The sequence below is a fragment of the Cupriavidus sp. 05T41 genome (assembly GCF_056396525.1).
The window spans coordinates 55,327-98,786 of the sequence record NZ_JBFTLQ010000019.1 but is presented as its reverse complement, the minus strand read 5'-3'; the positions used below and the strand labels follow the sequence as shown (position 1 = coordinate 98,786).

At 68.7% G+C, this 43,460-nt stretch carries 43 protein-coding genes and 2 pseudogenes (1 of these 45 running past the window's edge); 24 read left to right on the top strand and 21 right to left on the bottom strand.

Annotation, left to right across the window (positions count from 1 at the left end; translation table 11 throughout):
* Positions 1 to 1,106: 1,106 nt before the first annotated feature.
* Together AC1DKV_RS14080 and AC1DKV_RS14075 are read right to left on the bottom strand one after the other, a co-directional pair.
* Complete coding sequence (locus AC1DKV_RS14080; RefSeq protein ID WP_441616708.1) at positions 1,107 to 1,769, bottom strand: NAD(P)H-binding protein; 663 nt, start codon at positions 1,767 to 1,769, stop codon at positions 1,107 to 1,109.
* Between the two features lie 147 nt (positions 1,770 to 1,916).
* The gene (locus AC1DKV_RS14075; protein WP_441616706.1) at positions 1,917 to 2,102 is read right to left on the bottom strand and encodes a YjfB family protein; all 186 of its coding nucleotides are present in this window, start codon (positions 2,100 to 2,102) and stop codon (positions 1,917 to 1,919) included.
* Between the two features lie 363 nt (positions 2,103 to 2,465).
* Between AC1DKV_RS14075 and AC1DKV_RS14070 the strand changes: the two genes are divergently transcribed.
* Together AC1DKV_RS14070 and AC1DKV_RS14065 are read left to right on the top strand one after the other, a co-directional pair.
* Positions 2,466 to 3,416, top strand: coding sequence for a S1C family serine protease (locus AC1DKV_RS14070; RefSeq protein WP_441616704.1), 951 nt, complete (start codon positions 2,466 to 2,468; stop codon positions 3,414 to 3,416).
* 8 nt (positions 3,417 to 3,424) lie between these two features.
* Positions 3,425 to 4,159: a hypothetical protein gene (locus tag AC1DKV_RS14065; protein ID WP_441643335.1), complete on the top strand. Its 735-nt coding sequence runs from the start codon at positions 3,425 to 3,427 to the stop codon at positions 4,157 to 4,159.
* A gap of 3 nt (positions 4,160 to 4,162) precedes the next feature.
* On the opposite strand, the gene AC1DKV_RS14060 is transcribed toward AC1DKV_RS14065, so the two are convergent.
* Together AC1DKV_RS14060 and AC1DKV_RS14055 are read right to left on the bottom strand one after the other, a co-directional pair.
* Positions 4,163 to 5,068, bottom strand: coding sequence for an SMP-30/gluconolactonase/LRE family protein (locus AC1DKV_RS14060; RefSeq protein ID WP_441616700.1), 906 nt, complete (start codon positions 5,066 to 5,068; stop codon positions 4,163 to 4,165).
* Positions 5,069 to 5,179: 111 nt separating this feature from the next.
* Entirely contained in the window at positions 5,180 to 6,163 is a 984-nt protein-coding gene (locus AC1DKV_RS14055) for a Bug family tripartite tricarboxylate transporter substrate binding protein (RefSeq protein WP_441616698.1), read from the bottom strand.
* Positions 6,164 to 6,524: 361 nt separating this feature from the next.
* Here AC1DKV_RS14055 and serA point away from each other — a divergent pair, with 361 nt between their 5' ends.
* Positions 6,525 to 7,736 carry a phosphoglycerate dehydrogenase gene (gene serA, locus AC1DKV_RS14050; protein ID WP_441616696.1) on the top strand — a complete coding sequence of 404 codons (1,212 nt, stop codon included), beginning with the start codon at positions 6,525 to 6,527 and terminating at the stop codon, positions 7,734 to 7,736.
* Positions 7,737 to 7,783: 47 nt separating this feature from the next.
* Here serA and AC1DKV_RS14045 read toward each other — a convergent pair.
* Positions 7,784 to 7,930 (bottom strand): annotated as a pseudogene (locus AC1DKV_RS14045) (H-NS family nucleoid-associated regulatory protein); the annotation flags it as partial.
* A gap of 1,080 nt (positions 7,931 to 9,010) precedes the next feature.
* Here AC1DKV_RS14045 and AC1DKV_RS14040 point away from each other — a divergent pair.
* On the top strand, positions 9,011 to 9,301 hold the full coding sequence (locus AC1DKV_RS14040) for a DUF3649 domain-containing protein (RefSeq protein ID WP_441616694.1): 291 nt from the start codon (positions 9,011 to 9,013) through the stop codon (positions 9,299 to 9,301).
* Positions 9,302 to 9,421: 120 nt separating this feature from the next.
* Here the strand turns inward: AC1DKV_RS14040 and AC1DKV_RS14035 are convergent, their stop codons facing one another.
* Positions 9,422 to 9,898, bottom strand: a complete 477-nt coding sequence (locus AC1DKV_RS14035) for a hypothetical protein (protein ID WP_441616692.1) — start codon at positions 9,896 to 9,898, stop codon at positions 9,422 to 9,424.
* Positions 9,899 to 10,038: 140 nt separating this feature from the next.
* Between AC1DKV_RS14035 and AC1DKV_RS14030 the strand changes: the two genes are divergently transcribed.
* The gene (locus AC1DKV_RS14030) at positions 10,039 to 10,461 is read left to right on the top strand and encodes a PaaI family thioesterase (protein WP_441616690.1); all 423 of its coding nucleotides are present in this window, start codon (positions 10,039 to 10,041) and stop codon (positions 10,459 to 10,461) included.
* 121 nt (positions 10,462 to 10,582) lie between these two features.
* On the opposite strand, the gene AC1DKV_RS14025 is transcribed toward AC1DKV_RS14030, so the two are convergent.
* From AC1DKV_RS14025 to AC1DKV_RS14015, 3 genes and pseudogenes are all read right to left on the bottom strand, one after another.
* Positions 10,583 to 10,939 carry an endonuclease gene (locus tag AC1DKV_RS14025; protein WP_441616688.1) on the bottom strand — a complete coding sequence of 119 codons (357 nt, stop codon included), beginning with the start codon at positions 10,937 to 10,939 and terminating at the stop codon, positions 10,583 to 10,585.
* Between the two features lie 361 nt (positions 10,940 to 11,300).
* Positions 11,301 to 11,627: a four-helix bundle copper-binding protein gene (locus AC1DKV_RS14020; RefSeq protein WP_441643334.1), complete on the bottom strand. Its 327-nt coding sequence runs from the start codon at positions 11,625 to 11,627 to the stop codon at positions 11,301 to 11,303.
* 151 nt (positions 11,628 to 11,778) lie between these two features.
* Positions 11,779 to 13,254 (bottom strand): annotated as a pseudogene (locus tag AC1DKV_RS14015) (MFS transporter).
* A 133-nt stretch (positions 13,255 to 13,387) separates the two neighbouring features.
* Here AC1DKV_RS14015 and AC1DKV_RS14010 point away from each other — a divergent pair.
* Together AC1DKV_RS14010 and AC1DKV_RS14005 are read left to right on the top strand one after the other, a co-directional pair.
* Positions 13,388 to 13,789 (top strand): response regulator transcription factor, encoded by a 402-nt coding sequence (locus tag AC1DKV_RS14010; RefSeq protein WP_441616684.1) that lies wholly within the window; start codon positions 13,388 to 13,390, stop codon positions 13,787 to 13,789.
* A gap of 883 nt (positions 13,790 to 14,672) precedes the next feature.
* Positions 14,673 to 14,891, top strand: coding sequence for a hypothetical protein (locus AC1DKV_RS14005; protein ID WP_441616682.1), 219 nt, complete (start codon positions 14,673 to 14,675; stop codon positions 14,889 to 14,891).
* Positions 14,892 to 14,953: 62 nt separating this feature from the next.
* Here the strand turns inward: AC1DKV_RS14005 and AC1DKV_RS14000 are convergent, their stop codons facing one another.
* Positions 14,954 to 15,226 carry a hypothetical protein gene (locus tag AC1DKV_RS14000; RefSeq protein ID WP_441616680.1) on the bottom strand — a complete coding sequence of 91 codons (273 nt, stop codon included), beginning with the start codon at positions 15,224 to 15,226 and terminating at the stop codon, positions 14,954 to 14,956.
* Between the two features lie 412 nt (positions 15,227 to 15,638).
* Between AC1DKV_RS14000 and AC1DKV_RS13995 the strand changes: the two genes are divergently transcribed.
* Entirely contained in the window at positions 15,639 to 16,460 is an 822-nt protein-coding gene (locus AC1DKV_RS13995) for an alpha/beta fold hydrolase (RefSeq protein ID WP_441616678.1), read from the top strand.
* A gap of 78 nt (positions 16,461 to 16,538) precedes the next feature.
* Positions 16,539 to 18,065 (top strand): MFS transporter, encoded by a 1,527-nt coding sequence (locus tag AC1DKV_RS13990; protein ID WP_441616676.1) that lies wholly within the window; start codon positions 16,539 to 16,541, stop codon positions 18,063 to 18,065.
* 93 nt (positions 18,066 to 18,158) lie between these two features.
* Here AC1DKV_RS13990 and AC1DKV_RS13985 read toward each other — a convergent pair whose 3' ends face one another.
* Positions 18,159 to 18,962 carry a BON domain-containing protein gene (locus AC1DKV_RS13985; protein WP_441616674.1) on the bottom strand — a complete coding sequence of 268 codons (804 nt, stop codon included), beginning with the start codon at positions 18,960 to 18,962 and terminating at the stop codon, positions 18,159 to 18,161.
* A gap of 304 nt (positions 18,963 to 19,266) precedes the next feature.
* On the opposite strand from AC1DKV_RS13985, the gene AC1DKV_RS13980 reads away from it, so the two are divergent.
* Both AC1DKV_RS13980 and AC1DKV_RS13975 read left to right on the top strand, forming a co-directional pair.
* Positions 19,267 to 20,364, top strand: coding sequence for a methyltransferase (locus tag AC1DKV_RS13980; protein ID WP_441616672.1), 1,098 nt, complete (start codon positions 19,267 to 19,269; stop codon positions 20,362 to 20,364).
* A gap of 49 nt (positions 20,365 to 20,413) precedes the next feature.
* Entirely contained in the window at positions 20,414 to 20,884 is a 471-nt protein-coding gene (locus AC1DKV_RS13975) for a ferritin-like domain-containing protein (protein ID WP_441616671.1), read from the top strand.
* Positions 20,885 to 20,991: 107 nt separating this feature from the next.
* Here AC1DKV_RS13975 and AC1DKV_RS13970 read toward each other — a convergent pair whose 3' ends face one another.
* On the bottom strand, positions 20,992 to 21,963 hold the full coding sequence (locus AC1DKV_RS13970) for a FadR/GntR family transcriptional regulator (RefSeq protein WP_441649924.1): 972 nt from the start codon (positions 21,961 to 21,963) through the stop codon (positions 20,992 to 20,994).
* 308 nt (positions 21,964 to 22,271) lie between these two features.
* Between AC1DKV_RS13970 and AC1DKV_RS13965 the strand changes: the two genes are divergently transcribed.
* On the top strand, positions 22,272 to 23,738 hold the full coding sequence (locus AC1DKV_RS13965; RefSeq protein WP_441616667.1) for an NAD-dependent succinate-semialdehyde dehydrogenase: 1,467 nt from the start codon (positions 22,272 to 22,274) through the stop codon (positions 23,736 to 23,738).
* A gap of 52 nt (positions 23,739 to 23,790) precedes the next feature.
* Positions 23,791 to 24,672, top strand: coding sequence for an NAD(P)-dependent oxidoreductase (locus AC1DKV_RS13960; protein WP_441616665.1), 882 nt, complete (start codon positions 23,791 to 23,793; stop codon positions 24,670 to 24,672).
* 100 nt (positions 24,673 to 24,772) lie between these two features.
* Here the strand turns inward: AC1DKV_RS13960 and AC1DKV_RS13955 are convergent, their stop codons facing one another.
* Positions 24,773 to 25,033 carry a hypothetical protein gene (locus AC1DKV_RS13955; protein ID WP_441616663.1) on the bottom strand — a complete coding sequence of 87 codons (261 nt, stop codon included), beginning with the start codon at positions 25,031 to 25,033 and terminating at the stop codon, positions 24,773 to 24,775.
* 145 nt (positions 25,034 to 25,178) lie between these two features.
* Between AC1DKV_RS13955 and AC1DKV_RS13950 the strand changes: the two genes are divergently transcribed.
* Together AC1DKV_RS13950 and AC1DKV_RS13945 are read left to right on the top strand one after the other, a co-directional pair.
* A complete protein-coding gene (locus AC1DKV_RS13950) occupies positions 25,179 to 26,609 on the top strand; it encodes a TAXI family TRAP transporter solute-binding subunit (RefSeq protein ID WP_441643333.1) in 1,431 nt (476 codons plus the stop codon).
* A gap of 86 nt (positions 26,610 to 26,695) precedes the next feature.
* Entirely contained in the window at positions 26,696 to 27,577 is an 882-nt protein-coding gene (locus tag AC1DKV_RS13945) for a hypothetical protein (RefSeq protein ID WP_441616659.1), read from the top strand.
* 192 nt (positions 27,578 to 27,769) lie between these two features.
* Here AC1DKV_RS13945 and AC1DKV_RS13940 read toward each other — a convergent pair whose 3' ends face one another.
* A complete protein-coding gene (locus AC1DKV_RS13940) occupies positions 27,770 to 28,660 on the bottom strand; it encodes a LysR substrate-binding domain-containing protein (protein ID WP_441616657.1) in 891 nt (296 codons plus the stop codon).
* 268 nt (positions 28,661 to 28,928) lie between these two features.
* Between AC1DKV_RS13940 and AC1DKV_RS13935 the strand changes: the two genes are divergently transcribed.
* The 7 genes from AC1DKV_RS13935 to AC1DKV_RS13905 all read left to right on the top strand — a co-directional run bounded on the left by AC1DKV_RS13935 (position 28,929) and on the right by AC1DKV_RS13905 (position 35,027).
* Positions 28,929 to 29,492 carry a carboxymuconolactone decarboxylase family protein gene (locus AC1DKV_RS13935; protein ID WP_441616655.1) on the top strand — a complete coding sequence of 188 codons (564 nt, stop codon included), beginning with the start codon at positions 28,929 to 28,931 and terminating at the stop codon, positions 29,490 to 29,492.
* Positions 29,493 to 29,563: 71 nt separating this feature from the next.
* The gene (locus AC1DKV_RS13930) at positions 29,564 to 30,364 is read left to right on the top strand and encodes an SDR family NAD(P)-dependent oxidoreductase (protein WP_441616653.1); all 801 of its coding nucleotides are present in this window, start codon (positions 29,564 to 29,566) and stop codon (positions 30,362 to 30,364) included.
* 40 nt (positions 30,365 to 30,404) lie between these two features.
* Positions 30,405 to 31,415, top strand: a complete 1,011-nt coding sequence (locus AC1DKV_RS13925) for a Bug family tripartite tricarboxylate transporter substrate binding protein (protein WP_441616651.1) — start codon at positions 30,405 to 30,407, stop codon at positions 31,413 to 31,415.
* Between the two features lie 84 nt (positions 31,416 to 31,499).
* Positions 31,500 to 32,333: an amidohydrolase family protein gene (locus AC1DKV_RS13920; protein ID WP_441616649.1), complete on the top strand. Its 834-nt coding sequence runs from the start codon at positions 31,500 to 31,502 to the stop codon at positions 32,331 to 32,333.
* Positions 32,334 to 32,350: 17 nt separating this feature from the next.
* Positions 32,351 to 33,307 carry an SMP-30/gluconolactonase/LRE family protein gene (locus AC1DKV_RS13915; RefSeq protein WP_441616647.1) on the top strand — a complete coding sequence of 319 codons (957 nt, stop codon included), beginning with the start codon at positions 32,351 to 32,353 and terminating at the stop codon, positions 33,305 to 33,307.
* Positions 33,308 to 33,370: 63 nt separating this feature from the next.
* Complete coding sequence (locus tag AC1DKV_RS13910) at positions 33,371 to 34,354, top strand: Bug family tripartite tricarboxylate transporter substrate binding protein (protein ID WP_441616645.1); 984 nt, start codon at positions 33,371 to 33,373, stop codon at positions 34,352 to 34,354.
* A gap of 4 nt (positions 34,355 to 34,358) precedes the next feature.
* Entirely contained in the window at positions 34,359 to 35,027 is a 669-nt protein-coding gene (locus tag AC1DKV_RS13905; protein ID WP_441616643.1) for a glutathione S-transferase family protein, read from the top strand.
* Between the two features lie 24 nt (positions 35,028 to 35,051).
* On the opposite strand, the gene AC1DKV_RS13900 is transcribed toward AC1DKV_RS13905, so the two are convergent.
* Genes AC1DKV_RS13900 through AC1DKV_RS13875 form a run of 6 tightly spaced genes read right to left on the bottom strand, consistent with a single transcriptional unit; the run spans position 35,052 to position 40,409 of the window.
* Entirely contained in the window at positions 35,052 to 36,251 is a 1,200-nt protein-coding gene (locus AC1DKV_RS13900; RefSeq protein ID WP_441616641.1) for a CaiB/BaiF CoA transferase family protein, read from the bottom strand.
* A 14-nt stretch (positions 36,252 to 36,265) separates the two neighbouring features.
* The gene (locus AC1DKV_RS13895; protein ID WP_441616639.1) at positions 36,266 to 37,261 is read right to left on the bottom strand and encodes a tripartite tricarboxylate transporter substrate binding protein; all 996 of its coding nucleotides are present in this window, start codon (positions 37,259 to 37,261) and stop codon (positions 36,266 to 36,268) included.
* Positions 37,262 to 37,321: 60 nt separating this feature from the next.
* Positions 37,322 to 38,125, bottom strand: coding sequence for an enoyl-CoA hydratase/isomerase family protein (locus AC1DKV_RS13890; protein ID WP_441616637.1), 804 nt, complete (start codon positions 38,123 to 38,125; stop codon positions 37,322 to 37,324).
* Positions 38,126 to 38,138: 13 nt separating this feature from the next.
* Positions 38,139 to 38,900, bottom strand: a complete 762-nt coding sequence (locus AC1DKV_RS13885) for an SDR family NAD(P)-dependent oxidoreductase (protein WP_441616635.1) — start codon at positions 38,898 to 38,900, stop codon at positions 38,139 to 38,141.
* Position 38,901: 1 nt separating this feature from the next.
* Positions 38,902 to 40,047, bottom strand: a complete 1,146-nt coding sequence (locus tag AC1DKV_RS13880) for a thiolase family protein (protein WP_441616633.1) — start codon at positions 40,045 to 40,047, stop codon at positions 38,902 to 38,904.
* Positions 40,044 to 40,409, bottom strand: a complete 366-nt coding sequence (locus AC1DKV_RS13875; RefSeq protein WP_441616631.1) for a Zn-ribbon domain-containing OB-fold protein — start codon at positions 40,407 to 40,409, stop codon at positions 40,044 to 40,046. Before AC1DKV_RS13875 ends, AC1DKV_RS13880 begins: the two co-directional genes overlap by 4 nt.
* Positions 40,410 to 40,609: 200 nt before the next feature.
* Between AC1DKV_RS13875 and gcvA the strand changes: the two genes are divergently transcribed.
* Positions 40,610 to 41,512, top strand: coding sequence for a transcriptional regulator GcvA (gcvA, locus tag AC1DKV_RS13870; RefSeq protein ID WP_441616629.1), 903 nt, complete (start codon positions 40,610 to 40,612; stop codon positions 41,510 to 41,512).
* 45 nt (positions 41,513 to 41,557) lie between these two features.
* On the opposite strand, the gene AC1DKV_RS13865 is transcribed toward gcvA, so the two are convergent.
* A complete protein-coding gene (locus AC1DKV_RS13865; RefSeq protein ID WP_441649925.1) occupies positions 41,558 to 42,469 on the bottom strand; it encodes an oxidoreductase in 912 nt (303 codons plus the stop codon).
* A 412-nt stretch (positions 42,470 to 42,881) separates the two neighbouring features.
* Between AC1DKV_RS13865 and AC1DKV_RS13860 the strand changes: the two genes are divergently transcribed.
* On the top strand, positions 42,882 to 43,460 hold the 5' portion of the coding sequence (locus AC1DKV_RS13860) for a Bug family tripartite tricarboxylate transporter substrate binding protein (protein WP_441616625.1). 384 nt of this gene lie beyond the right edge of the window; only the first 579 of its 963 coding nucleotides appear in the window; its start codon is at positions 42,882 to 42,884; its stop codon lies beyond the right edge, outside the window.

Genomic DNA, 43,460 nt, shown 5'->3' with positions numbered 1-43,460 from the left:
GTTTTTGTTTTCGGCCTTGTCGGCCGTGGCTGGGCTGGGGCTGAGTCAGGTGTTGGCGGGGCGGGCGCGGGGATAGTGTTTAAGATGGGATGATTGGTGCCTAGGTTTGGGTATTCTGGTGAGTGTCATTTCGTTTTTTCGCGTTGGATTTAAAGGCTTAAATTCAAAGACAAAGTCAAAGGCTAATTCAAAGCCAAAGGCTCATTCAAAGTAAAAGGCTAATTCAAAGTCAAAGGCTAATTCAAAGTCAAATTCAAAGGCTTTCGCTCCCCCGGAGCGACCTACTTTCTTTTCCCCGAAAAGAAAGTAGGCAAAGAAAGCGGGCTGCCTGGCCGGCAGGGGCAGAAACCTTGGGGTTTCTCGTGTTGCTGGTTTCGTCGTGGGGTTCTTGGTTCTGCTTGCATCCTGCCGTTACCGGGGCGGGCGGCCGCGATCTTGCGGGCGACAGTGGTTTCGGGGTCAGACCTATGATGGCGGGCGCACTGCTTGTTCGGCCATCTGCCGTTACCGGCTTAAGCGACCACGACATAGCACCCTCTTGGTTTCGTGGTGGGCGCGGTGGACCGGTGCGCGGGTGTACCGGGTGTACCGGGTGTACCGGGTGTACCGGGTGTACCGGGTGGCGACATGTTATGCCCCAAACACAAAATTTCTGACAGGTCCGAGCTATGAGGCACCGAGCTCAAACAGGGGTCACCGCGCCCACCACGAATCGAGCGCCGTTCCTATGACGCGCCCATCCACCCCGGTCGCGGCAGCAGCCTGAACTACCTGGGCCAACGCCATCATGCAGCGCCACCACGAATCGAACGCCACCCGCGATGCCGCAGGCGAGCAAACCGGTAGCGCCAGCAGCCCAGCCAAAGCCATGAGACCCACCACGAAACCACCACCACCCATAAAATCTGAGCGCCCAGCCTTCTGCAAGAATCGCTTTCTTTTGGTTACTTTTCTTTTCGAGAAAAGAAAAGTGACACTTACATGTGTGCGAACGGGCTACCAAGCCCGCGCCGCTAGGCCCAGAGACGCAAAGCACACCCTCATACGCATAAACGCCAAATGAGACTCAAGCCGCCAAGCCCAAAAAAGCCAAAAAAAAGCAAAAACTACCGCATACCATCAATATCCCGAGCCTCGACAACCCCCCGAGGAAACCCCCTCCGCACCACAATCAGCATGGCACGCCCCACCTGCTCGGTAGTAGTGAGATAAGCCGGAAACAAGCGCCGCAGCAAAGGCAGCACCGGCGCCGCAATCATGTAGGGAATCCGGTAGGCCGCCGTCTTGGAACGGATGCCGTGCAACGGCTGGATACCGCCCGGGCGGAACATATACGCTGCCTTGAACGGCAATTTCAGCAACGCGTTCTCGGTACGCCCTTTCACCCGCGCCCACATCGAGCGCCCTTTCTCCGTGCTGTCGGTCCCCGCGCCGGAAACATAGACAAAGGTCATCTGCGGGTTGAGCCGGGCCAGCACCTGCGCGGCGGCCAGCGTGATGTCGTAGCTCACGCGCGTGTACTCGGCTTCGGACATGCCGCCCGAGGACACGCCCAGGCAGAAGAAGCACGCGTCGAAACCTGTCAGCGCCGGCTCGATCCCGTCGTAGTGCAGCAGGTCCGCATGCACCAGTTCGGTCAGCCTGGGATGCTGCTGGCCGGTCGGCGTGCGGCCTACCGTCTGCACGCGCGCCACGTCTTCGGCCAGCAGGCATTCGCGCAGCACGCCCAGTCCGACCATGCCGGTCGCGCCGAATATCAGTACGTTCATTCGTGTGTTCCCGTTCGATGAAAGCGGCCGCGCCATTGTGACGGGATGGTGGAGATTACCGCATGAACGGGAACGGCGCCGGCACGCCGGCACCCCGAAATAGACAGCCCCCGCCCGGGGTCACCCCGGACGCGGGCTGCCCCGTTGTCACACCTTGATGTCGATGTTCTGGCCCAGATGCGGGGGGTTGCTGGCGGGCACGCCGACCGGCGCCGCCGATGCCATCAGCGTGGCCACGCTGTTGGCCTGCAGGTCAAGCGATTTGCGCAGCATCAGCAAGCTGACCGGGTCGGTCCCGGGGTTGCTCGCCGCGCTGACGATGGAGGTATCCATGGATGAATTGTCCTGTTCCAGGTTGCGGTTGGGTGGGCGGGTGGCGAGGATGCCGGCAGTCCGGCCGGAAAAGCCGCGGCACCACCCGGGGATATTCCTGCCCGTTAATTGTCGGCTGGCAGCCACAAAGCTTTAGCGCGGCGGGCGGAACGTTTATGATAGGCAGCCCCGGCCAGATCGCCTGCAGCGTCTGCAAAGCAGGCCGGGAAAGACCGGACAGCCCGGGCAGCGGCTGAATCCGGCAAGAAAACAGTCACCAACAACAACATCATGGGTCGGGCGAAAAAAATCGCGGGTTACGTCGCAATTTCGTGTTTGACTGCCGGCATCCCCCTCTCCGGCCTTGCGCTGGATTCGGCGGAATTGTATGAACGGGAGTCGCCAAGCATCTGGGTGGTCACGGTGTTCGACGCGCAGGGCGGCACGATCGGCCTGGGCAGTTCGGTGGTCACCGGCCCGGAAGAACTGGTCACCAACTGCCATGTCCTCAAGAATGGCAAGTCCATCGGCATCCGGCGCGAGAACACCATGCACGTCGCGCGCCTGGTGCATGCCGATGTGGAGCGCGACCTGTGCGTGCTGCAGGCGAAGGGGCTGGGCGCGCCGCCCGTGAAGATCGCCCCGCTCGCGTCGCTCAAGGTGGGCCAGAAAGTCTATGCCATCGGTGCGCCGCGCGGCTTTGAGCTGACGCTCAGCGACGGCCTGCTCTCCTCCCTGAACAAGGACGCCAACGGCCGCGTGGTGCGTATCCAGACCACCGCGCCGATCTCGCCCGGGTCCAGCGGCGGCGGCCTGTTCAATGCCGACGGCCAGCTGATCGGCATCACCTACCTGATGCGCACCGACGCGCAGAACCTCAACTTCGCCGTGCCCGCGCAATGGATCGGCGAGGTGCCGGCCAGGTCGGCATTGGCGCTGCAGCGCTTTCGCAGCGAGACAGCGCCCCCGGCGCCCGCCGCGCAAGCACGGCCTCCGGCGCCGCAGCCGGCGGCCGGCGCGCAAGACCGGCAGCTCACCGGCGCCGAGCTGGCCGCGCACTTCGCGCATCTCGGCCGCATCAACGCCACCGCGCCTTCGGGTGTCACGCTGTGGATGGATATCCGCGAAGGCGGCAGCCTCGATGTCACCAACTCGGTCAGCCGCGGCACTTCGCCCGGCCGCTACCGCATCGAGCAGGAGGCCGGTCAGGTCTGCATCGAAATGGGCGACCCCAGGTTCAGCAGCATGCAAACCTGCTACCGGCTGACCGAAGGCAACGGGCGCTACGTGATGCGGTCCGTCTCCAGCCCCTACTACTTTTCCTATGTGAAGTAACGACGAGCATGAACCACACATACCGTATTGGCACCGCTGCCGCCGCTGCCGTCCTGTTGCTGCTGGGCGGGTGCGCGCCGGCGACCGTCGCCGTCTCTACCCGCGCCACCGACTATAACGGCAAGCCCGCCCGCATGTATGTGGTGGGCACGACGGGCATGGGCTGGAACAACGATTTCTCGCTGGCGTTCGCCGCCAAGTTCCGCGAGCTGGCCAAGCAGTGTGGCGTGGAAGCGGCCTATGACGAGCTATCGGGCCTGGAGCTGGACTCGTCCGCCCTCACGAACAAGATGCGCGGCTTCCGGGCGGATTCCATCCTGACCATCGCCAATGGCGGGGGTGTGATCGGCGCCTACGGCAACCGCATGTCGATCAACTACGGCACCACGCTGACCGATGCCATGCAGAACCGCGCGGTGTGGAAGGGCAAGTACTCGTTCAGCCGCGGCGCCCAGGCGATCCCCATCGAGGAACGCGCGGCGGTGCTTGCCATCGACATCACCAACAGCCTGAAGAAGGACGGCTTCCTGAGCGGTTGCGGCCAGGTCGCGCTGGGCCAGAACGGCCGGCTGGACCCGTCGGCGGTGCCGGTCATCGCGCACGGCACGCCGGTCAGCGCCGCCAGTCCCGCGGCGGCACCTGCCCCGGCCGCCAGCCAGGGCGCCGGCCCGCTCGCCGCCGTACCGGGCGTGCCCAGCGGGGGCGCGACGCTGCGAGACCTGCAGGACCTGCTGCCGAAGTGAGCCTCAGCCGGCCAGCCCGGCCTCGGCCAGGTCGGCGCACAGGATGGAGCCGGTTTCCGATTCGGTGACGAACACCTTATGGGTGCCGGGCTGGAAGGCCAGGTTGGTGGTGGTGGCGCCCGCCGTGCTGGCGAGGATGGCCTCGGGCTCGCCGCGCTTGCCGAGCACCCACACGCAGCCCAGGCTGGCATGCGCCACGAACAGCCGGTCGCGGCCGTCGATGGCCATGCCGTCCGGCCCGCTGGTGCCGTAGAAGGTGAAGAACTGCCCCACCTTGGACACGCTGCCGTCCGCTTGCAGCGGCGCGCGCCACACGCAGTTGCCACGCGTGGCCGCCACGAACAGCACCTTCTCGTCGCACGACAGCGCCAGCCCGTTGGGGCTGGGCACATTGCCCAGCAGCAGGTCGAGCTGTCCGCCGGCGCGCAGGCGGTAGACGCGCCCGGTGGGGTCGTGCAGGCCAGTCTGGCCCTGGTCGGTGAAATACAGGTCGCCGTTGCGGGCGATCACCAGGTCGTTTACGCCCTTGAACTGCTCGGCGTTGCGCCGTCCCAGCAGCGTCGTCACCTCGCCCGTCTCGACCTGCACGCGCAGCAGGCCGTTGCGGTAGTCCGCCACCACCAGCTCGCGCGCATTCAGGAACTTCATGCCGTTGGGCTCGCCCTTGTATTCGGCCACCAATGACCACGCGCCCGCCGGGGAAATACGGAAGATCCGGCCAAACGGGATATCGGTCACGTAAAGGTTGCCGGCTGCATCGAACACCGGCCCCTCCAGGAAACTGTCGATGCAGGCCCCGCCCTTGTTGGCATCGGCCCACTCGGAGCGCACGCCGGCCTTGCGGAAATGGGCGGGCATGGACGAGAAGACCTGCAGCGGGATCTCCCTGGGCACGGTTCTGAAATACATGGTCGTTCCTTATCGGGTTCTTGTCGGGTTCCTGTCGCGACCTGGCCGCCATCTGGCCGCCATCTGGCCGCCATCTGGCCGCAATCTGGTCGCCATCTGGCCGCGTTCCGCCTACTCCGCCTTCACGTCGGCGGCCTTCGCCACCCGGGTCCACAGGGCCGTGTCGTCCTTGATGCGGCGCGCGAAATCGGCCGGTGAGATACCGCCCGGCTGCGCGCCCAGGCTGGCCAGGCGCTCCTTCACCTCGGCGCTGTTGACGCTCTTGCTCACCTCCGCCTGCAGCTTTGCCACCAGCGCGGGCGGCGTGCCCTTGGGCGCCGCCAGGCCGAACCAGTTGATCACCTTGTAGTCCTTCAGGCCGGCTTCGGCAAAGGTTGGCACGTCCGGCAGCGCGGGCACGCGCGTCGCCCCGGTCACGGCCAGCGCGCGCGCCTTGCCGCCCTTGATCTGCGGCACGGCGGTCGGCGTGGCGGTGATCAGGATATCCAGGTTATTGGCGATCAGGTCCATCAGCGCATTGCCCGCGCCCTTGTACGGGATATGGGTGATCGACACCTTGGCCTCCTTCTTGAAGACCTCGGCCGAGAGATGCGTGGAACTGCCGTTACCGCCGGAGCCGAAGTTCAGCTTGCCGGGATTCTGCCGGGCGAAGTCGATCAGCTCCTGCAATGTCTTGAAACGGGAGTTGGCCGGCACGATCAGGATCACCGGCGTCTGCGCGATGGTGGTCACGGGCACCAGGTCGTTGTTGTAGTCCCATGGCAGCGTCTTGAACAGCGACGGCAGCATGGTGTACGTGGTGTCGTTGGCCAGCAGCGTGTACCCGTCGGGGGCCGCGCGCGCCACTTGCAGCGTGCCGATGGTGCCGCTGGCGCCGGGCTTGTTCTCGACAAAGAAGGACTTGCCGGTGCTCTCGGTGAGCTTCTGCGCCACCTGGCGCGCGACGAAATCGGTGGTGCCGCCGGCCGAGTACGGCACCACGATGCGCACCGGCTTGTCGGGCCAGGTGTCGGCACGGGAGGCAATGCTGACGGTGCCCGTGAGGGCGGCCAGCGCGATGCCGGCGAGAAGGCGGGCGGGTGAGCGGGTGTGCATCAAGGTCTCCGGGGATGATCCGCGCCGCGCATTGCGTTGCGCGGCGTCTTGGCTGTCCTGTTTTCATCACAATATTCTATTAGACAGAACATCGTTCCGAAATAGTGTACGCACGCCCGGAACTGGCTGTCAATCCTGCGCGGCAAGGCACGGATGGGCGCACCCCGTCGGGCGTCCGGCATTTGCCATTGGCGCCAATGTGGGTGTTCGGTGTGGCGGCGCTGCCTGCGTTACCATGGCACGGCTCGTTCCGCCGTGCGCCCGCGGCCCGCGCCCTTCGCCGCGCGCGCCATGCGCAGCCTCCCCCGCGCCGCCGCCGCCTTCGCCACCGCCCTTCGCCATTGCTATTGCTGCCATCGCCATGACTTCTGCCCTTCTGCTTGAAAACATCCACGACACCGCCGTAGAACGCTTCAAGGAGGCGCTCGTCACCGTGGAGCGCCGCAGCGGCGCGCTCGCCGGCGAGGAACTGCACCAAGCGCCGCAAGCGCACCAGATCCTCGGCATCCGCTCCGCAACGCACCTCGGCGCGCCGGAGATCGAGGCGGCCAGGCACCTGCTGGCCATCGGCTGCTTCTGCATCGGCACCTCGCAGGTCGACCTGGATGCCGCCGCGCGCGCGGGCATGCCGGTCTTCAACGCGCCGTTCTCCAATACGCGTTCGGTGGCCGAACTGGTGATCGCCGAGGCCATCCTGCTGCTGCGCCGCGTGCCGGAGAAGAACACGCTGGCGCATGCCGGCAAATGGGCCAAGGGCGCCACGGGCTCGTTCGAGGCGCGCGGCAAGACCATCGCCATCATCGGCTACGGCAATATCGGTTCGCAGGTCGGGGTGCTGGCCGAAGCCATGGGCATGCGCGTGGTGTACTACGACGTGCAGGCCAGGCTGTCGCTCGGCTCGGCGCGCGCGGCGCGCTCGCTGGCGGATGCGGTGTCACATGCGGATATCGTGACGCTGCACGTGCCGGCCACGGCCCAGACCAGGAAGATGATCGACGCCGTGGTGCTGCGCCAGTTCAAGCGCGGCGCGATCCTGATCAACGCCTCGCGCGGCACGGTGGTGGATATTGAGGCGCTGCGCGCGGCCTGCGACGACAACCATATCGCCGGCCTGGCCATCGACGTCTTCCCGCAAGAACCCAAGACCAACGCGGACCGCTTCGACAGCCCGCTGCAGGGCGTGCCCAATGCCATCCTGACGCCGCATATCGGCGGCAGCACGGAGGAAGCCCAGGAGAATATCGGCACCGAGGTCGCCACCAAGCTGATCGCCTTCCTGCGCACCGGCGACACCATCGGCGCGGTCAACTTCCCCGAGGTGAGCCCGGGTCCGCTGACCTCGCCGGCGCGGCTGCTCAACGTGCACGGCAACGCGCCCGGCGCGCTCGCAACGCTCAACACGCTGCTGGCGCGCGACGGCGTCAACATCGTGGCGCAGCACCTGCAGACGAGCGGGGAAATGGGCTATGTGGTGACCGACCTGGACAAGGCGCCGTCGGACGAACTGGTCGCCGCACTCGGCAAGGAAAGCGCCTTTATCCGCTGCCGCGTGCTGCTCAACGAGCAAGCCTGAGCGGCGCGGGCAGACGGGGCACCGGACTGCCGGCGCCCCGTCTGCCCTCAGCCCACGCGGAAATGCTCGACCGACTGGCCGGCATTGACCGCGCGCAGCAGCCACGAGGGCATCGCGCCCTCGCCGTCCCAGACCTGCCCTTCGGCGTTGCGGTAGCGGCGCGGGCCGGAGGGAGCCGCCGGGGCCGCAGCAGGGGTGACGACGGGCGCGGTCTCGGCCTTTGGCTCGGCTTTTGGCTCGGCTTTTGGCTCGGCTTTTGGCTCGGCTTTTGGCTCGGCTTTTGGCTCGGCTTTCGGTTCGGCTTCTGGCTCCGCCACAGTTTTCGGCAAACCCGCAGCTGACGCCGCGGCTTCCGGCGCTACTGCCAGTGCCGATCCGGGCGAGGCGACATCGGCCGCATTGCGCTGGCCACGCCTCCTCTTGCGCCGCGGCCGCGGCGCCACCATCGGCGGCGCCGTGACAGGTGCCGCTGGCAACAGCCCCTGAACCGGGCCGGCCGGCTCCGCGATGACGTCGGCTTCCGCCTCGGGTTCGGCGACCGCTTCAACTTCCGCTTCAACTTCCGCCTCAACCTCCGCTTCAACGTCCGCCTCCACTAGCGGCTCAACTTCCGCCGCCACTTCCGTGTCCAGGGCGGCAGCAATCTTCGCGGCAGGCTCCGCGAGCGGCGCGGCAAGCAGTTCCGCCACCGGCAGGATTTGCTGCCCGCCGCCGGGTTCGGCCACAGGTTCAGCCTTCGGCGCCGCGGCTGCCTGCGCCGCCTCGATGTCATCGGCGGTGATGCCCAGCCGCTCCATCTGGACCCGTATCCAGACAATGGCGGCTACTCGTTTGACGTCGGCGGAAAGAACAGCGGGAATAGCGGAAGACACGATAGAAACCAGTAAAGGATGCGGGACAGGGGGTTCTCCATGCGGCGCTCACCGCACACCCATATCCCCGAAGCTCGCACATGATAGCCGAGCGCGGAAACCGCCTCTTGCGAGAGCCAAAAACGCGGCAGATCGCCCAGTAATACGGCCTCCGGCAGCAAGCACATAACAGGCCAGCCAGCACCGGGAATCCGCCCGGATCCACACAACTCAAATGAGAACGATTATCATATGCGACCAACAGGGCCATCAGGCGTCGCCTGCGGCCGGCCTCTTGCGCGGCGGGCCGCCTGCCGCGCAATACGGCCCTCTTCCATAGGACATATAGCCAATGCATCGACTCATTTCCACTGCCCCGCTACGGATTGTTGTGCCCGGCCGGGCTGCCCGGGAGGCGCGGACATGGGCTTGAGCCGGAACGGCCGCTACCGCCTGGATGTTGCCTCGCGCGTGGTGGCCGCGATCGGTGGCGGCTATGTGCTGGCAGCCCTGGCCACCGGCCTGCTGGCGGTGGTGCTGCCGATGCCGCCGTCCGAGGCGGTGACGACCGCCACGCTGCTGTCGTTCTCGCTGTACGCGTGCGCGGTGCTATGGGTGTTCGCCGCCGGCAGCGCGTTGCGCGCGTGGGCCGGACTGGCGATTCCCGCCGCGGTCATGGCGGCCGTGCTGGCCGCGGCGCGGAGCGCGGCATGAAGGCCGGCCTGCGGCAGTCGATGGCCTGGCTGCGCGCGGCCAGCCTGAGTGGCGCGCTGAGCGGCGCGCTGGGTGGCTGCGGGCTCCTGGCACTGCGCGCGCTGCCCTGAGCCGCCGCCGCTAGCGCGCGCACTTCTTGTACGGCGCATACTGCGCGCCGTTCCAGCGCCAGACCGGAAAGCAATTGCCCGGCCCGCCGATCTCGATGTCCGGATAGCCGAGGTGCTTCGTCTTGAGCACCGTGGCCTGCCCCGGAAAGCCGAACTGCGGCTGCCAGCGCCCGCTGCCATCCTTCACGTACAACTGCATCGAGACGCCGGCCATGCCGCCCACGCAAGTGCCGTAGAAATTGGTGAAAACCTCGGGCTGGCCATCGCCGTTCAGGTCGACGACGGCGGCATCGTAGTCCACCGACTCATTGCATGACTTGTCGAAGACCTTGCCCTTGAGCGCCTTGAGCTGGCCTTGCGTGGCCTCGGCGACGAGTTTCGCATCGGCACCCGGCGCGGCGCCGGCAGGCATGGCCAGGGCCACGGCAAAGCCGCCGGCGACGGCCGGCGCAAACGCTGCGGCCAGGACAGATGGACGGCGGGGCATGGCGGTCTCCCTGAAGGCAAGGCAGCCCGGCACGGCATCGTGGCGCAAGCCGAAGGCTGCCCTTCGATGATATGAAGAACGGTTCGCCGCCGCCAGCTATCATGTCGGCCATTCCATTCGATTGCCGACCGCTGCAAGCCATGTCCGACAAGACCCCCGCAAACCAGCCCTATGCGCTGGAGAACCCCTTCCTCGAATCCCTCAACGTCACCATCGTGGAGTGGCAGCCGGACCTGGTACGCATGGCGCTGGTGCCCCAGCCCGCGCATCTCAACAACACCGGCGTGGTCCAGGGCGGCATCCTGGCCACGTTGCTGGACGCCGCCGGCGGCTATGCCGGCCTGTTCCCGGAAGGTGGCGTGCGGCGCGCCGCCACCACCATCTCGCTCAACGTCAACTATGTCTCGTCGGGGCAACTCGAACCGCTGGTGGTGACAGGCCGGCGCGTGGGCGGCGGACGGCGCGTGTTCTTCTCCAATGCAGAAGTCACCGACAGCCAGGGCCGGGTGATCGCCACCGCGCAGGCGGCATTCCGGCGCAAGGATCCGGTGCCCTCGGCCTGATCTTCCCGGCCATGGCGTTGCGCGACTGGCATGGGCGCCGATGCATGCCGCCCCCGGCACTTCACCTGCTGGGGCGGAAGTCGGAAATCAAGATCACGGCCAGCCTATGAGGCGCCGGATCTCAGGCCCCGTCCAGGAAGCGGCTGCGCAGGCCCAGGCGCGTGCCCAGCGTGGGGCCCAGCCAGCGCGAACGGTCCATGTAGGCCAGCTGCGCATTCTGGCTCTGGTCCATGTAGGGCTCTTGCGTGGGGGCCAGGTCGGTGCGCACGGGCTGGCTGGCGCCCTGCGTGTAAGGGTCGAACTTGTCCGGCGCGCGGGCACCGGCGTAGGGGTCGGTCAGGCCGGCGCCGCTATTGGACATGCCGCCCTGCGAATACGGACTGCGGGGCTCCTGCACGCCCACGCCCTGGGCCAGCGCGCAAACCGAAGCCATGGCGGCGCCTGCCATCAGCAGGGCCTTGGCGAATGAATGCTTCATAGGTACCTCCTCGGAGAGGAAAAGAGAGGAAAAGGGTCGCTCGCATGCGGAGCGCCTGGTCTCTTCCCAAGCCAGACATGTGCCAGTCAGACGCCGTCCGACAAGCATGCGGGCCGCTCGGGGGGGAGTGCTCGCGCGGGGCGGGCGGCATGCGTTGGCAGCGCTTGCCTGGCGGCCTCCCGGCGGCCTGCGCCGGGCGCGATGCGGACGAACACGCATGGGTTCACGTGGCCGGAAACAAAGGCGCACGATGGTAATCGTTACCTGCGCGCGCCGACTGCTCCGCCCGTGTCACAGGTGCATGTCACAGGTGCATGTCACGCGCGCAGATCATTGCGCGTGTGATGTGCATCAGCGCGCCTTATGCCATGCCGTGGCACGCGTCCGCGCACAGCTTGCAGGCAATCGCGCAGACCTGGCAGTGCCGCACGGCATGTCGTCCGCACTCGCTGGCGCAGGCCTCGCAGGCCTTGCTGCACAAGCGGCATATCTCCGCTGCATAGGGGCTGCCGCGCGCCATCGCGGCGGCGGCAAGCTGGCACAAGGCGGCGCACTCCATGTCCAGCCGGATGCATTCCGTCATGTCCGCGGCCTGCCCTTCCTGCAGGCACGACGCCGCGCAGTGGTTGCACGCCGCGGCGCAGGCATTGCACGCGTCGATGCAGGCTTGATAGTCATCCATCGTCATGGTGGCTCCTGGTCGGCTGGGAACGGGCGAGCTTCACGCGCAAATCGTGCCAGCTTGCCCTGCGCATGGCCGGGGCTGACAGCGCGCCCGGCGATGCGCGCCTTGCATGCAGCACGGGCAGAGTACAGGGGCGGCATGCCCGGGCCTGGCGCTATTCCCGCGTCGCTTGCGCCGGGTCCGCGGACAGCGGCGGCGCGATGTCTTCCAGCGGGCGCATCTCTGCGTTGACCGCGTAGCGCAAGGCAAACAGGCCCGCGGCGATCACCAGCAGCGCCCCGATGCCGTAGCCGGTAGCCACCGCCACGCGGCTGCCGCTTTCTATCAACGCGCCGAACAGCAGCGGGCCGATAAATCCGCCGCTCCCTGTTCCTACAGCGTAGAACACCGAGATCGCCAGCGCGCGCGTTTCCAGCGGAAACACCTCGCTGACCGTGAGATACGCCGAACTGGCCGCGGCCGACGCCAGGAAGAAAACCACCGACCAGCACAGGGCCTGGCTGCGCGCGTCGAGCCAGCCTTGCACGAAGGCCCAGCCGGTCAGCGCCAGGCCCACGCCGGACAGCACATAGGTCAGCCCGATCATGCGGCGCCGGCCGACTCTGTCGAACAGCGGGCCCAGCAGCAGCGGCCCGAGCACATTGCCCAGCGCGAACGGAAACATATACAGCCCCACGCGGTTGTCCGGCACGCCGTGAAAACGCGTCAGCACCAGCGCATAGGTGAAGAAGATCGCGTTGTAGAAAAATGCCTGCGACACCATCAGCGCCAGCGCCACCGCGCTGCGCATGCGCTAGCGCCGGAACAGCACGCCGGCGACCTCGCGCAGCGCGGGCGTGGCGCGGCGCACGAAGGTGATCGTGCCCGCCGCGGGCGGCAATGCGCCGTATTGCGCGATCACCTGCGACTCGATGTCCGCCACGATGCGGCCCGCCTCCGCCTCGCGCCCGTGCGACAGCAGCCAGCGCGGGCTCTCGGGCACATCGCGCCGTACCAGCAGGATGGCCAGCGCCAGCACGGCGCCGAGTGCGAACGCGGCGCGCCAGCCCAGCGCCGGGCCCAGTACGCGCGGATCCAGCAGGAGCAGGCTCAGCCCGGCGCCCAGTGCCGCGCCGAGCCAAAAGCTGCCGTTGATGGCCAGGTTGACGCGGCCGCGCACGCGGGCCGGGATCAGCTCATCGATGGCCGAATTGATCGCCGCGTATTCGCCGCCGATGCCGAGCCCGGTCAGGAAGCGGCACACCGCGAAGAACACGAAGCCCGTGGAGAATGCCGTGGCGAGCGTGGCGGCCATGTACACGGCCAGCGTCGCCAGGAACAAGGTCTTGCGTCCGAGGCGGTCCGCCAGCCGTCCGAACACCAGCGCGCCCGCCACCGCGCCCGCGACGTACAGGGAGCCGAGCCAGCCCACCTGCGCCGCATCCAGGCCGAGGCCGTCGGGACGCTCCAGCACGCCGCCGAGCGAGCCGACCAGCGTCACCTCCAGTCCGTCGAGCACCCATGCCACGCCCAGCGCGATGACCACGCGCCAGTGCCAGCGCGACCACGGCAAGCGGTCAAGGCGGGCCGGGATATCGCTGCGCGCGACCGGCGCGGCAGCCATGTCCGGCCCCTTTGGGCGCCCTGGCATATCTGACACTGGTGGCACGGGTTGCACGACGGGCATGGGCAGGTTCCGGCTGGCGGTGGCAGGCAGCGGGCTTCTGGCCCGGGCCTTGCGTGGAGCAGTGTCTTCTACGACAAACTCATCATAGGCAGATTCCATGCGGCGTCCCTGTCAAACCATCCTCGTGGTCGACGATGAACCCGGCGTGGCAGATGCGCTGGCGTGCGCGCTTGAGGACGCCGGCTATATCGTGGAGCGCGCCGCCGACGGATTCAGCGCTTATTTCATGGCGCAACGCGTGCATCCCAGCGTGGTAGTGACCGACTGGATCATGCCGCATGGCGACGGCGCGGTGCTGTGCGGCATGCTGCTGCACGACCACGCGCTCTGTGCCACGCCGCTGGTAATCTCGACCAGCATGCGCCCTGTGCCCACCATCGCCAACCCTAGCGTGCGCTACTGCCCCAAGCCTTGCCACCCCGACGAAGTAGTCCGGCTCGTACGCGAGCTCGCCGGCGAATCCGGCGAGTCCGGCGCATGCGGTCCGGCGCGGCCTTGAAACTCTTGCCATGCGCACCATGCCGTGCGCCGCCCGGGTGGCCTCGTTCCGGGTGCCGGGATCACATGGCAAATGAGCTGGGCAAATGGCAAGGCGAGGAACCTGCGCCGGCAAGCCAGGAGAGCGGTCCACGCACAGCGCAATGCATAGCCCATGCAGCACCTGGATCGGGCCGACACCGGCTCCGCTGCCATCGCTGTCGCATTTATTTTTTGATGCGTGTCAAGTGAGTGACGAAGCACAAACCCCCCGGTATTGGGGCAGCCGATCGACGCTCATGGTGAGACACTATGCGCGGGCGGGAAACCAAAGCGCTCGCCCATCTCACTTCGTCAATGCCCTCCGGACCAGACCGGCGGGCATTTTTTTACCTGTCGCGCGCGGGATGACCACCGCACGGGGCCATGCGACTTTTTTACATGAGCAGGAAAGTTCGGGATACCCCGCGGCCGGCATTCGTGCACCGGCGACCCCTCAGGCTGCCGCGCGCCGACCGCGCAGAGACCGGCCACCCGCGGACACCCGGCATCGCCTGCGCCCGGGCGAATTGTCCTGGCGCGAGTGGCACGATTCCTGCCAGTTCAGCATCGCATGACGGGAAGCCATTTGTCACATGGCTGGGGCTTGCGGGGACGCGGGCCGAGTGCCGCGTCCCCATTTTTTCCGCCCGGCATGCGCGCCCGGCCGCGCAGGGAATCCGCCATGCGCCGAACGCCGCAGCCGCGTCAATAGTTCTTCGCGCCTACACCAACAAGGGGGCAGCGCACCGGTGCCGCGCCGGCGCAAAATGCGGCCAGGCCGCACGTGGCGGCGCCATGCCCTGCCGGTGACGGCAGCCCCAGGACCCAACACCTTTGCCCACATGTTCCATGACCCGAAACCAATGACCGATGCGGCCAGCCGCCCGGATGGCGCGGCGCAGGTGGGTGCATTGCCCGCCCAGCCCCCGTCATCGTGCGAGCCCACGCTGCAGCAGATAGCCGAGCGCCGTACGCGCGCGCTTGCCGATGCGCTGGAAGAGGCCATCCGCTCGTCACCGGCAAGCTCGAGCCGCGCTACCGTGCGCGCGCGCACGCAGGCGGCGGCCAAGGCGTCCGGATAGGTCCCGCGGCCCGACAACCCGGCCGGCCGGGCGGATGCTTTCCCGCCTGGCGGAGACACCGGCTAATCCGCCAGCGGGAATCCGAACACATCCTGCGCGAGGTCGCGTTCGAAGACGGCCGTCCACGCACCCTGGACACCGTCGCGGTATTCCCTGGCTTCACCCCCGGTCACGCGGGCCACGGTGATGCTGCGGGACGCGTGCCCAGGAGCGCCGTCCCGCCCATCCTGCGCGCTGACCTCGAAGTCCTCAAGGGCAAAACCGTGCAGCGCGCAGGCGGACGCGAAGTCGTCGCGCTCCTGCGCCGGCAGTTCGTGGAACCGCAATTGCGCCATGGCCGTCTCCCGGGGCCGCCGCGGATGCCGGCGGTATCTCGTCTCTGATGAGAACCGCAGTATCGCAGCAAGGGGATTCGGCGGGCAACAAGGCTGCCCGGGAGAGAGACCAGGCCCCGCGGCCAGCGGATGCGCTCCCTGCGCGATGCCGTCGCCTCGCGTTTTCCGCGCCAGCGAGCCACCGCCGCCAACGCCTTCCGAAGGCTTCCGATTACCTCCCCGGTAATTGGCCCGCCGCGCGCCAGCGCCGACACTGAGCTTGCCTGGAACCGCCAGGCAAGCTCAACCGGAGCCGACCGCCATGCCCGCAGCCAGCCTTGCCCGCCTCGAACCCGCTTATCCTGCTTCTCCCGCTTCTCCCGCTTCTCCCGCCGCCACGTCTACCACGTCTACCACCGCCCCACTCCTCCCGATGGACTACGTGCAAACCCGCGACGGCGTTTCGCTGTTCGTGCGCGACTGGCACGACGGCAGCGCCGCCGGGGTGGTGCTGTTCGTTGCCAGCTGGGCCCTGTACTCGGATTCCTGGGGTGCCCAGATGGTGGCGCTGCGCGCCGCCGGCCTGCGCTGCATTGCCTACGACCGGCGCGGCCACGGGCGCTCGGGCGATCCGGGCCGCGGCTATGACTTCGATACGCTGGCCGACGACCTCGCCGATGTGATCGAGGCCCTGGACCTGCGGCGCGTCACGCTGGTGGGGCATTCGATGGCTGCCGGCGAGATCGTGCGCTATCTCTCGCGCCATGGCGCCAGCCGCGTCGCCGGCATGGTGCTGGTGGGCTGCACCACGCCGTGCCTGGCGCAGAGCGCGGACAACCCCGACGGCATCGCCCCCGCCCTGCTCGAGCAGGTCGCAGGCGAACTGGCCGGCGATTTCCCGCTGTGGGTGGAGAATAACCTCGCGCCCTTCGGCGGCGGGCTGTGCTCTGCGCCACGGCTGGAATGGGTGCGCGCGATGGCGTTGCAGACTTCGCTGCCGGCGCTGCTCGGCTGCAACCATGCCAACGCGTATGCGGATTTCCGCGCCGAGCTGCCGGCGATCCGCGTGCCGGCGCTGCTGGTGCACGGCGACAACGACGTGTCCTGCCCCCTGCCGCTCACCGCGCAGCGCACGGCTGCGCTGCTGCCCGATGCGCGCCTCGCCGTGTACGCAGGCGCACCGCACGGCCTGCCCTACACGCACGGGGCGCGGCTGTCTGCCGACATCCTCGGCTTCGTGCGCGGACTTGACTGACGATCCGCCGACGCCTGCCTGTCGCCTGCCTGTCGCCTGCCTGTTCCCTGCCTGATGGATCCCGACCGGAACCCCGCCATGTCCTCGCCCAGCCCCGAGCCAGCCGTAGCGCTGCCCTCGCTCGCCTCGCCGCGCGCCGCGCCGGCTTCGCATCCGCCCGCCACCGCCCCTGCGACCAGTTCTGCCATCACGCGCACCCGCGAGCGCCTGGCGATGCTGGTCATGCTGAGCGGCACCTTCATGGTGGTGATGGACTTCTTTATCGTCAACGTGGCGCTGCCGGCCATCCGGCATGACCTGCACGCCAGCGCCGGTGCGCTGCAGCTGGTGGTGGCCGGCTACGGCGTGGCCAACGCGGCCGGCCTGATCACCGGCGGGCGCCTGGGCGACATGCTCGGGCGCCGTCGCATGTTCATGCTGGGCCTGGCGCTGTTCGGGCTGGCTTCCGCCGCGTGCGGACTGGCGCCGGACGCCCGCGCGCTGGTGGCGGCGCGCGTGGCGCAGGGCCTGGGCGGCGCCTTGCTGCAGCCGCAGGTGCTGGCCATGCTGTCGCTGGCCTACACCGGGCCGGCACGCGCGCGCGCCTTTGCCGCCTACGGGCTCACGCTCGGGCTTGCCGCGCTGCTCGGCCAGCTGCTCGGCGGCGCGCTGATCCGTGCCGACCCGGGCGGCCTGGGCTGGCGCGCCTGCTTCCTGATCAACGTGCCGGTGGCCGCGGCGGCGCTGCTGCTGGCGCCGCGCGTGCTGCGCGCCGCGCCGCGGGTCCCGGGCAGCAAGCCGGACCTGCGCGGCATGGCCTTGCTTGCCACGGCCCTGTGCGCGCTGGTGTGGCCGTTGGTGGAGGGCCGCCAGCAAGGCTGGCCGCCAGCAACGCTGCTGGCGCTGGCCTTGGCCCCGCCGCTGCTGGCGCTGTTCGCATGGCAGCAGCGCCGGCTGCAGGCCCGTGGCGGCCAGCCGCTGGTCAGCCCCGCGCTGTTCGCCACGCCGGGCTTCGCGCGCGGGCTGGCGGTGACGCTGGCCTTCTATGCCGGCAATGCATCGTTCTATTTCGTGCTCGCGCTGTACCTGCAGGACGGACTCGGCCTGAGCCCGCTGCAAGGCGGCGGGGCCTTCACCATGCTGGCACTGGGCTTCTTCGGCGCCTCGCTGGCGGCGCCGCGCATTGCCGCGCGGCTGGGTCGCTCGTCCATCGCCTACGGCGCGCTGCTGCTGGCCGCAGGCCACTGGCTGCAACTGGCCAATGCGCTCTTGCCGTGGCATGCGCATGCCACCGCGCCGGTGGCGGCGATGCTCGGGCTTCTGGCGGTGCAAGGCGCCGGTATCGGCATGGTAATGGCGCCGCTGGCATCCGCAGTGCTGGCGGGCATGCCAGAGCGGCACGCAGGCGTCGCCTCCGGCGTCCTGGCTACCGTGCAACAGGTCGGCAACTCGGTCGGGGTGGCGCTGATCGGCAATGTCTTCTACGGCGTGCTGGAAGCCAGTGCCATGCCCCCGGACTGGCCTGGCTATACCCATGCCTACGCCTGGAGCCTGGCCTGCCTGCTCGGGCTGGCGCTGGCCGTCACCCACTTGTGCCGCGCCCGCCGGCAGGTGCCGGCGCCGTAGGCCCCGCCGCCTGCGTGGCGGGCCACCGTGGCATGGGTGGCGCCGCGCGGCGTCAGGGCCGGAATGCGACGCCGTGCCGACGCCGCCGCCCGCCTACTCCGAAGCCAGCACCCCATACGGCCGCACCCGGATCTGGTTGATCACCTCGGTGACGCCGTACACATCGTCGGCCACCTCTTCGATTTCGTATTTGATGTGCCGCTGGGTGACCGTGCCCTCCAGCGTGACCATGCCCCCGCTTACCGAAACCGTGACTTCGCTCACGTCGAGCGTGTGGTCGCAGGCAAGCCGCTCGCATACTTCCTCGCGCAGGCTCTCGTCCGAGCGGCGGTAGCCCTTCGGACCCATGCGCCGGCCGCGTTCGTACCCGCTCCGCTCATACCCGGCCCCCTGGTATTCATCCGGGCCGGCCATCCCCGCGCCCGGCCCCGCCGTGGCGACGCCGGGCGTCGCGCGTGCCCGCTGCGCGGCGCGGTAGCCGTCCGCATAACCGCTGGCGTAACCGCTGACGTAGCCCCGCCCGCCGGGGGCGCCATCCGGTGCGGCCGTGCCCTGGGTGCTGGCATAGCCATCGCCGTCCGGGCGGCGCGACGCGGGCGATACGAGCGCCTCATCGCGGCCGCGGTCCCAACGGCCCTGCCCCCAGGGCTGGCGCTCGCCACCGCCCATGCCGGCAATGGCGCTCGCCGGCCGGCGGAACCGGGCCTGCGGATAGCGCGATTCGTAGCGCGCGATTTCGTCTTCGCCGAGACGCCAGCTATCGTCGTTGCGATCGCCGGAATACCACGCGTGCCGCTGCGCGCGCCTTGTCGCACGCGCTCCGTCGTCGTTGCCGGGCGCATCCGCGCCGCCCGGCGCATACCGTTGCCGGCCGTATTCGTCTGTCCACGTACCCATGGCTATCCCCAATGTCGTTCCGGAGGGGACCAACGCCCCTCCACCATGGTTGATCGGGGCAAAATCCGTACCGGGTCCAGGCCGGCGGCCATGGCCCCGCCACGGCGGGCGCAGGCGGGCGGCCCATGCCGACAGCGAGCAGCAAGCGGCACGTGCGCCATGCGCTTCCCGCGTGTGCGCTTTACCCGGCGTTGTAATACGCACCCTCGCCTGCAGGCGGGGCCCGGCTGGATTTCGACCGGCCCGGCATCTAGAGTTAGCTAGCATCCTCCCCACCGCCGTGCCCACCGTGATGAGGTGACCTATGCAAAACGAAGCCGACACCCAGCGTGCGCCGGCAGACGCAGGGGCAGCGCTTTCGCCCCAGCACCTGCTGCAGCTCGGCATGGGATTCTGGGCCGCCAAGGCCATGCTGAGCGCCGTGGAACTTGGCGTGTTCACCCAACTGGCGCGGCAGCCGCTCGATGCCGGCGCGCTGGGCGCGGCGCTAGGCCTGCATCCGCGCGGCGCCGCGGATTTCCTCGATGCGCTGGTTGCGCTGCGCGTGCTCGACCGCGAGGACGGCGGGCAAGGCGGCGGACAGGAAGGCGGTGGACAAGGCGGCGCCGGCAGGTACCGCAACACGCCGGAAGCGGACCATTTTCTCGACAAGGCGAAATCCACCTATGTCGGCGGCCTGCTGGAGATGGCCAACGCACGCCTCTACCCCGCCTGGGGGGCGCTCACCGACTCGCTGCGCACCGGCAAGCCGCAGGGCGATGCCGCCGAGGGCACCGACCCGTTCGCCACGCTCTATCGCGACGAAGCGGGGCTGCGCGGGTTCCTGCGGGCGATGACCGGGGTCAGCCTGGCCGCCGCGCAAGCCATGGCGCAGCGCTTTCCATGGCAGGAATGCAAGACCGTCATCGATATCGGCGCCGCCCAGGGTGCGCTGCCGGTACAGCTTGCGCTGGCCCATCCACACCTGCGCGGCGGCGGCTTCGACCTGCCCGCGGTCGGGCCGGTGTTCGACGCCTACGTCGCCGAGCATGGCCTGCAGGACCGGCTGCGCTTCTACCCCGGCGATTTCTTCAACGATCCCTGCCCGCAGGCCGACGTGCTGGTGATGGGCCATATCCTCCATGACTGGGACCTGGAGCAGAAGCTGCATCTGCTGCGGCAGTGCCACGCGGCGCTGCCCTCGGGCGGTCGCCTGATCGTCTACGACGCCATGATCGACGACGCGCGCCGGCAGAACGCGTTCGGCCTGCTGATGAGCCTGAACATGCTGATCGAGACACCGGGCGGATTCGACTACACCGGCACGCAATGCTGCGACTGGGCCAGGCAGGCCGGCTTCGCGCAGGCGCGCGTGGAACCGCTCAGCGGTGCGGATTCGATGATGATCGCGACCAAGGCATAGCATCGCCACGGCATCGCGCGGCGGGACGTAGCCAACCGGAGACACAGCCATGGCTGAAATGAACAACGAGGACAAGGCAAAGATCGTCACCGTGCTGAACGGGATCCTCGAGGCCGAACTGGCCGGCGTGGTCCGCTACACGCACTACTCGCTGCTGGTGTTCGGCTTCGGCCGCATTCCCATCGTGTCGTGGCTGCGCGACCAGGCCAACGAATCGCTGCTGCATGCGCAGCAGGCCGGGGAATGGATCACCACGCTGGGCGCCTATCCGTCCCTGGCCATCGGCAAGCTGCTCGACAGCCACACCTTCGACACCGCCGCCATCCTGCGCGAATCGCTCGACGCCGAGATGGCCGCCCTCAAGCTCTACCGCGAACTCCTGGCGCTGGTCGAAGACCGCTCGGTGGCGCTCGAAGAATACGCGCGCCAGATGATCCAGCTCGAAGAACTCCATGCCGGCGAGGTGGACAAGATGCTGCGCAAGCCCGGCAGCACCGCGGCGTTCGCGCCGTCTGCGTGAGATCCCGGGCTAAGGCCCGGCCCCCCTTGGATTGCCGCCCGGACTTGCCTGCGTCCGCCACGCCATGCGTACGCTGCCCGGCCGCCAGCGCGGCTCGACCCGGGACACTAGCGTCGCGCGGACGGCCGCCGCAGCACCTCGCCCAGGTCTGCCCGCGCCAGGCGCTGCGCGGCCGCGCGGCTGTTGCCGGTCCAGTAGCTCTGGTCGGCGTGGGCAATGCGGTCCGCCGTGTTCTTCATATGCAGGAAGGCGGCCTTGCGCGCGGCCTCGGGATCGCGCGCCTCGATGGCGGCGCACATGGCTTCGTGCTCCGCGCGTACCTGCGCGGCCAGATCGGCGCGCTTCGCTTCGTTGCCGCGCGTGAGGCGGATGGCGTCCTGCAGCGCGCGCGTCAGCAGGCCCAGCAGTTCGGTGTAGTGCGGGTTGCCGGTGGCGCGCGACACGGCCATGTGGAAGGCCAGGTCCTCCTCCACGCCATCGCCGCCGGCCGCCGCCGCACGGTCGATGGCCTTGAGCGCGCGGCGGATCCGCGCCATCCCGGCCTCGCTGCGGCGCTCCGCCGCCAGCGCCGCCATCTCGGCTTCGATGCCGCGCCGCAGCTCGATGATGCGCACCACGCCCAGCGCGGGGTTATCGTCGTTGCGGCCGAGGCGGAAGGCCTCGCTGGCCTTGGGGTCGAGCACCACGGTGCCGCTGCCCTGGCGGGTTTCCACCAGTCCCTCCGACTTGAGCCGCGAAATGGCCTCGCGCACCACGGTGCGGCTCACGCCGTATTCCTCGGTCATGAACTTCTCGGTGGGCAGGCGCGCATTGACCGGATAGGTGCCCTTGCGGATCTGGCTTGCCAGCAGCTCGGTGATGCGGTCGGCCAGCGTCATCTCGCCGGGCGGCTTGCGCGGCGAGGCCGTGGCGTTCAGGGTGTCGGTGCGCATGCGGGCTCCGTCTCGGACTGGCTGGGTGCGGCTATCGGTATCGGCTTCGCTATCGGGCGGCATCCGTGGCTTCTCGTGCTTCTCGTGCTTCTCGTGCTTCTCGTGCTTCTTGTTCTTCTTGCCGGCGCGGTTGCCCGCGCTGGCCATCGTTCCGTGCCGATGATAGCACCGGGAACAAAGTGGTTGACAAACTCATCATATAAATTTGTAATACAAATTACTGACCAGCGCGACCGCGTCCCCGCCTCGGGACCGGCGTCTCCGAACGCCCGCAGAGGCGCCATCGCCAGTCACCGCACAGGAGACACCAAGCCATCGACGGCCTTGCGGCCCTGCAGCGCGGCGAACGGCCCGGCAACCTGCTGGCATCAGGCGGCACGAGCAGCGCCCTCACCCTCCCCCTCTCACTGTTCCTTTCCATCGATGCGGCCAATGCCCGCCCGGAGCGCCTGACCATGAAGATCACCCGTCCTTCGCTGTTTCGCCAGCAATGCCATGTCGGCGGTCGCTGGGTAGACGCCACCGGCCGCGAGACGCTGTCGGTCACCAACCCCGCCACCGGCGCCGTGATCGGCACGGTGCCGCGCATGACCGGCGCTGACGTGCAGGCCGCCATCGCTGCGGCCGGCCAGGCCTTGCCGGCATGGCGCGCCACCAGCGCCAAGGAGCGTGCCAGGATGCTGCGCCGCTGGTACGAGCTGTGCATGCAGCACCAGGAGGATCTCGCCACCATCCTCACCACCGAGCAAGGCAAGCCGATGCGCGAGTCGCGCGGCGAGATCGCTTACGGCTCGGGCTTTATCGAGTGGTTCTCCGAAGAGGCCAAGCGCATCTACGGCGACATCATCCCCGCCCCCGCCAGCGACCGCCGCATCGTGGTGATCAAGCAGCCGATCGGCGTGGTGGCCGCCATCACGCCGTGGAACTTCCCCAACGCCATGATCACGCGCAAGGCGGGGGCCGCGCTGGCCGCCGGCTGCACCATCGTGGTCAAGCCCGCCTCGGCCACGCCCTACTCGGCGCTGGCCCTGGCCGAACTGGCCAGCGAGGCCGGCATCCCGCCCGGCGTGTTCAACGTGGTGACCGGCTCCGCCGGCGTGGTCGGCCGCGAGCTGACCGGCAGCCCGGTGGTGCGCAAGCTCTCGTTCACGGGCTCCACCGAAGTCGGCAAGGAACTGATGGCGCAGTGCGCGGGCACGGTCAAGAAAGTCTCGATGGAACTGGGCGGCAACGCGCCCTTCATCGTCTTCGACGACGCCGACCTCGACGCCGCGGTGCTGGGCGTGATGGCCTCCAAGTTCCGCAATGCCGGCCAGACCTGCGTCTGCGCCAACCGCATCTTCGTGCAGGACGGCATCTACGACGCCTTCGCGGCAAAGCTCAGGACCGCGGTGGAAGCACAGGTGGTGGGCGACGGCCTGGACGACGGCGTGGACCTCGGCCCGCTGATCGACGACGCCGCGGTGCGCAAGGTCAAGGAGCATATCGAGGACGCGGTCGGGCTCGGCGCCAGGGTGCTCACGGGTGGCCAGCCGCACCCGCTGGGCGGGCACTTCTTCACGCCGACCATCCTCACCGAGGTCTCGCCCAAGGCCAGGCTGATGAACGAGGAAACCTTCGGCCCGGTGGCGCCGCTGATCCGCTTCTCCTCGGACGAGGAAGTCATCGCCATGGCCAACGACACCCCGTTCGGGCTGGCCGCCTACTTCTACACCGGCAGCTACGAGCGTTCCTGGCGCGTGGCCGAAGCGCTGGAGGTCGGCATCGTCGGCCTGAACGAAGGCATCATCTCCACCGAGGTCGCGCCCTTCGGCGGCGTGAAAGAATCCGGCGTGGGCCGCGAAGGCTCGAAATACGGCATCGAGGACTACGTCGAGATCAAGTACATCTGCGCCGGCGGCCTCGGCGGCAAGCGCGCCTGAAGCGCGCGCGGCCATCGGAAAACCGCCAGCCCGGCATCGAAACGGAGACAACATGAAGACAATCGGCATGATCGGCATCGGCATGATGGGCCACGGCATCGCCACCAATATCGCGAAGCACGGCCACCCGCTGGTGCTGCTCGACCATCCGGGCAACCAGCCGCTGGACAAGCTGCTGGCCGCGGGCGCCACCACCGCCGCCACTCCCGCCGAAGTGACGCGCGCCGCCGACGCCGTGATCCTCTGCGTCACCGGCACGCCGGAAGTCGAAGACGTCCTGTTCCGCCCCGATGGCGTGCTCGCCGGGCTGCGCCCGGGCACGGTGGTGATCGACTGCTCCACCGCCATCCCCTCGTCCACCGTGCGCATCGCGGACGCCGTGACCAGGGCCGGCGGCCGCTTTCTCGATGCGCCGATGACGCGCACGCCCAGGGAAGCCGCCGAAGGGCGTCTCAATCTCATCGTCGGCGGCGAGCGCGAACTGTTCGAGCAATACCGGCCGCTGCTGGCCTGCTTTGCCGAGAATATCGTCCATGCCGGCCCCGTCGGCTCCGGCCACCGGCTCAAGCTGCTGCACAACTACGTCTCGCTCGGCTTCTCCGCCGTGCTGGCCGAGGCCGCCGCGTGCGCCGAACGCGCCGACGTGGACCCGGCGGTGCTGCTCGAAGTGCTCTCCAAGGGCGGTGGCGACGGCGTCGTGCTCAACCGCCTGCGCCCCTATATCGAAGCACAGGACAACTCGGGCTTCCGCTTCTCGCTCGCCAACGCGCTCAAGGACATGGGCTACTACACCACCATGGCCGCGGAACTTGGCGCCGCGCGCGCCACTGCCGAAGCGGTACGGGACACCTATGAGCAGGCCAGCCACAGCGAGCGCGCGCAAGGCACGGTGCCGGAATTGATCTCGATTCTGGGGGACAGGCAGGCGGGATGAGTGCAACGCAGGCCGAAAGTGAGCGGCATGGCGCTCTTCGGCAAGCCGGATGCGGCGCAGGCGCCGCATCCGTCAGGATGGTTCTTCTTCTATATGTCGTCTAGATGCCGAGAATCTTCTTTGCCTCGCCAAGTGACTTCATGGACTCATCGTGCTTGCCAGCCTTGTGATAGGCCTCGCCGTCGGCGCGCAGCTTGGTCACCTTGGCGGCGTCTTCCGCCGACAGCGCCGGCTTGGTGGCAAGCTTGGCATCGATCGCCTTCATCTCGTTCGGGCAGTTGTGGGCCAGGGCCAGACCGCTTGCGCCGAGCAGGAACAGCGAAGCGGCAATGGGAATATATCTACGCACATCGGCCTCCATCGGGTATTGAGCGGATATTCAGCTTAGACCATCGGAGCTGAAGCAGCGCTATCGCTGGCGGGTCCGGCGCCGCGGCGCCCGGCGCGGTAAGCCCGCCGGGGCCGGTGCTATGATTCTGCCGCTCCATCCCAGCGCACGCGAGCCGATGACGCCAGACTCCGGGCAAGCCAAGCCCACGCCACCCGAAGCCAGACCGGAAACCACTCCCGGAGCCAGCCCCGACGCCACCTCCGCCCCCGCGGCGGCGCGCGCCAGAACCGATATCCGCCGCCTGGGCGCCCGCTTCGTCGCCATCTCCTGGCGCGACCTGGCGGTGTCCTTCGGCCCCGCCGTGGTGTTCTGCATCGCGGCCGCCTGGCTGGCGGTCTGGCTGATCCAGCCGGCGCCGCCCAATGCCATCACCATCAGCGCCGGGCCGAAGGACAGTTCGTTCTGGAACGCCGCCGAGAAGTACCGCGCGATCCTCGCGCGCAACGGCATCACGCTCACTGTGCTGCCGTCCGAGGGTTCGCTGCAGAACGTCGGGCGGCTGGCCGATCCCAAGCAGTCCGTCGACGTGGCCCTGGTCCAGGGCGGCGTCTCCGGCGAGGTGAACAAGGAGGGACTGGTCTCGCTCGGCAGCATGTTCTACGCGCCCATCAGCGTGCTGTACCGCGGCAAGGAAAAGCACAAGCTGTCGGATTTCCGCACGGCGCGCATCGCCATCGGCCGCGAAGGCAGCGGCAGCCGCGCGCTGGCGCTGACGCTGCTCAAGGCCAATGGCATCGAGCCCGGCGGCAGCGCCACGCTGCTCGCCCATGACGGCGACGAGGCGGCGCAGGCGCTGCTCGACGGCAAGATCGACGTGGCCATGCTGACCGGCGACTCCGCCACCGGCCCCACCATGCGCAAGCTGTTCCGCATGCCGGGCATCCGCCTGCTGGACTTCGCCCAGGCCGACGCGTACACGCGGCGCTTCCTCTACCTGCAGCAGCTGGTCCTGCCGGCCGGCGTGCTGGACCTGGGCAAGAACCTGCCCGTCCACCCGATCCACCTGATCAGCCCCACGGTGGAACTGGTGGCGCGCGACAACCTGCACCCCGCGCTGTCCGACCTGCTGATCGAGGCCGCGCGCGAAGTCCACGGCAAGCCCGGCTTGCTGCAGGGCGCGGGGCAATTCCCCTCGGCCACCGTGCACGAGTTCCCGCTCAGCGACGACGCCACGCGCTACTACGCCTCGGGCAAAGGCTTCCTGTACCGGCACCTGCCATTCTGGCTGGCCAGCCTGCTCGACCGCGCGCTGCTGGTGGTGGTGCCCATCCTGGTGCTGCTGATCCCCGCCTTCAAGGTGGTGCCCTCGCTCTATAGCTGGCGCGTCAAGTCGCGGATCTACCGCTGGTACGGCTCGCTGATCGAGATCGAACGCGTGGCGCTGGTCGATCCCACCGAGGAAGAGAAAGCCACCCTGATCGCCCGGCTGGACCACATCGAGGACGCCGTCAACCGGCTCAGGATGCCGCTGGCCTACGCCGACCAGTTCTATGTGCTGCGCGAGCATATCGCCTTTGTCCGACGGCGCCTGACCGGCGCGCCATAGCCCGGGCGGCGCGGCTCGCCGCCGGGTGCTATGATGGCCGCCGCCATCCGCCACAGAGCGGGTGCAAGGGTCAGACAGGGCGAGCCATGAGTAGAAGATTCTGGGTATCGAAGCGGACGGGAAACGGCACGCGGGTGGGGATCGGTGCGTCGTCCGGACGGGGCGGGAGCAACGATGCCCGGGTCTACGCCTCGCAGGACATCGGCAACGGCGTCAGGATCGGCGCCAGCATGCCGGCCGGCAGACTGCTGACGCTATGGGCCACGGGCGCCCTGGTGATCGGCATCGCGGTCGTGGTCATGCACTACGGCTTCGGCTGGTTCCCGGATGCCTGCAAGCCCGGCGACACGGCCTGCCTGGCGGCAGAGAACGCCAGGTACCAGGCGAGCATCCGGGAGCGCGTGGAAACACTCTACCGGACCCTCCACGATCCCGGAGCCGACGCCGCCGAACGGGAGAACGCAGCCTACTCCCTGGCGCGCTTCAAGGCCGACGGCCACGTCCCCATGGCCGAGCGCGCCGCCTACGCACACGAAAAGCGGGAAGAGGCCGAGCGCCAGGAACAGAAGCTGTTCGAGCAGGAGTCCCGCCATCTCGCCAGGATCCGCAATGCCATGATGCAACGCGGTTGGTATCCCAGTGAAGCCGACCGCCGCTTCCTCGATCAATCCGAAGAACTGGACCGCCAGGACCCCGGCCGCATTCAACGCCGCGAGAAGCTGGAGCCCGCCCAGCAGCGCGACGCTACCGGCATCGCGCGCGAGAGCGCCCGCCTCTACCAGCAGCGGCAGGCCGAAGACGCGCAGCGCCGCCAGCGCTTGCTGGCCGTGCAAGAGCGCCAGCAGGAGATCCTGAGCCGCGAGCAGAAGCCTGCCTTGCCGCAGGAGCAGCGCGAGCAAGCGCCGGCGCCGGCCGCAATCCAGGCACCCGCGCAGGGCGCGGACCGGAGCATGTACATGGGCGGGTGAGTGGCAAAGGGGCCGATCACCGCGGCCCTGCCCCTTCGGCCAGCGCGAAGCTCGCTGGCCTGGCCGCGCTCGCGATGCGTCTCGCCGGCCATGACGTGGCCGCGATCGTCGTGGACGACAACAAGCCCGAGGCAGGTTCCGATACGGACCTGATGCGGCAGATCCGCCTGGCGCCGGCCGAGCGCGCCGGCCTCAATTGCCCGCCGGCACGCCGAGCAGGCCCAGCGCCCGCGCCAGCACCGGCGACTGGTTGCCGGGATGCCAGATCACCGAATACTCGGCCTGCGCCTGCGCAGCCGTGCCCGCCAGCGGCTTGAGCACCACGCCGGGCAGCGCCGCCCGGCCCAGCGTGCGCGGCACCAGCGAAACGCCCCGCCCCAGCGCCACCAGGCTCACCACCGAAAGCAGGTGCCGCACGTAGTGCCGGATGTTCGGGCTGAAGCCGGATTGCAGGCAGGTGGAGACGATGAGATCGAAGTAGCCCGGCGCACTCTCGCGCGGAATCACGATGAAGGTCTCATCCTCCAGCTCGGCGGGGTCGATGCGCCGGCGCTGCGCCAGCCGGTGCGTGGCGGGCAGCGCGGCTACCAGCGGCGTGCGAGCGACCAGGTGCGTGGCCATCTCGCCGGCGCCGGCCTGCACCTGGGCAAAGCCGAGATCGATGCGGTCATGGCGCAGCGCTTCCACCTGCTCGGACGAGCCCATCTCCTCCCACACGGTCTCCACGCCGGCCAGGTCCCGCTCCAGCCGCGCGAACAGCTTCTCGATGCCGATATAGATCACGGCTGCCACAAAGCCGATGCGCAGGGTGCCGGTCTCGCCATGCTCGGCGCGGCGCACCACCTGCATGGCAATCTCGGCCTGGCTGAGAATGCGGCGCGCCTCCTGCACCAGCGCGCTACCCGCGGGCGTGAGCCGCACGCTGCGCTTGTTGCGGTCGAACAGCATCACGCCGAGCTGCGCCTCGAGCTGCTGGATGTGCTTGGTCAGCGGTGGCTGCGAAATGCGCAGGCGCTCGGCGGCGCGGCCAAAATGCAGCTCTTCGGCCAGGGCCAGGAACATTCGCAGGTCTCGCATTTCCATGCATCGTCTCGCATCGGATCAGGGTTCGGTAATTCTAATTTGGAATTAGTCTGTTCCAAAAAATATATTGGACGATGCCAGGCTCCGCTCCGCACAATGCAGCCAGCATCGCAAATGCAGCGCACCTGCGACCAGCACAGCGGCGCGATCCGTGCGCGACAGAACAGCAGCACAACAGAACGATACGGAGACAAGCCATTCCCGCGCGCGCCGCACCGGCAGCGTGGCGGCATGCCGTACCTCCGCCCAACGACCGAAGAAAGCCGCCATGACCCGACTCGCCCCGCTTGCCCCCGCCGACATGACCCCAGAGCAACGCGCCGTGCACGACACCATCGTCGCCGGCCCGCGCGGGCAGGTGCGCGGCCCGCTCGCCGTGTGGCTGCACCGCCCCAAGCTGGCCGCGACCGCGCAGGCGCTGGGCCAGTATTGCCGCTATGACTCTTCGCTGCCGGCGCGCCTGTCGGAGCTGGCCATCCTGGTGATGGGGCAGTTCTGGGGCGCCGAGTTCGAATGGTGGGCGCACAAGCCGCTGGCACTGAAGGCCGGCATCAGCGCCGAGGTGGTCGAAGCCATCCGCACCGGCCAGGCGCCGCGGTGCGATCGCGAGGACGAGGCCGTGGTGATCGCGGTGATGCACAGCCTGACGCGCGAGCGCAGGATCCCTGCGGCGCTCTACCAGCAGGCCGTGGACGTGCTGGGCCAGGACAACGTGATCGACCTGGTCGGGCTGGCCGGCTACTACACGCTGATTTCCATGACGATCAACGCCTTCGAGGTGATGCCGCCCGAAGGCACGGCGCCGGAACTCGGCGACGCCCGTGGCGGCTGAATAGACATCCCCGCGCCATCCCTGGCACCGCCTCTCCAATGAACACGCAAGCACGCAAGGAAGCACAGATCATGTCGAAGAGACTGCAGGGCAAGGTCGTCATCGTCACCGGCGCAGGATGCGTCGGCCCCGGATGGGGCAACGGGCGCGCCGTCGCGGTGCGCTTCGCCGAAGAGGGCGCCAGGGTATTCGCCGTGGACAAGAGCGCGGCGGCCATGGAAGAAACGCTGGAGCGCGTGCGCGCCGTGCAGGGCGAGGTCGAGCCCCATACCTGCGACATGACCAGCGCCGCCGGGGTGCAGGCCATGGTCGAGGCCTGCGTGGCCCGTTTCGGACGCGTGGACATCCTCGTCAACAACGTGGGCGGCTCCGCCCGCGGCGGCCCGGTGGATCTCAGCGAGGAAAGCTGGGATGCGCAGATCGATTTCAACCTGAAGAGCGTCTTCCTGGCCTGCAAGCAGGTGCTGCCGCTGATGGTGGCGCAGGGCGGCGGCGCCATCGTCAATACCGCCTCCACCTCGGGCATCCGCTGGACCGGCGCGGCCCAGGTCGGCTATGCCTCGGCCAAGGCCGCGGTGATCCAGTTCTCGCGCGTGGTGGCGGTGGAGTACGCCAGGCAGAATGTCCGCGTCAACACCGTCATCCCCGGGCAGATGCATACGCCCATGGTGGAAGCACGCCTGGCCGGCCAGCGCGCCGGCGGCGACGTGGACGCCCTGCTTGCGCAGCGCGTGGCGCGCATCCCGCTGGGCTTCATGGGCGACGGGCGCGATACGGCCAACGCCGCGCTGTTCCTGGCCTCGGACGAGGCGCGCTTCGTCACGGGCGCGGAGCTCGTGGTGGACGGCGGCATGAGCGTGCGCTGCGACTGAGCGGACGAACCCGACAAGAAAACCAGGAGACAAACCACAGATGGCATCGCGCAATCGTCCTTGCCCCACCCGCCGCACCGTGCTCAACGCCCTGCTGGGCGCAGCCGTGGCCGCCGGCATGCTTTCGGGGGCCACGCAGGCCAGCGCCGCGGGCTACCCGGACAAGCCCGTGCGCATGGTGGTCGCCTTCTCGCCTGGCGGCCCCACCGACATCATCGCGCGCGTGATCGCGCGCAAGCTGGGCGAGCGCCTCGGCCAGCAGGTGCTGGTTGACAATCGCCCCGGGGCCGGCGGCAATATCGCCTCGGAGCAGGTCGCGAAGGCGCCGGCGGACGGCTACACGCTGCTCTACAACAGCTCCTCCATCGCCATTTCGCCAGCGCTGTTCCACAAGCCTGGCCTGAACCCGGCGGAGATCTTCACGCCGGTGGCCTATGTCGCCACGGTGCCGCTGGTGGTGATCGTCAATGCCGCCACGCCGGTCAAGACACCGCAGGACTTCCTCAAGCTGCTCAAGGCCCAGCCGGGCAAGCTCAACTTCGGTTCGTCCGGCAACGGCACCATCGACCACCTGACCAGCGTGCTGTTCGCCGCGAAGACCGGCACCACGTTCAACCATATCCCATACAAGGGCAACGCCGCTGCGCTGCCCGACCTGCTCTCGGGCCGGCTCGATTTCATGATGTCCGGCAGCCTGAACGCCGTCATGCCCTTCATCAAGGACGGCAAGCTGCGCGCGATTGCCGCCACCACCAGCCGCCGCGTGTCGATCCTGCCCGACACGCCCACACTGGCGGAGACCATCACGCCCGGCTTCGACTCGGGCACATGGCAGGGCATCGTGGCGCCGGCCGGCCTGCCCGCGGCCATCGCCGCGCGGCTGAACCGCGAAGTCGCGGCGGTGCTGGCCGACCCCGAGACCATTGCCGCCCTGCATGCCCAGGGCGCCGAGCCCATCGGCGGCAGCGCCGCCAGATACGGCGAACTGATCAAGACCGAGTACGCACGATGGACGCGCGTGGTCAAGGAAACCGGCGCGAGCTCGGACTAGGCGTCCGGACCAAGCGCCCGGACCAGGCACAGCCCGGCCCCGCCCGTCTCCGATCAATTCGCAGCCAGGAGAACAAGACCCATCATGACCCAGCCTGACGCCGGTGCCGCCACGCGCGGCACCTGGGATTGCCACACCCATATCTTTGGCCCCTACGATGCGCATCCGCTGCCGTCGGACGCCATCTACAGCCCGCCCGCGGCACCCTTCGCCGAGCTGCGCGCGCTGCACGCGGCGCTCGGCATCGTCCACGGCGTGCTGGTGCAGGGCGCCTGCTACGGCGACGATCACAGCGCCCTGCTGGCGGCGCTGGATGCCAGCGCCGGCACCTACCGCGGCGTGGCGCTGATCGATCCCGAGATCGACGAGGCGCGCCTGGCGGACATGCATGCGCGCGGCGTGCGCGGCATCCGGCTTGGCCTGATGTCGCACCTGGGCGGCGCCATCGATCCGGGCCGCATGCGGGCCATGCTCGATCGCATCCGTCCCTATGGCTGGCATGCGCTGCTGCACGGCCAGCTGACGGACGTGACCGGAGCGCTGGAGACACTCGAGGCGCACGGCGTCAAGCTGGTCGTGGACCACATGGCGCGCGTCGAGGCGGCGCGCGGCGTGGACTACGCGGAATTCACCGCGCTGGAGCGGCTGCTGGCGCTGCCCAATGTGTGGATCAAGCTGTCGGGCCCGGACCGCATCACCAGCGGCACGGCGCCCTTCGCCGCCGCCGTGCCGGTGGCCCGCCGCCTGCTGGAGATCGCACCCGCGCGCGCCATCTGGGGCAGCGACTGGCCCCATCCCAATATCGCCTACGCGCGCCCGGACGAAGCGCAGCTGCTGGCGTGGATCCACGCCGTCTGTGGCGGCGCGGCCGGCGCCGATGCCGTGCTGGTCCGCAACCCTGCCCGCCTGTACGCCTGACCCCACCCGGAGATCCCATGACCAGCCTTGCCCCCGCTCCAATGCCGCTGATCCGCTACCCGGACCCCGCCGTGCAGGTGCTCAGCCCCGCCTTCGAGAAATACCGGCTGGTGCTGGCCGCGGTGGAGCGCATCGCCGGCGGCAGCCGCTGGGCCGAAGGCCCGGTATGGTTCGGCGACGGCCGCTACCTGCTGTGGAGCGACATCCCCGGCAACCGCATCCTCAAATGGGAGGAAGCCACCGGCGCCATCAGCGAGTTCCGCGCCCCTTCCGGCCACGCCAACGGCAACACGCGCGATCGCCAGGGCCGGCTGGTGAGCTGCGAGCATGGCGGCAGGCGCGTCACGCGCACCGAGTACGACGGCAGCATCACCGTGCTGATGGACCGCTTCGAGGGCAAGCGCCTGAACTCGCCGAACGACGTGGTGGTGAAGTCCGACGGCTCGATCTGGTTCACCGACCCGCCCTTCGGCATCGCCGGCTACTACCAGGGCGAACAGGCCGAAGCCGAGCTGCCCGAGCGGCTGTACCGGCTCGACCCCGTGACCGGCGCCGCCAGCGTGGTGGCCGACGACATCAGCGGCCCCAATGGCCTGGCCTTCTCCCCGGATGAACGCATCCTGTACGTGATCGAATCGCGCGCCCGCCCGCGCCGTATCCGCGCGTTCGACGTGGAGGCCGGCGGCGCCCGGCTCGGCGCCAGCCGGGTGCTGGTGGACGCCGGGCCCGGCACGCCGGACGGCTTCCGCGTGGATGTGGACGGCAACCTCTGGTGCGGCTGGGGCATGGGCACGCCGGAGCTCGATGGCGTGCGCGTGTTCTCGCCGCAAGGCGAGCCGATCGGCCATATCGCGCTGCCCGAGCGCTGCGCCAACCTCTGCTTTGGCGGGCGCCAGCGCAACCGGCTCTTCATGGCGTCGTGCACCTCGATCTACGCGCTTTACGTAAATACGCAAGGCGCGGCGGGCGGGTAAGCGCCTGGTGCGCCCACACCCCGGCTAGCGCCACGCATGCGAACGACAGGACAGGAGACCTAGATGCAACCACGCACCACACGCCGCGCGCTCGGCACCGCACTGCTGGCGAGCCTGCTCGCGCCGCTGCTGGCCTTGCCCGGCACCGCGCAGGCCGCACCCATCACCCGCCTGGTGGTGGCCTTCCCCGCGGGCGGCCCGGCCGACTCCCTGGCGCGCGTGATCTCGCGCCAGCTGGAGACCGAACTGAAGCAGACCGTGGTCATCGACAACCGGCCGGGCGCCAACGGCGCCATCGCCGCCGGCTTTGTCGCCAAGTCGCCGCCGGACGGCTCCGTGCTGTTCCTCACCAGCGCCGGCGCCATCGTCATCAACCCGGCCCTGTACGCAAACCTGCCCTACAACCCGCAGAAGGACCTGGCGCCGATCTCGATGGTGGTCAACACGCCCGAGGTGCTGGTGGTCAAGCCCGATGCCAGCGCCGCCACCGCCGCCGCCTTCGTCAAGCAGTCGCAGCAGGCCGCCAAGCCGCCCAGCCTCGCCTCCACCGGCGTCGGCAGCATGCCGCACATGGCGATCGAGCTGTTCAAGGCGGCCACCAGCGTCAACTTCCTGCACGTGGCCTATAAAGGCGCCGCCCCGGCCATCACCGACACCCTCGGCGGCCAGGTGGATGCCTTCTTCGGCGACGCCTCCGGCCTGATGCCCTTCATCACCAGCAAGCGTCTCAGGCCCATCGGCGTGGCCGCGCCCCGGCGCCTGCCTTTCCTGCCCGAAGTGCCCACGCTGGCCGAGCTCGGCATCGCCAATGTCGAGGCCAGCAACTGGTACGGCATGATGGCGCCGGCCGGCACGCCGCCTGCCGTGGTCAACCGCATCAATGAAGCGCTGCGCCACACGCTGGCCGCGCCGGAGGTCCGCAAGAGCCTGGACCAGCTAGGCCTGGTGCCGGCGCCGGGCAGCGCGGCGGAATTCGCCGCCATCATCCGCGCGGACGCCGCCAAATGGGCCCGCGTCATCAAAGACCGCAATATCCACGGAGAATAAGCCGATGCAGCCCGATGCCCAGTCGCTGTCGCCCTCCGCCACCCCGCTGCCCGGCCGCCTCAACCTGTTCTGGTCGCCGCGCTCGCCTTTCGTGCGCCGCGTCATGGTGGCCGCGCACGAACTCGGGCTGGCACAGGCCATCCACCGCATCGATGCCGTGGTGTCCATGACCACCTGCCACGCCGGGCTGATGCGCATCAACCCGCTCAGCAAGATCCCCACGCTGGTGACCGAAGACGGCGCCGCCCTGTTCGACACGGTGCTGATCTGCGAGTACCTCGACAGCGTGGCCTGCGTGCCCTCGCTGTTTCCCCCGGCGGGCGAGGCGCGCCTGCAGGCCATGCGCTGGCACGCGCTCGGCCACGGCCTCACCGACCTGCTGGTGCTGTGGCGCAATGAGCGCAACCGCCCGGCGGCGCAGCAGTCGGGCGACACCATGCGCGCCTGGGATGCCAAGCTGCGCGCCACGCTCGCCACGTTGCAGGCCGAGGCGGCGGCCCTGCAAGCCGCGCCGCTGTCCATCGGCCAGATCGCCGTGGCGTGCGCGCTGGGATACCTGGATTTCCGCTTCGCCGAGATGGCATGGCGTGCCGGCGTGCCCGCGCTCGGCGCGTGGTTCGACGCTTTCAGCCGGCGCGAGTCGATGCAGGCGACGCTGCCGTCGCAGGGGTAGCGCGGGCGCGGGTCCGGGGCAAGGTCAGTGCGCCGCGCAGAGCGCGCCGGCGGCAACCATGCCCGCCACCTCATCCGCACCGAATGCCAGCTCTTCCAGGATCTCGCGATTGTGTTCCCCGAGCGACGGCGCACGCGTGTGCGGCAACGCATTCTCGACGGCACTGTTGATCGGGAATCCCGGCATCCGTATCTCGCCATGCGCGCCGCCTTCCATGCTGGCGATCATGCGGTTGGCCAGCACTTGCGGGTGGCGGGTGGCATCCTCGTAGCTGGCGACTTTCGCGCACAGGATGTCGGCGTCCTTCAGGACCCGCAGCCAGTGCGCGGCGGCGCGGGTGCGGAACACCGCGCCCAGCTCCGCCTTCATGGCGGCGCGGTGCTCGACCCGCCGGGCCGACGAGGAGAAGCGCGGCTCCTGTGCGATGTGCGCGAGCCCCAGCACCCCGCACAGGGTGGGCCAGCGGCTGCCGTTGTAGGCGGCCACCATGATCCAGCCGTCGGCGCACTGGAACGCCTCGTTGGGCGCGGAGTACGGCGCGGCGCTGCCGATGCGCTCGGGCAGGACGCCGTCGGCCAGGTAACTGGTCAGCGAGGCCTGCTGCAGGGCCAGCGCGGCGTTCAGCAGGTTGACGTCCAGGTGCCCGCCCTGCCCGTCGCGCTCGCGGGCGTTGAGCTTGGCCAGCACGCCCACGCAAGCGACATAGCCCGTCATCATGTCCACCACCGGCGCCTGCACCTTGCACGGCTCGGCCCCGGGCACGCCGACCAGGCTCATCAGCCCGGAATCCGCCTGCAGGATGCCGTCGACGCCCGCCTCGTGCGCGTACGGGCCGCCCTGGCCGTAGGCCGATACGGAGCAGTAGACCAGTCGCGGATTGTCCGCGGCCACCTGCTCGTAGGCCAGCCCCAGCCTTGCCATCACGCCCGGGCGCATGCTCTCGATCACCACGTCGGCCCGGGCCACCAGCCGCCTGGCCACGGCCAGGCCCTCCGCTGTCTTCAGGTCCAGGCAGATGCCCCGCTTGTTGCGGTTGAAGCCGTGATACAGGGCGCTGTCCTCGCCGATCCAGCCCGGGCCGAGCTGGCGGCCGAGGTCGCCGTCCGGGCCTTCGACCTTGGTGACGCTCGCGCCCATGTCGGCCAGCAGCATCGCGCACAGCGGCCCCGCCGCGATCTGCGCGAACTCGACCACCTTCAACCCCTCCAGTGCCTTACGCAGCATGATGCTCTCCCTGCCTACAGTTCGACCTTCAGGCCCGTGGCTTTGACCAGGTTGGCCCAGCGCGTGGCGTCCCTGGCCAGGATGGCCTTGAGCTCGTCCGGCGTCGACGACGTCGGCTCGAAGCCCTGCTTCGCAAGGGAGCCGTCCGCCCGCAGGCTCTTGACGGTCTGCACCAGCGCCGCGCTGAGCTTGTCGACATTGGCGCGCGGCATGCCGGCCGGTGCCAGCATGCAGTACCAGAGCGCGGCATCGTAGTTCTTCAGCCCCGCTTCCTCGAAGGTCGGCAGGTCCGGCAGGCCGGGCGCGCGCTGCTTGCCGGCGATGCCGAGCGGGCGCAGCTTCTTTGCCTGGATGAAGGTCAGCACCGAGGCCATGGTGGCGAACGAGGTAGGCACCTGCCCGGCGACCACGTCGCTGATCGCCGGCGACGTGCCCTTGTACGGCGCGTGCAGCAGATCGGTCTTGGTCAGGAAAGTGAACAGCTCGCCGGCCAGGTGCTGGGGCGTGCCGACGCCCGGCGTGCTGTAGGAGAGCTTGCCCGGGTGTGTCCTGGCGTATTGCAGGAACTCCTGCAGCGTCTTGTACGGCTCGTTCGGATTGACCACCAGAAGGATGGGTACCGAGGCGATCATGCCGACCGGCGCGAAGTCGCGCTCCACGTTGAACGGCGTCTTGTTGCCGATGGCCGGGTTGATGGTGATCTGGTTCGAGGCAAGCACCAGCGTGTGGCCATCGGTGGCGCGCGCCGCCAGCTCGGTGCCGAGGTTGCCCCCCGCGCCGGGGCGATTGTCCACGATCACCTGCTGGCCGAGGAGCTTCGACATGCCCGGCGCGATCGCGCGCGCCAGGATATCGTTGCCGCCGCCGGGCGCGAATGGCACGATCAGGCGGATGGTCTGCGAGGGGAACCTGGCGGCGTCCGCCGCGGCCGCGGCGCCGGCCATGCCGGCAAGGCCGGCCAGCGACAGCATCGCGGTGGCGATGCGCTTGGACAGGGTTGGGTGGTACATGGTGTGGTCTCCTGGCTTGTCTTCGTCTTGGGTGATTGAAACGCAGCGGGACTTCGGGATTCAGCGGCCGGCGTAGCGCGGATCCCGCTTCTCGGCAAACGCCTGACGGCCCTCCACGCGGTCCTGCGTGTCCCGCAGCGCGCCCCAGTAAAGCTCGGTGAGCTGCTGCGCGTCGGTATCGCTGAGGTGCGCCGTCTGGCGCGCCAGGCGCTTGATGGCCTGTAGCGCAAGCGGGCCGTTGCGGGCAATGCGCCTGGCGATCTCCATCGCGCCGGGGATCAGCGCGTCCGGCGCGAACACGTCGGAAACCAGCCCCATGCCGAGCGCCTGCTGCGCGTCGATATGGCTTGCCGTCAGCGCCATCTTCATGGCATGCGCGCCCGGCACGGCCCGCAGCAGCCTGTGCAGGCCCGATACCGCGGGAATCGAGGCCACCGCCGCCTCGGGCAGGCCGAAGCGTGCCGTGCTCGATGCCACGCGGATATCGCATTGCAGCGCCAGCTCCAGCCCGCCGCCCAGGCAGTAGCCGTTCACGGCGGCAATCACCGGCTTCCAGAGATCCAGGCCCGCGAGGTCCATCAGGCGGATATAGAGGCCGCGCTCGGCGGCCGTGCCGGTTTCACGGAACATGGCTTCCGGGTAGCTGGCGGCAGACACGGCCGTGCCCTTGAGGTCCGCGCCCGCGCAGAAGGCCTTGCCGCCCTCGCCGGTCACGATGCACACGCGCAGGTCGTCGCGGTCGCGAAAATCGGCAAGGTGCCCGCGCAACGCCTTCAGCGTGGCGAGATCGAGCGTGTTCAGCGCCTGCGGCCTGGCAATGGTGAGGATGGCAACGTTGCCGTCGACCTGTAGGTTCGCGCTCATGGCTTGACTCCTCTCAGACGCTGGGGCTGGCCAGGCTGCGGCCGCCGCAGACATAAAGCAACTGGCCGGTGATATACGAGGCAGCCGGCGAGAGGAAGAACTCCACCGCATGGGCAATATCCTCCGGCGTGCCGATGCGCTGCACCGGCACCGATGCCTGCAGGCGCGCCTGCACTTCGGGCTTGAACTCGCGGAACAGCGGCGTGTCCACGATGCCCGGCGCGATGGCATTGACCGTGATCCCTTCTCGCGCGAACTCCAGCGCCAGGCTGCGCGTCAGGCTGACCACGCCGCCCTTGGCCGCCGAGTAGTTGGCCTGGCCGAAGCCGCCCAGCCAGGCGCGCGAAGAGATATTCACGACGCGCCCGAAGCCGCGCTCCACCATGCCCGGCAGCACCGCCTGGCACGCCAGGAACTGCGAGCGCAGGTTGGTCGAGATGACGAGGTCCCAGTCCTCCTCGGTCATCTTGAGGAAGCGCTTGTCGCGCACGGCACCGGCGTTGTTGACCAGATAGTCGATGCGGCCCGCCCACTCCGCGGCGTGCGCCACCGCGCCGGCGACTTCCTTGCCGTTGGTGAGGTCGACCACCACGCCGTGGGCCTTGTGCCCCGCTTCCTGGATCGACTTCACCGCGCCGGCCAGCGCCTGCGCGTCGCGGTCGAGGATCACCACCGCCACGCCCTGCCGGGCCAGCCGGCTGGCGATGCCGAAGCCGATGCCCCGCGCCGCGCCCGTCACCACCGCCACGTGGCCTTGTTCCAATTGGTCGCTCATTTCAGACTCCCAGCAAGTGAACCGAAGACGCCGCGTGATCCACGCCGGCAATGCCGCCGCCCGTGCACTGCGCCAGCCCGATCACGGGCATGCCCGCCTGGCGAGCCCCGGCCCTGCCCTGCAGTTGCCAGGTCAGCTCCACCATCTGCGCCACGCCGGTGGCGCCGAGCGGGTGCCCCTTGGCCAGCAGGCCGCCACTGGGGTTGACCGGCACCCTGCCGCCCAGCCGCGTGGCGCCAGAACGCAGCAGGTCCACCGCGTGGCCCGGCCGGGCCAGGCCCAGCGCCTCGTAATAGATCAGCTCGGCGATGGTGAACGCATCGTGCAGCTCGACCACGCCCACATCTTCCGGCGCGACGCCGGCCGCCTCATACGCCAGCCGGGCGGCGCGCGCGGTGATCTCGGCGTCGAGAATGTCGTCGTGTGCCTCCTCGCGCATGCCGGACTGCACGATCGAAGCAAGCACCTTCACGGGCTTGTTGCCGGCCGGCACATCGGTGCCCAGCACCAGGGCCGCCGCGCCGTCCACCTGCGAGGGGCAGCACTGCAGCAAGGTCAGCGGATCCGCCACCATGCGCGATGCCAGCACGGCTTCGATCGTGGTCTCGCTGCGCTGCTGGGCATATTCGTTCAGCGTGCCGTGGTGGCGGTTCTTGACGGCGATGGCGGCGAGGTCTTCGCGGGCGGCATCGCGTTCGTGCAGGAAGCGCGTGGCGCGCATGGCATAGACCGCCGGCAGGACCATCCCGGCCTTGGCATACAGATTGGTCTTTTCATCGTTGAGCTGCATCGGAATCGTGCCGCCGCCCAGCTGCGTGAGCTGCTCGATGCCGAACACCAGTACCTTGCGGTACTGCCCGGCCAGCAGGGCATGGCGCGCCAGGTGCACGGCGGTGGCACCGCTGGCGCAGGCGTTCTCGACGTTGTAGACCGGGATGCCGCTGAAACCGAGATCACGGGCGATCACCTGGCCGAGGATCATGCCGCCGAACACGTTGGCGCAATAGATGGCCTCGATCTCCCGCACCGCAGCACCGGCATCGTCGAGCGCCGCCAGGATGGCGCGGTGCGCCAGTTCCGGTGCCATGGTGTCCTGGTGCCGTCCGAACGCCGTCATGGCGACGCCGGCGATGTAGATATTGCTCATGCTGCTTCTCCTTGCGCGCGGGCACTGAAGACATAACCAAGCGCCTGGTCCGGCTCGGCGCGGCAAAGCGCGCCGATCGACGGCGGCAGCGCACCATTGACCCGTCCGAAGATGCGCACCGGCTGGTCGCGCATATCGACATAGCCCACCGCATACGGCGCCTGCCCGCTCTTGGGGTTGGGATGGATCACCGTGAAGCTGTACAGCGTGCCGAACAGGCCGACGTCCACGTCGTCATGGCCGGCCGCGAGCACGGCGGCGGGCGCGAACGCCGGGAAAACCAGCTCGCCGGTTGCGCGTTCGCGCGATGCGAGCAGAGATGCCCCGGATTGGCTCCACAAGCGTTGATGGATTGCTTCCATTTGCAGTTCCTCTGGTATGCCCTGGCGCGATGCGCTGGCCGGGCCGTTGGATGACGAGTTCATGATGGTTCATGGCAATGCCGCCGACAAACGAGATTTCTGGCCGTCTCGCTTGAGTTTTTATCAAGCGAGCGGCACCATGGGCGCATCGGTCCGCGCCCCGGTTGACAAAGCGCGCCGCACTCCTTACAACCATCGTCATGGACCGACTGCCACCCCTCAACGCCATCCGCGCCTTCGAAGCCACGGCCCGCCATCTGAGCATGACGCAAGCCGCCAGCGAGCTGAGCGTGACCCCCGGCGCCGTCAGCCGGCAGATCCGCACGCTGGAGAGCTTTCTCGGCATGCCGCTGCTCTACCGCGGGCATCGCGAGATCACGCTCACGCGCGAAGGCGCGGAGTACTTCAAGGCCATGAGCAAGGTGGTGGAGCAGATCCGCGACGCCACCCGGCGCGTGCGCGGCACCAGCGAGCGCAAGCAGCTCAAGGTGCGCGCCTACACCACCTTCGCCATGCGCTGGCTGATCCCGCGCCTGTCGAGCTTTCACGGCAAGCACCCGAAGATCGAGGTCTTGCTGACGGCCTCGCTGGAGCCCGTGGACTTCCGCAAGGAAGACCTGGACTTCGCCATCCGCCTTGGCGACGGACGCTGGCCGGACGTCGACTGCGAGCGGCTGGTGGCCAATATCCTGGTGCCGGTCTGCAGCCCCGCGCTGCTGGAGAAGTCCGCCAGCAAGCTCAAGAAGCCGGCGGACCTGGCTGCGTTCGTGCTGCTGCACTCCATCGCCCGCCCCGACGACTGGCAGGTCTGGCTGCAGAAGGCGCGCGCCGCGGGCAAGGTAGACGCGCATTCCGGCCTCACCTACCAGAGTTCGGCCATGGCCTATTCCGCCGCGCTCGAAGGCCACGGCGTGGCCATCGCCCAGCAGTTCCTGGTGGAAGACGACCTGGCGGCCGGCAAGCTGGTCAGGCCCTTCGCGCAGTCGGTGGACATGGGCGACTACACCTACTACCTGCTCCAGCCGGCCCACCGCAAGCAGAGCGCGCACGCCAGGGCGTTCCGCAACTGGCTGCTCGCCGCCTTTGCCGGCGGCGAGGCGTAGCTTTCCTTCCCGGCCACGATCCCGGCGGCGATCCCGACCGCGGACTCAGCCGCGCACGTCGTCGTGGTCGGTGGACATGGCCACCTCTTCCCACTGCGCCAGTTCCGCTTCGACCGACTGGTTGATCTCGCGGATCTTGGCCACCGTATCGGAGCCCAGCGGCAGGCGCAGCGGCGGCTCGGCGCTGTCGGCCAGCTGCAGGATCGCCGTGGACAGCTTGCGCGGATCGCCGGGTTGCTTGTGGTTGGCCGCGGCCATCATGGTGCGCATGGCGCCCACCGTCTGCTCGTAGGCGTCGATCCGGCTGGCCGTCGGCACCATCGAGCTGGACTCCAGGAAATCCGTGCGGAAGAACCCGGGCTCGACCACGGTAGCGTGGATGCCGAGCGGGGCCAGCTCGACGCGCAGCGCTTCCGTGATGCCCTCCAGCGCGAACTTGGTGGCGCCGTACACGCCCCAGCCCGGGTACGCGACATAGCCCCCGATCGACGAGATATTGATCACGTGGCCGCTGGACTGCGCGCGCATCGTGGGCAATACCGCACGCGTGACGCTCAGCACGCCGAACACGTTGGTGTCGAACTGCCGGCGCACTTCCGCGTCGCTGGCCTCCTCCACCGCGCCGAGCAGGCCATAGCCGGCGTTGTTCACCAGCACATCGATACGCCCGAAGCGCGCCACGGCCTGCTTCGCGACGTCGATCGCATCGGCCTCGCTGGTGACATCGAGCCTGGCGGCCAGCAGGTTGGGATGCTCGCCCAGCGCGGCGATGATGGCTTCGGGATTGCGCGCGGTGGCGACAACGCGGTCGCCGCGGTCCAGTGCATCCTGCGCGATCAGCACGCCGAAACCGCGCGACGCGCCGGTGATGAACCACACCTTGGCGGTGGCCGGGATAGTCTGAATTGCCTGGGTGGTCTGGGTAGCCTGGGCGGTCTGGGTGATGGACTGGGACATGATCGATCTCCTTGAGGTTGGAATCCGCCGTGGCGCTGCGTTGCTGGCTCACTGCGGCTTGGGAGTCTTCATGGTAGGACGCACCCCATTCACAAACTAGATGGAATCCTTTTGTTTTATTCACAACCAATCGTTACCAATAACGAAGGACGGCAAGGCATCTCCTGTGGGTTCCGCAGCCCGTCGCGCATGCGTATGCTTGCGCCCGCCAGCACCAGGGTGATGAATGGCGATTCTGTTGACGCCGGGAGTTGCCAATCAGCTGTGGCACCGCCACGCCTGCACGCTCCGGTGCAAGGCACGACGCCCGTCGCATTCTGGTTCAAACCCTGTCGCATTCCGGTTTGGCGTGGCTAACGCCGGCCAATACAGTGAAGGCGTTCATTCAAAGGGGAACGCCATGGCGTCAAGCATGCGAATACGCTACCGGGCTTCGGCCTGTCTCATCGCTGTCCTGTCCTGCGGCACGGCCTGCGCGCAAGTCTGGCCGTCGAAGCCGGTCACGCTCGTCGTGCCGTTTCCGGCCGGCGGCGGCACCGATCTCGTGGTGCGCTCTGTGCAGCAGAAACTGCAGGCCGAACTCGGGCAGCCGGTGGTTGTCGACAACCGCAGCGGGGCCGGCGGCACGATCGGCTCCACCTTCGTCGCGCGCGCCGCGCCGGACGGCTATGTGATCGGCGTTGCCACCACCAGCACGCATGCGGTGAGCGTCAGCGTCTACCCCAGGCTGCCCTACCAGCCGGCCAGCGATTTTGCGTATGCGGGCTTTATCGGCACCTCGCCCTATGTGCTGGCGGTCAACCGCGCGCTGCAGGCGGGCAGCACCAGAGACCTGATCGAGAAGCTGCGCCACGACAAGGGCCAGAACAGCTTCGCCTCGGTCGGCGTCGGCACGGTCTCGCACCTGATCGGCGAGCAGTTCCGCAAGCTCGCCAATGTGCCCATGACGCACGTCCCCTATCGGGGCGCGGCGCCGGCCTATACCGACCTG

Coding starts and splice junctions, on each gene's coding strand:
- AC1DKV_RS14005 (WP_441616682.1), top strand. CDS start 14,673: ATGACCGATGCGGCCAGCCGCCCGGATGGCGCGGCGCAGGTGGGTGCA.
- AC1DKV_RS13925 (WP_441616651.1), top strand. CDS start 30,405: ATGGCATCGCGCAATCGTCCTTGCCCCACCCGCCGCACCGTGCTCAAC.
- AC1DKV_RS13980 (WP_441616672.1), top strand. CDS start 19,267: ATGCAAAACGAAGCCGACACCCAGCGTGCGCCGGCAGACGCAGGGGCA.
- AC1DKV_RS13995 (WP_441616678.1), top strand. CDS start 15,639: ATGGACTACGTGCAAACCCGCGACGGCGTTTCGCTGTTCGTGCGCGAC.
- AC1DKV_RS14035 (WP_441616692.1), bottom strand. CDS start 9,898: ATGCCCCGCCGTCCATCTGTCCTGGCCGCAGCGTTTGCGCCGGCCGTC.
- AC1DKV_RS14065 (WP_441643335.1), top strand. CDS start 3,425: ATGAACCACACATACCGTATTGGCACCGCTGCCGCCGCTGCCGTCCTG.
- AC1DKV_RS13965 (WP_441616667.1), top strand. CDS start 22,272: ATGAAGATCACCCGTCCTTCGCTGTTTCGCCAGCAATGCCATGTCGGC.
- AC1DKV_RS13885 (WP_441616635.1), bottom strand. CDS start 38,900: ATGAGCGACCAATTGGAACAAGGCCACGTGGCGGTGGTGACGGGCGCG.
- AC1DKV_RS13910 (WP_441616645.1), top strand. CDS start 33,371: ATGCAACCACGCACCACACGCCGCGCGCTCGGCACCGCACTGCTGGCG.
- gcvA (WP_441616629.1), top strand. CDS start 40,610: ATGGACCGACTGCCACCCCTCAACGCCATCCGCGCCTTCGAAGCCACG.
- AC1DKV_RS13905 (WP_441616643.1), top strand. CDS start 34,359: ATGCAGCCCGATGCCCAGTCGCTGTCGCCCTCCGCCACCCCGCTGCCC.
- AC1DKV_RS13900 (WP_441616641.1), bottom strand. CDS start 36,251: ATGCTGCGTAAGGCACTGGAGGGGTTGAAGGTGGTCGAGTTCGCGCAG.
- AC1DKV_RS13950 (WP_441643333.1), top strand. CDS start 25,179: ATGACGCCAGACTCCGGGCAAGCCAAGCCCACGCCACCCGAAGCCAGA.
- AC1DKV_RS13970 (WP_441649924.1), bottom strand. CDS start 21,963: ATGGCCAGCGCGGGCAACCGCGCCGGCAAGAAGAACAAGAAGCACGAG.
- AC1DKV_RS13960 (WP_441616665.1), top strand. CDS start 23,791: ATGAAGACAATCGGCATGATCGGCATCGGCATGATGGGCCACGGCATC.
- AC1DKV_RS14000 (WP_441616680.1), bottom strand. CDS start 15,226: ATGGCGCAATTGCGGTTCCACGAACTGCCGGCGCAGGAGCGCGACGAC.
- serA (WP_441616696.1), top strand. CDS start 6,525: ATGACTTCTGCCCTTCTGCTTGAAAACATCCACGACACCGCCGTAGAA.
- AC1DKV_RS13875 (WP_441616631.1), bottom strand. CDS start 40,409: ATGGAAGCAATCCATCAACGCTTGTGGAGCCAATCCGGGGCATCTCTG.
- AC1DKV_RS13890 (WP_441616637.1), bottom strand. CDS start 38,125: ATGAGCGCGAACCTACAGGTCGACGGCAACGTTGCCATCCTCACCATT.
- AC1DKV_RS14075 (WP_441616706.1), bottom strand. CDS start 2,102: ATGGATACCTCCATCGTCAGCGCGGCGAGCAACCCCGGGACCGACCCG.
- AC1DKV_RS13895 (WP_441616639.1), bottom strand. CDS start 37,261: ATGTACCACCCAACCCTGTCCAAGCGCATCGCCACCGCGATGCTGTCG.
- AC1DKV_RS13945 (WP_441616659.1), top strand. CDS start 26,696: ATGAGTAGAAGATTCTGGGTATCGAAGCGGACGGGAAACGGCACGCGG.
- AC1DKV_RS14055 (WP_441616698.1), bottom strand. CDS start 6,163: ATGCACACCCGCTCACCCGCCCGCCTTCTCGCCGGCATCGCGCTGGCC.
- AC1DKV_RS14060 (WP_441616700.1), bottom strand. CDS start 5,068: ATGTATTTCAGAACCGTGCCCAGGGAGATCCCGCTGCAGGTCTTCTCG.
- AC1DKV_RS13985 (WP_441616674.1), bottom strand. CDS start 18,962: ATGGGTACGTGGACAGACGAATACGGCCGGCAACGGTATGCGCCGGGC.
- AC1DKV_RS14010 (WP_441616684.1), top strand. CDS start 13,388: ATGCGGCGTCCCTGTCAAACCATCCTCGTGGTCGACGATGAACCCGGC.
- AC1DKV_RS14040 (WP_441616694.1), top strand. CDS start 9,011: ATGGGCTTGAGCCGGAACGGCCGCTACCGCCTGGATGTTGCCTCGCGC.
- AC1DKV_RS13975 (WP_441616671.1), top strand. CDS start 20,414: ATGGCTGAAATGAACAACGAGGACAAGGCAAAGATCGTCACCGTGCTG.
- AC1DKV_RS14020 (WP_441643334.1), bottom strand. CDS start 11,627: ATGACGATGGATGACTATCAAGCCTGCATCGACGCGTGCAATGCCTGC.
- AC1DKV_RS13940 (WP_441616657.1), bottom strand. CDS start 28,660: ATGGAAATGCGAGACCTGCGAATGTTCCTGGCCCTGGCCGAAGAGCTG.
- AC1DKV_RS13935 (WP_441616655.1), top strand. CDS start 28,929: ATGACCCGACTCGCCCCGCTTGCCCCCGCCGACATGACCCCAGAGCAA.
- AC1DKV_RS13955 (WP_441616663.1), bottom strand. CDS start 25,033: ATGGAGGCCGATGTGCGTAGATATATTCCCATTGCCGCTTCGCTGTTC.
- AC1DKV_RS14025 (WP_441616688.1), bottom strand. CDS start 10,939: ATGAAGCATTCATTCGCCAAGGCCCTGCTGATGGCAGGCGCCGCCATG.
- AC1DKV_RS13915 (WP_441616647.1), top strand. CDS start 32,351: ATGACCAGCCTTGCCCCCGCTCCAATGCCGCTGATCCGCTACCCGGAC.
- AC1DKV_RS14080 (WP_441616708.1), bottom strand. CDS start 1,769: ATGAACGTACTGATATTCGGCGCGACCGGCATGGTCGGACTGGGCGTG.
- AC1DKV_RS14030 (WP_441616690.1), top strand. CDS start 10,039: ATGTCCGACAAGACCCCCGCAAACCAGCCCTATGCGCTGGAGAACCCC.
- AC1DKV_RS13930 (WP_441616653.1), top strand. CDS start 29,564: ATGTCGAAGAGACTGCAGGGCAAGGTCGTCATCGTCACCGGCGCAGGA.
- AC1DKV_RS13990 (WP_441616676.1), top strand. CDS start 16,539: ATGTCCTCGCCCAGCCCCGAGCCAGCCGTAGCGCTGCCCTCGCTCGCC.
- AC1DKV_RS13920 (WP_441616649.1), top strand. CDS start 31,500: ATGACCCAGCCTGACGCCGGTGCCGCCACGCGCGGCACCTGGGATTGC.
- AC1DKV_RS13865 (WP_441649925.1), bottom strand. CDS start 42,469: ATGTCCCAGTCCATCACCCAGACCGCCCAGGCTACCCAGACCACCCAG.
- AC1DKV_RS13880 (WP_441616633.1), bottom strand. CDS start 40,047: ATGAGCAATATCTACATCGCCGGCGTCGCCATGACGGCGTTCGGACGG.